This is a genomic window from Halalkalibacter okhensis, assembly GCF_000787375.1.
Classification (GTDB): Bacteria; Bacillota; Bacilli; order Bacillales; family Bacillaceae_D; genus Halalkalibacter; species Halalkalibacter okhensis.
The window spans coordinates 1-41,945 of the sequence record NZ_JRJU01000038.1 but is presented as its reverse complement, the minus strand read 5'-3'; the positions used below and the strand labels follow the sequence as shown (position 1 = coordinate 41,945).

Annotated in this window: 33 protein-coding genes, 1 pseudogene and 3 riboswitches; of the genes and pseudogenes, 30 read left to right on the top strand and 4 right to left on the bottom strand. The window is 39.1% G+C overall.

Annotation, left to right across the window (positions count from 1 at the left end):
• The 7 genes from LQ50_RS26080 to LQ50_RS19745 all read left to right on the top strand — a co-directional run.
• Positions 1-246, top strand: a 246-nt coding sequence (locus tag LQ50_RS26080) for a Sec-independent protein translocase family protein (RefSeq protein ID WP_237563767.1), incomplete at its 5' end; no start/stop codon positions are given.
• 196 nt (positions 247-442) lie between these two features.
• On the top strand, positions 443-1,450 hold the full coding sequence (locus LQ50_RS19770; protein ID WP_084138949.1) for a DUF3231 family protein: 1,008 nt from the start codon (positions 443-445) through the stop codon (positions 1,448-1,450).
• Positions 1,451-1,883: 433 nt separating this feature from the next.
• A riboswitch (cyclic di-GMP riboswitch) is annotated at positions 1,884-1,966 on the top strand.
• 125 nt (positions 1,967-2,091) lie between these two features.
• Complete coding sequence (locus tag LQ50_RS19765) at positions 2,092-3,456, top strand: sodium-dependent transporter (RefSeq protein ID WP_034632636.1); 1,365 nt, start codon at positions 2,092-2,094, stop codon at positions 3,454-3,456.
• Positions 3,457-3,497: 41 nt separating this feature from the next.
• Positions 3,498-5,135: a pyridoxal phosphate-dependent decarboxylase family protein gene (locus LQ50_RS19760; protein WP_034632630.1), complete on the top strand. Its 1,638-nt coding sequence runs from the start codon at positions 3,498-3,500 to the stop codon at positions 5,133-5,135.
• 146 nt (positions 5,136-5,281) lie between these two features.
• Positions 5,282-5,641, top strand: coding sequence for a hypothetical protein (locus LQ50_RS19755; RefSeq protein ID WP_034632628.1), 360 nt, complete (start codon positions 5,282-5,284; stop codon positions 5,639-5,641).
• 21 nt (positions 5,642-5,662) lie between these two features.
• Positions 5,663-6,373: a hypothetical protein gene (locus LQ50_RS19750; protein ID WP_034632627.1), complete on the top strand. Its 711-nt coding sequence runs from the start codon at positions 5,663-5,665 to the stop codon at positions 6,371-6,373.
• A gap of 44 nt (positions 6,374-6,417) precedes the next feature.
• A complete protein-coding gene (locus tag LQ50_RS19745; protein WP_034632626.1) occupies positions 6,418-7,512 on the top strand; it encodes a methyl-accepting chemotaxis protein in 1,095 nt (364 codons plus the stop codon).
• A 98-nt stretch (positions 7,513-7,610) separates the two neighbouring features.
• On the opposite strand, the gene LQ50_RS19740 is transcribed toward LQ50_RS19745, so the two are convergent.
• Complete coding sequence (locus LQ50_RS19740) at positions 7,611-8,978, bottom strand: sodium/glutamate symporter (protein WP_034632624.1); 1,368 nt, start codon at positions 8,976-8,978, stop codon at positions 7,611-7,613.
• A gap of 326 nt (positions 8,979-9,304) precedes the next feature.
• Between LQ50_RS19740 and LQ50_RS19735 the strand changes: the two genes are divergently transcribed.
• The 16 genes and pseudogenes from LQ50_RS19735 to LQ50_RS19660 all read left to right on the top strand — a co-directional run bounded on the left by LQ50_RS19735 (position 9,305) and on the right by LQ50_RS19660 (position 29,551).
• A complete protein-coding gene (locus tag LQ50_RS19735) occupies positions 9,305-10,396 on the top strand; it encodes a D-alanine--D-alanine ligase (protein ID WP_034632623.1) in 1,092 nt (363 codons plus the stop codon).
• 298 nt (positions 10,397-10,694) lie between these two features.
• Positions 10,695-12,062: a UDP-N-acetylmuramoyl-tripeptide--D-alanyl-D-alanine ligase gene (locus tag LQ50_RS19730; RefSeq protein WP_034632621.1), complete on the top strand. Its 1,368-nt coding sequence runs from the start codon at positions 10,695-10,697 to the stop codon at positions 12,060-12,062.
• A 338-nt stretch (positions 12,063-12,400) separates the two neighbouring features.
• Positions 12,401-13,405, top strand: a complete 1,005-nt coding sequence (gene eutB / locus LQ50_RS19725; RefSeq protein ID WP_034632620.1) for a hydroxyectoine utilization dehydratase EutB — start codon at positions 12,401-12,403, stop codon at positions 13,403-13,405.
• A 12-nt stretch (positions 13,406-13,417) separates the two neighbouring features.
• Entirely contained in the window at positions 13,418-15,130 is a 1,713-nt protein-coding gene (locus LQ50_RS19720; protein ID WP_034632618.1) for a PucR family transcriptional regulator, read from the top strand.
• A gap of 202 nt (positions 15,131-15,332) precedes the next feature.
• A complete protein-coding gene (locus tag LQ50_RS19715; protein WP_034632616.1) occupies positions 15,333-16,553 on the top strand; it encodes a M24 family metallopeptidase in 1,221 nt (406 codons plus the stop codon).
• Positions 16,553-17,521 (top strand): cyclodeaminase, encoded by a 969-nt coding sequence (locus LQ50_RS19710; RefSeq protein WP_034632614.1) that lies wholly within the window; start codon positions 16,553-16,555, stop codon positions 17,519-17,521. Before LQ50_RS19715 ends, LQ50_RS19710 begins: the two co-directional genes overlap by 1 nt.
• A 12-nt stretch (positions 17,522-17,533) precedes the next feature.
• The gene (locus tag LQ50_RS19705) at positions 17,534-18,742 is read left to right on the top strand and encodes a cystathionine gamma-synthase family protein (RefSeq protein WP_034632611.1); all 1,209 of its coding nucleotides are present in this window, start codon (positions 17,534-17,536) and stop codon (positions 18,740-18,742) included.
• 18 nt (positions 18,743-18,760) lie between these two features.
• Complete coding sequence (locus LQ50_RS19700) at positions 18,761-20,005, top strand: M20 metallopeptidase family protein (protein WP_202595397.1); 1,245 nt, start codon at positions 18,761-18,763, stop codon at positions 20,003-20,005.
• Positions 20,002-21,087, top strand: coding sequence for a homoserine dehydrogenase (locus LQ50_RS19695; RefSeq protein WP_052144880.1), 1,086 nt, complete (start codon positions 20,002-20,004; stop codon positions 21,085-21,087). Before LQ50_RS19700 ends, LQ50_RS19695 begins: the two co-directional genes overlap by 4 nt.
• Positions 21,088-21,114: 27 nt before the next feature.
• Positions 21,115-22,560, top strand: coding sequence for an aldehyde dehydrogenase family protein (locus LQ50_RS19690; RefSeq protein ID WP_034632607.1), 1,446 nt, complete (start codon positions 21,115-21,117; stop codon positions 22,558-22,560).
• Positions 22,561-22,626: 66 nt separating this feature from the next.
• Positions 22,627-23,142, top strand: coding sequence for a TRAP transporter small permease (locus tag LQ50_RS19685; RefSeq protein ID WP_034632605.1), 516 nt, complete (start codon positions 22,627-22,629; stop codon positions 23,140-23,142).
• Positions 23,143-23,168: 26 nt separating this feature from the next.
• Positions 23,169-24,446 (top strand): TRAP transporter large permease, encoded by a 1,278-nt coding sequence (locus LQ50_RS19680; protein ID WP_034632603.1) that lies wholly within the window; start codon positions 23,169-23,171, stop codon positions 24,444-24,446.
• Between the two features lie 32 nt (positions 24,447-24,478).
• Positions 24,479-25,441: pseudogene (locus LQ50_RS19675) on the top strand (DctP family TRAP transporter solute-binding subunit); the annotation flags it as partial.
• A gap of 216 nt (positions 25,442-25,657) precedes the next feature.
• A complete protein-coding gene (locus LQ50_RS19670) occupies positions 25,658-27,322 on the top strand; it encodes an ATP-binding protein (protein WP_034632599.1) in 1,665 nt (554 codons plus the stop codon).
• Positions 27,322-28,029 (top strand): response regulator, encoded by a 708-nt coding sequence (locus tag LQ50_RS19665; RefSeq protein WP_034632597.1) that lies wholly within the window; start codon positions 27,322-27,324, stop codon positions 28,027-28,029. Before LQ50_RS19670 ends, LQ50_RS19665 begins: the two co-directional genes overlap by 1 nt.
• 199 nt (positions 28,030-28,228) lie before the next feature.
• The gene (locus LQ50_RS19660) at positions 28,229-29,551 is read left to right on the top strand and encodes a CitMHS family transporter (RefSeq protein ID WP_034632594.1); all 1,323 of its coding nucleotides are present in this window, start codon (positions 28,229-28,231) and stop codon (positions 29,549-29,551) included.
• Positions 29,552-29,601: 50 nt separating this feature from the next.
• Here LQ50_RS19660 and LQ50_RS19655 read toward each other — a convergent pair whose 3' ends face one another.
• Positions 29,602-30,480, bottom strand: a complete 879-nt coding sequence (locus LQ50_RS19655) for an SMP-30/gluconolactonase/LRE family protein (RefSeq protein ID WP_034632591.1) — start codon at positions 30,478-30,480, stop codon at positions 29,602-29,604.
• 173 nt (positions 30,481-30,653) lie between these two features.
• Between LQ50_RS19655 and LQ50_RS19650 the strand changes: the two genes are divergently transcribed.
• Both LQ50_RS19650 and LQ50_RS19645 read left to right on the top strand, forming a co-directional pair.
• On the top strand, positions 30,654-31,322 hold the full coding sequence (locus LQ50_RS19650) for a futalosine hydrolase (RefSeq protein WP_034632588.1): 669 nt from the start codon (positions 30,654-30,656) through the stop codon (positions 31,320-31,322).
• Positions 31,319-32,149 (top strand): 1,4-dihydroxy-6-naphtoate synthase, encoded by an 831-nt coding sequence (locus LQ50_RS19645; protein WP_034632585.1) that lies wholly within the window; start codon positions 31,319-31,321, stop codon positions 32,147-32,149. Before LQ50_RS19650 ends, LQ50_RS19645 begins: the two co-directional genes overlap by 4 nt.
• Before the next feature lie 59 nt (positions 32,150-32,208).
• Here LQ50_RS19645 and LQ50_RS19640 read toward each other — a convergent pair whose 3' ends face one another.
• The gene (locus LQ50_RS19640) at positions 32,209-33,393 is read right to left on the bottom strand and encodes a DHH family phosphoesterase (RefSeq protein WP_034632583.1); all 1,185 of its coding nucleotides are present in this window, start codon (positions 33,391-33,393) and stop codon (positions 32,209-32,211) included.
• A gap of 113 nt (positions 33,394-33,506) precedes the next feature.
• Positions 33,507-33,677: a hypothetical protein gene (locus tag LQ50_RS25550; protein WP_161784704.1), complete on the bottom strand. Its 171-nt coding sequence runs from the start codon at positions 33,675-33,677 to the stop codon at positions 33,507-33,509.
• 207 nt (positions 33,678-33,884) lie between these two features.
• Between LQ50_RS25550 and LQ50_RS19635 the strand changes: the two genes are divergently transcribed.
• The 5 genes from LQ50_RS19635 to LQ50_RS19615 all read left to right on the top strand — a co-directional run bounded on the left by LQ50_RS19635 (position 33,885) and on the right by LQ50_RS19615 (position 41,602).
• A complete protein-coding gene (locus LQ50_RS19635) occupies positions 33,885-34,844 on the top strand; it encodes an AAA family ATPase (protein WP_034632580.1) in 960 nt (319 codons plus the stop codon).
• Positions 34,841-35,992 carry a DUF58 domain-containing protein gene (locus LQ50_RS19630; RefSeq protein WP_052144879.1) on the top strand — a complete coding sequence of 384 codons (1,152 nt, stop codon included), beginning with the start codon at positions 34,841-34,843 and terminating at the stop codon, positions 35,990-35,992. Before LQ50_RS19635 ends, LQ50_RS19630 begins: the two co-directional genes overlap by 4 nt.
• 21 nt (positions 35,993-36,013) lie before the next feature.
• Positions 36,014-38,194 (top strand): transglutaminase TgpA family protein, encoded by a 2,181-nt coding sequence (locus LQ50_RS19625; RefSeq protein WP_034632578.1) that lies wholly within the window; start codon positions 36,014-36,016, stop codon positions 38,192-38,194.
• Between the two features lie 41 nt (positions 38,195-38,235).
• A riboswitch (purine riboswitch) is annotated at positions 38,236-38,337 on the top strand.
• A 107-nt stretch (positions 38,338-38,444) separates the two neighbouring features.
• Positions 38,445-39,986, top strand: a complete 1,542-nt coding sequence (gene guaA, locus LQ50_RS19620; protein WP_034632575.1) for a glutamine-hydrolyzing GMP synthase — start codon at positions 38,445-38,447, stop codon at positions 39,984-39,986.
• 100 nt (positions 39,987-40,086) lie between these two features.
• Positions 40,087-40,188: riboswitch (purine riboswitch) on the top strand.
• Positions 40,189-40,300: 112 nt separating this feature from the next.
• Positions 40,301-41,602: an NCS2 family permease gene (locus LQ50_RS19615; protein ID WP_034632573.1), complete on the top strand. Its 1,302-nt coding sequence runs from the start codon at positions 40,301-40,303 to the stop codon at positions 41,600-41,602.
• The last annotated feature ends 343 nt before the right edge of the window (positions 41,603-41,945 follow it).

Below are 41,945 nucleotides of genomic sequence, written 5' to 3'. Positions count from 1 at the left end.
AAGACAATCCATTGGATTGTCTTTTTTAGTATGCAAACCTTAATGTTCGGACAGAAAAAAGCCAAGTTTGGTTTGAATAAGTACCAAGTTGGACAGCAAATTCCACAATTCCGACAGAATATGGTCCAAATTGGACAGCAAGCCATAATGATGCCCGATTTTTTGTGTTTAGAACTTTTAATTATTCATTATTTGCTTTCGTTCTTCCATCTAACCATTGTTAATCATTATTTTTCACTTTTATGAGCATATCCAAAGGTATCTTTCGTAAAAATAGCCATTTTTGCTGGTAAATCATTCATAAACTAAAGCATTATATTAAAAACGATCGTTAGTTCCGCACGAGCATAATAATCTGCTAACTAACGGTTTCTAAGGTCAGGAATAAATAATTGAAAACAACAAATTATAACAGTACTCATGTTATAAGGAGAGAGAGTAAATGATAGAAGAGCATCCAACCAGATTAACGTCTTCAGAAATAGCCACACTTTGGAGTAGTGTTCAAAATAATAGCATGGCAGTCTGTGTTTTTAAGTATTTTATAGAAAATGTTGATGATGAAGAAATCAAATCAGTAATAGAATATGCACTACATACGTCAAAAGACAATCTTAGCCTATCAGAAAAGCTTCTGAAAGAAGACAAACAACCTATTCCTGTAGGTTTTAAAGATGAGGATGTCAATCCCAATGCCCCACGTCTTTACTCAGATACATATTATTTATACTATATTAAGAATATGGCAAAAGTAGGAATATCGGTTTACGGTGTGGCTCTAGCAACTTCAGCCAAATCAAGTGTTCGTGATTTTTTAAGTAAAGCGGTACAATCATCAATTAATTTGTACAACAAAACAAGTAATGTTCTATTATCTAAAGGATTATTTGTAAGACCACCTTATATTTCAACAACGAATGAAATTGATTTTATTGATCAAAAAAATTATAAAGGTGGTTTATTAAATATAAAACGTAGACCCGTTAATGTTATTGAAATTACTCATGTTTATGCCAATGTTGAAACCAATTTAGTCGGACAAGTATTATTAACTGGATTTACACAAGTTGCCATACGTAAAGAAGTACGAAAATATTGCAATAAAGGAAAAGATATTGCTACCAAACATGTGAAACTTTTCTCCAACATTTTAACTGACGATGAGATTCCTGTACCAATGCCATCAGACCTTACAGTATTAAACTCACAAATAGCACCATTCTCGGATAAACTAATCATGTTCCATACAGCACTATTGATACAATCAAGTACCTCAAACTACGCAACAGCGGCTGCAGCTAGTTTAAGAACGGATATAGTCACAACGTACGTTCGTTTGACAACAGAAGTCACTGGCTACGCTAATGATGGTGTAAACATTATGATTGATAAAAGCTGGTTAGAAGAACCACCTCAAGTAATAAGTAAGAATAATTTATCTAATCAATAACGTATAATAAATCAGATGGAAAATAAAATTGAAAAATTGTATGGAGTATAGCATTACCAGGGTTGCTCAATTTCTTAATGGGAAATTGGTGAAAGGAATTGTCTTTATATCTCTAGAGCTGATAATTAACGTACAGACTAATTTAAATTTACAATGGTTAATGTTTTACCCATGTATTTATATATTTGCTATATGGGATGCTTACCTGATGCGGGAGGAGGTAAGCTCTTTTAGCTTTTTATAAAAAAAATTCAGGTGTTTTGAACAACCAATAGAATCACAAAAATTATATTAGGAACATTATCATCTTTTATCAGTTAAATATTAATGGTAAAATACTACTGTTATAAAAGAAAGTAAATCATTTTTTGATTCTTTCTACCTATACTGAACTTTATAGGTGTGAAAATCTAAAGGTTTTTTTGCAATATTCCTTCGATAACAGCAAACCTATTGAAAGATAGGGACGCAAAGCTACGGGCCTAAAGAAAGTTCTATGGCAGCCGGGTTGCCGAAAAGGTTGGATAGTTCCTTAATCAAGCAATGGTTTGCTTTTTTATGTCCTCCCTGGTGTGGACTTTTTTTTATGGGGTTTGATTGATGGAGTAGAAGGAATGGGATTGAAAGGAAAGGGAGTTGTCATGTCACAACAAGAGCAATGGAGATCGAAAATAGGATTCGTTTTAGCTGCAGCTGGATCAGCGATAGGGTTAGGGGCTATTTGGAAATTCCCTTATGTCGCTGGGACAGGTGGAGGAGGTGCTTTTCTATTATTATTTTTAGTTTTTACACTTGTTTTGGGGATGCCCTTATTATTAGGAGAATTTATGATAGGGAGAAAGAGTCAGAGTGATCCGACTCAAGCATATGGAAAGCTAGCATCCAATAAGAAGTGGAACTTTATAGGGAAAATCGGTGTTTTTACAAGTTTTATCCTTCTTTCATTTTATAGTGTCGTGGGTGGCTGGATTCTTTTATACATTGTCCAAATTCTAAGCGGTGGATTATCTGGCTTAACTCAGGATCAGTATGGAGAGTTATTTGGCGAAATGATCTCTAACCCATACTCTACCGTTGCCGCACAGTTGGCATTTATGCTCATCACGATTTTTGTCGTCTCAAAAGGAATCCAAAAAGGGATTGAATTAGCGAGTAAAGTTATGATGCCGGCATTATTGGTTTTATTTTTAATAATCGTGATTCGTTCTTTAAGTCTAGATGGTGCGCTGGAAGGTGTGAAATTTTTACTTGTTCCTGATTTTTCTAAGCTGACATCTGAGAGTATTTTATTTGCCCTTGGACAAGCATTTTTTACATTGTCATTGGGTGTTTCTGTTATGCTTACATATGCTTCTTATTTACCCAAGACTCAAAATTTGCCTCAGTCTGCCATTTCTATCATTATCTTAAATATTGTCATCGCTTTATTAGCAGGCTTAGCCATTTTCCCAGGCGTTTTCTCATTTGGTATTGAACCAAATGCAGGTCCTGTCTTAATATTCTCTGTTTTACCGGCAGTATTTGAACATATGCCTTTTGGGATGCTTTTCTTTTTGGCGTTTTTACTATTGTTCTTATTTGCTGCTTTTACTTCGGCATTTTCTATGATTGAAATTATTGTGGCAGCCGTAACTAAAAACGATTCGAGTAAGCGTAAGAAAAGTACTTGGTTCATTGGTATTTCCATTTTTATTGTTGGAGTCCCTTCCTGTCTTTCGTACGGCGTATTAGCAGACGTTCAACTCTTTAATAAGACAATCTTTGATTTGATGGACTTTGCAGTCAGTAATATCTTAATGCCATTAGGTGCATTATTAATTGCAATATTTGTGTCTCGAATCATTTCAAAAGAAGAATTGTTTGCCGAATTAAAACAAGGATCGAATGTAGGATATGTCTTCTTTTCCTTCTGTTATTTTCTCTTAAAATATGTCGTTCCAATAGCGATTATCGTTGTTTTTTTAGATGCAGCAGGATTATCTGCTTGGATTTTAACGTTCTTTTAAATAAGAACTACTTATAGTCAAAACATCAAGGAGGTCAAAAAATGAAGGAAATCCAAAAATTGTATCCAAGTATGGACGGGAATGCTTTGCAACGAGAGGAATTATTGTCCTACGTTCAGACGGTTTTAACGAAAATAGATGAGTTAAAGGATCCTAACAAACTAACGCTGGGTGAAATGCCAGACTATACAGAGGATTACTATAATCGTGTGATTCAAAAGGCTAATGTTCCGAAATCAGGTGTGGCGATGGAGGAAGTGATTCAGGAGCTTTTAAAATTGGTAGAAGGTCATCGGTATGTTAATCGAAACTATGTTGCCAATGCAGCGCCTCTTCCGAATATTGCTAGTATCATCGGGAATTTAGTTATGGTGCTTGTAAATGGAAATAATCTTTGGGATGTGGAAGGTCCAGCAGCGGCTACCGCAGAAGTCGAAGTCACAAGTATGCTCTCCAAGCTAATCGGATACGATGAAAATCTAAGTTCGGGATACACAACCTGGGGAGGACAAGGAGCTGTCTTTAATTCCTTACGCCTTGCGATTGCCCGTTATGCGCCAGAGTCTAATCAAACGGGTGTACCGAAAAATCTTTATTGTTTCTGTTCAGAGCTTTCTCACTACAGTTTATATAAGTCTGTAGAAGCAACGGGAATTGGTGTTGAAAACATGATCCGCGTGAAAGTGAATCAGGATCATTCTATGGATCTAGAAGATTTAAGAGACAAGATGGAGCAAGTCATTGCAAAAGGTGGCGTTCCGCTTTATGTTCTTGCCACAATGGGGACAACTGATACATTTGGGATTGATGACATTGAGGCTATGAAGGTGATAGCAGAAGAGTTAGAGTGTAAGCATGGCATAAGTCCAATCTACATCCACGCCGACTCAGCTATGGGTGGGATGTATACCTTCTTTAATGATTACGACTTCAAAAGCAATCCTCTGCAATTTGAAGACAAGGTTCAAGAGGTATTGAAATCCTATCAAAAGAAGTTTAAACAGATCAAGCTTGCTGATAGTATGGTCTTTGACTTTCACAAGCTAGGACAGACGCCATATATTACAAGTTTATTTTTAATAAAAAACAGAGAGAACCTAAAGTATGTTGATTTAGATGAAACGGAAACGCCATATGTTGGTAATCGTGGTTATGGAAGCTATCATACAGGTTACACACTCGAATGCTCGCGTATGGGAAGTGCGATGACGATCTATGCGTCGCTATTGGCATTTGGTATGGAAGGTTACCAAGAGCTGTTAGCTAACTATATTCGCGTCAATCTTGCGTTTAGAGAGAAGCTCACAAAAGAAGTTTCGAATGTAGCTATGACAAATGAGGTTTCTCCGATAACAACATTCCGCTTTTACCCTGAAGAGAATAAATGGAATGATGAATGGAGGGGGCTTTTAACCGTTGAAGAAATAATGGAAATTAATCAATTTAATGACGAGTTTGCAGAAGTCATTGGTGCAAAGCGTGATACGGTCTTCTATGGAAACACAACTAAGCAGCGACTCGTCAAAGCAGCAAATTCAAACAAGCGAGTATCCGTATATGCACATAAATTTTTCGCAATCTCGCCATATTCAACGATAGATGAGGTTGATCGTTATGTTGGGTTTTTGAAAGAGCATGTCGAATTTTTTCTGAAAACAAAAACCATTTCCTTCGTCTAAACTAGAATATTAGGAACTTAAAAATTTCGCGCTTGCTAGAATGGGTATTATTTCCTATGAAAATATTATATAATTATTCTTGTTAATTCGACAAAATTCGTTTACAGGCGACTTTTTGATGATGACAATTTGAAAGGAGAATAGATATGGGGATAGTAGTAGATAAAAGAAAGTACAAAATGGCGATTAATGAAACAAGTCGTGAAGTTCGTGTACAAGTACATGGTTTAATTAAAGCAGAGGATGCTGCGGAGTATATGAAAGATTTAGAGGAGACGATTAACAAAGTATCAAGACAATCGTATGTTTTAGTTGTTGATGCTACACATCAAACAACTACGCCTTCTAAAGTAGTGCCGCAATTAGACCAAGCGTTGCAATATTATATGATGTTAGGTTTTAAAGATCTCATTGTTGTAAAACCGTCATCTAAAATCGCACAAGTTCAAATTCGTAACTCACTTGAACGAATTAATTTTACAGGGAAATTTGTTGATCACATTTAATCATGATAGGGGAATGTCTAGATGACGATCTTACAAAAGCTTTATACTTATGACATTTTGACAGTCGAACAAACTAAACTACTACATCAAGCTAGTCAATGTTTAACAAAATCCTTTATGGGTGTAGAAATTGCTGGGAAATGGGTACAGGAGCCCATGGTTGGACATTTAGATATCCGTGAAGAGGATTTTTATGTGTTTGTTAAGGATTATTTAGAATCTACTATTCATCAAGGGTACTGTATTGTTGCTAGAAATGATGATAACGAGGTTGTTGGTGTACTGGCTGGTGATACGAATGTACCTGAGATTATTGGAGAAGATGTGTTTCAAGGTTCTTTCGCAGACATGAATGTTATTTTACACGTTTTAGAAGATGTAGATAAGCGTTTCATGGACGCGTATCTGCAGAATAAAGGGGAAGAACTGAAAGATGGCAAGCTGTTACATTTGTTTATGATCGGTGTTACGGCGCAAGAAAATCGTCGTGAGGTCATTGAAGAGTTAGGGAAAGGTTTGATTGAAAAGGCAAAGGCTGAAGGGTTAGAAGGTGTTTATGCAGAAGCAACCAACAACAAGTCAGTACGTGTCTTAGAGAAATACTTTGGTATGCAAAAGTACATCGATAGGCAAGGACATGAAATAGTGCATACATATAAAGAAAATAATAGATTAAAAGAGATTTCTACAACAATAGCAGATGGAACGTATATCGTTTTTAAGAAGTTATGATTAGTTTAAGAAAGCACAACAGTAGAGGATAGGAGATACACAACATGAATGGTATTTTAATAGGAGCAGTCATTGTTTTAGCAGTAACAACCGCTTACTTTGCTTTTCGGTACTATCAGTTGAAACAAAAATCTCAATTAGATAGTGGAGAAACGGAGGAAAGAGGAACCCACTTCAATGAATCGATGGAAAAGGTAAAAACCCTTTCAACAAGTATCCATCAAAAGGGGGAGCTAATCGTCGAAAGTGGTGAAGTGGCTTCCGAAAAAGGAGATATTGTAAGGGCGGCCATAGATGAAGTAGGCTTAGGTTTAACTAAACAATATAAGGCAACTGAAGAAAGTTCTGCAGCCCTTGAGGAAATGACATCAGCTATTGTTGATTTAGCTGATCGTTCCAACCACATTGCAGATCAGTCACAAACCACTTTGGATTTAACGAAAAAAGGAAACGAAGCTCTTCAAATTTCAATTAAGAAGATGGAAGACTTCAACCAAATGATGACGGCATCCAATCATTCCATTAAAAGTTTAGGGGATAAGTCGAAGGAGATTGGTACGATCGTTAAAGTGATTACAGGAATTTCAGAACAAATTAATTTGCTTGCTTTAAATGCAGCTATTGAGGCTGCTCGCGCTGGTGAGCATGGGAGAGGATTTGCTGTTGTTGCAGATGAAGTAAGAAAATTGGCAGAACAAGCGAAAAAGTCCGCTGATGAAGTCGCCACTATTGTAAAAGGGACACAGTCAGAAACAGATAATGTCGTTAAGGTAATGGAACAAGGTACGGTGGAGTTTGAGAACACGAATCAGTCTACAATCGGGGTCGGGAAGATGTTTGAACAAATTCTAACGTCTATTACAAGGATTGCTGATAGCAATAACGATTCAAGTGCAACGACAGAAGAGTTATCGTCTAGTTCCCAGCAAATTATGTCTACATTTGAACAGATCACATCGATCTCTCAAGAGTCGGTTGAGATGTTTGAGGAATTAATGGAAATCAGTGATGATCAACTTAACATGATGGAGAAATTGGTACGAGAAGCCAAATCGTTAAATGAAATAAACGAAGAGATTGATTTGCTTAATACAAGCACGGAAGAACAAGAGAATAAAGAAGTTCGTCTAGCGGTGTAAATGGGTAGAGTATCTCTTTAGTATGATTATTAGGCCAGCCACAAGTTCTTAAGAACTTGTGGCTGGCCTTATAGTGGACATGAAAGGCTTATTAGGATTTAGCTAGCTTTTTTATTATAGGTCTTTTCCTTTACAGACGAGCCCCATAACCCAAAATACTTATAAGCTGCAATGATAGCTACACCCACAACAAGAAGTGTAATAGGCATTACCCAAGGGAGTCCAATTGACACTAGAATTGGAGCAAACGTAATAATGATAATTTCTACAGGGACCATGCCTATATAGGATAGAGCATAATCATCTGAGGTTTTACTTTTTAATTCAGGATCCACAATCCGTAGAAGAGAAAGCCCCATTGCTACCGTTCCTGTACTCCATCCCCAACCAAATAATGATTTCTCAAACCAAAAATCTTTAAAAATGTTAGGACCAATAAATTTAAAGATTAAATAGGCCCAAATGATTCCAAAAACAAATAACAAAATTAACGGTAAAGCATAATCCATTACGACTGTAACATTGATCGAAGCAATCCCAATAGCGACTAAATAATCTGTGGCACTTCCACCAATTCGATTCATGACACGTTGATCGACATAGGAGTCGGCTTTTGCTTTTCTAAGAGAAAATTGAAAGATTAAAGCTACAACAAAGGCTATACTAAGTAAAGGCACAGCAATTCCTGGAATAAGCGATCCTAATACTTGCGTTATCCAATAGGACAAACCAACAACAAAGGCAATAATAGATAAATGTAAGACTAATGGGTCAATAGAGCTAGATGACACCGTCTCATTCCCCATGCTTGAGCGATCATCGGTTTTGATTAACCCTGATCGCATGTCAGAAGGAAGATCCTTAAAGCTTGAAATAAATTGAGTGTGGCCTTTTTCAGTTCCTCTTTTTACAATAAGGATTCCACCTAAAACCGCAACCAATATCCCAATAGTAGCGGCTGTCATACCTAGACTCATGGCTTCTTCCCATCCGTGTAGACTAAAGGCTTCTCCAATGGCTGCTGCTGTACCATGGCCACCTAAAAATCCTGCTCCTAAAATTAATCCAAATCCACTCGGCAAGTCAGTAAACATTTGACCAATGACCAATAGGCCAAAAAGGGCTCCTCCACCCCACATTAACAACGTTAGCAACATGGAATAGGACCACATTTCTCTCACGCGTCCAATAATTTCTCCTATTTTGATCTTTGCAGCTCCTATAGGAATAGATGCAAAGATTACCGCAATCAGTAATCCGGGATAGGCAGAAAATTGGTCCGAGAAAGGGAGGATATTTACTCCACTAGGGCCAAGGGCTAGTCCGATAAAACCGGCTATAATACTAGCAGGTAAAAATAGAGATTGAATCCAGGTTATTTTCGCACGTAAAATGGTTCCAACTAACAGCAAACCTGAAATAAGGCTAATATCGATCATTAATGACCAAATTGAAAAGTCGTTCATTTACATTCCCCTTTTAAGAAGCGTTAGTATTTCAATATAACTATACAATACATTAAAAAAATTACAATTCGCTACCGAAGAAATAAGTATATCTAATGTTTGTATGAAAATGATATGTTAGGACCTTATAATTTACTGGTAGCCCCTTTGGTTTAAAAAGTTACAGTTTTACAATGATCTTCTTGATAAACATGCCCAAAGAAACGCTTTTTACATACAATAGTTAAAATAGGCGGTAAGAGTGGATTAATCTAGTTAAATATTCGTATTTGAATTAGGGTCGATAGTGTTACAATAAGAAGGGAAATTGGATATGGAGGGTGAATATGAAAATTAAACTTGGGTTATTGTATGGTGGAAAATCTGCTGAACATCAAGTGTCATTACAAACAGCCAAAGCTGTTATTAAAGCATTAGACTTAACTAAATATGAAGTACATCCTATATATATTTCTGAAACAGGTGAATGGGTTAGGGGAGCACAGCTCGAAGGCCCAGTGGAGGATGTCAAGAAACTTCAATTGAAAGAAGATGGAGAAACGATTTCTCCAGTTGCGTTAAACTCGGAGCTTTTCCCTGTCCCGTCAAACAATCATACAAATGATGATAAGATCGATGTTGTTTTTCCATTGCTTCACGGACCGAATGGGGAAGATGGTACGGTTCAAGGGTTATTAGAGCTGATGAACATTCCTTATGTAGGAAACGGGGTATTAGCGTCTGCTGCTGGGATGGATAAAGTGATGATGAAAAACATCTATGAGCAGGCTGGCATCAAGCAAGCTAAATATGTATGGTACCTTCGCGGTGACTGGGAAAAGGATGCGGAAGGAGTCTATGCGAACGTTGAAGAAAAGCTTGGTTACCCTTGTTTTGTTAAACCGGCGAATTTAGGTTCAAGTGTTGGAATTAGCAAATGTAAGGACCTCGATAGCTTAGAAAAAGCCTTTGAATTAGCCTTTGAATATGACCGTAAAATCATTATAGAAGAGGGAATAGACGGCCGTGAAGTGGAAATTGGCGTTTTAGGTAACGATGATCCCGAGTGTTCAGTTGTTGGAGAAATTGTCCCAGATACAGACTTTTACGATTATAAAGCGAAGTATGAGGATGGAAGTACGGGACTGATCATTCCTGCTGACATCACTGATGAAGAATATGAAGACATTAAGAGAGTAGCGATTCAATCCTTTAAAGCACTCGATTGTTCAGGATTAGTCCGTGCTGATTTCTTCTTAACAAAAGACGGAGAAGTCCTCATGAACGAAGTCAATACAATGCCTGGCTTTACGCCATTTAGTATGTTTCCGATGCTGTGGCAGGAATCAGGCTTGCCGTACTCGAAGCTGATTGAGAAATTAGTGGAACTTGGAGTAGAGCGTCACAAGGAAAAACAGAAGATTAAACATACGTTTTAAGGTGCAATAATAGATTGAGGTTGACTACGTTGTGAGTCAGCCTCCTTTTACATAGAATAAAGTTAAGGAAAAAAAGAACGGGGGCTATTCCTCCATACGTTTTTCAACAAGGCTATTTCGTAAAGGTTGTTGCTGTGAAGGACGGTTTTTCTCGTAGTGAAATGGAGCGGAAGTCACTCGATACCTCCTTGCGGGTGCGAGTGGCTGGAGCTTAATGGAACGAACATGTAAATAACATGTACCCCATAAAAACAACAAAGTATGCGAAAACAGTCTTCAACAAAAAGGAGCGAGTGGAATGATAAAAAGAGCATTTAAAGATATTGCTGCGTGGATGAGTGGGGAAGTAGTTGCCCCAAACGGTACTGTAAAGATTGCTGGAGTGTCTACAGATACAAGAACAATTCAAGAAGGCAATCTGTATATCCCGCTTGTAGGTGAGAGCTTTAATGGCCACAATTTTGTAAAATCCGCAATTGAGAACGGGGCAGCAGGAGCCATATGGCAAAAAAATCAGCCCAATCCTCCTGCTGATATCCCGCTTATTTATGTAGACGATACATTATTGGCATTGCAGGATTTAGCAAAAAACTACTTAGCGAATCTTCCTGCAAAAGTTATTGGAATCACTGGCAGCAACGGGAAAACAACAACAAAGGATATGGTGACGTCTGTACTTGCAACAACATATAAGGTGCAAAAAACAGAGGGCAATTACAATAATCATATTGGAATGCCGCTTACGATTCTTCGTCTAGAAGAAGACACAGAAATGGCTGTACTCGAAATGGGCATGAGCGGAAGAGGAGAAATTGAACTTCTTTCGACGATTGCCAAGCCTGAGGCTGCGATCATTACAAATATTGGTGAGTCTCATTTGCAGGACTTAGGATCACGAGAGGGAATTTCAGAGGCGAAGTTTGAAATCACAGCAGGTCTACGACAAAATGGGACACTTGTTATCCATGGGGATGAGCCTTTATTAACGGAAAAAGTGGAAAACAGTCCGTTTCATGTGATCACGTTTGGTACGTCAAAGGCGAACAACTATTACCCAGTTACGAGCGAACAGAAAAGTAATGGTACGTATTTTTCGATCAATGGAGAAGAGGAGACCGAGTTATTTATTCCGGTGCTCGGTAAACACAATATTAATAACGCCCTCTCTGCTATTGCTATTGCTAAGCAATTTGAGGTGTCAACACCTGACATCAAAAAAGGGTTAGAAATGATCAAGATTACCGGGATGCGTACAGAATTGATCGAGGGCAAAAATGGAGTGACGGTAATTAATGACGCATATAATGCGAGTCCAACTTCGATGCGCGCGGCAATTGAATTGCTTCAGGATTTAAAGGATTACAAGAAAAAAATAGTTGTTTTAGGCGATATGCTTGAACTAGGCGAACAAGAAGAATTGTTTCATTATGAAGTAGGAAAAGGAATCGACCAAGATAAAATCGATTTTGTTCTCACATTTGGCGAACTAGGAAAGAACATTGCAGCAGGTGCAAATGTTCATTTTACAGAGAAACAGGTTTTTGCATATGATGACAAACAGGCGTTGATTACAAAGCTCCAGGAAGTCGCAGGCGATGGAGATATTGTTCTTGTTAAAGGCTCTAGAGGGATGAAATTAGAAGAAGTGGTTCATGCATTAATGTAATTCCTTGTTTGTTCGCATTTAGTGCCCATATTAATAAAATAATTCATACAAAAAACGCACCGATTAAACTGTGCGTTTTTCGGGCTGTTCAGAAGGGAGATGAACAGCCTAACTAATCATATAAAGCCCAGTATATCAAACAAACGGAACGATAATACTCGTACTTTGGCTTATTTTCCATTGTTATCAACAATTTCTATAATGATTCTAAAAATTCATAAAAAATAATAATGTAAAAAATAACAAAATCAGGTAGACTATGACTAATGTCGATAGACTAAAAAATCAAAATTTTAGGATTTTTATAATGAAAAATACAATTGGAGAGGGTAGCAAAAATGAAAACCATTCATCGCTTTATTCCACCACATCTAATTTGGGAAGCTAAAAAGCGTGTGTATCAAATTATCGAGAGGACACCGACGATTAAATCTGAGTATTTATCAAATGTAATTGATGGAAATGTGTATTTGAAGCTAGAGAACACACAGGCCATTTCAGCATTCAAAGTAAGAGGTGCAGCAAATAAAATCTTAGCGTTATCACCTGAGGAGCTACAAAAAGGGGTAACAACGTTTTCAACAGGTAATCATGGATTAGCTGTTTCCTATATTGCTAAAAAGTTAGGAGTTAAAGCTGTAATATGCATGTCTTCTCGTGTACCACAAGCGAAGTTAGAGCGGATTGCTGAATTAGGGGCGGAAATTGAAATATTTGGTAGTTCTCAAGATGACGCTAAAAAAAGGTGTGACCAGCTCCACGAAAAAGAGGGATTAACTATCATTCCTCCATTTGATGACAAGGATATTATTTCCGGACAGGCAACCATTGGATTAGAAATTCTAGAAGATGTACCACTAATTGATTGTGCAATCGTTCCTTTATCTGGTGGAGGGTTGTTAGCAGGAGTTGGTTATGTGCTAAAAAATTATAATGAGACGATTTCTATAAGTGGTGTTTCAATGGAACAAGGGGCGACTATGTATGAAAGTTTAAAGGCTGGACATCCAATTGAAGTGATGGAAGTAGACACATTAGCAGATAGTTTACTGGGTGGGATTGGCTTAAACAATCAATATACGTTTCCTTTGGTTCAGCAGCTAGTGGATGAAGTGCATCTGGTGTCAGAAACAGACATAGCCTATTCAATGGGGTTGCTAGCAGATAAGCATAGGTTAATTGTTGAGGGGGCTGCGGCGACAGGGGTTGCTGCTTTATTACATCATAAGGATCGTTATAAAGGGAAAAACGTCGTCCTCGTTATAAGTGGCAGTAATGTTGATTTAAAAGTGATTCATCAAGTAATAGGACAATACCTAAATCAGAACCAAGTCATAAAGTAGGAAGTGAGTTAGATGCAATTAACGATGGCCGATATTATGAATTTAGATATTTTGGAGGCGGCAACGATTCGGACTGCCGTAAATTGTTTGCCTGCTAGAATCGTCGAGTGGATTTCGATAACAGAAGCCCCGGTTGAAAACTTTGTCCGAAAAAATGAATTAGTCCTTACAACAGGGATTGGTTGTGAGAATGATATGGTGTTATTTGAGGAGTTTGTTCATGATGTAATCAATTCTGGTGCATCCGCATTAGCAATTGCAACAGGTAGATTTATCTTTGATATTCCTCATACATTATTAGAATTCGCAGAAGCCTCTAACTTTCCGTTAATAGAGCTACCATGGGAACTGAGGTTTGCTGATATATCCCATGAAGTGATGAACGAGCTTACGCGTAAACAACAAATGGATTTAAATGAATCTAAACAGATTCAAGAACAATTGCTAGGTCTTATTCTAGATGGACAAGACTTAGCAGATGTTGCTACCTTTGTTTCTAAAAAAATTAATCAACCCATAGTAATTACCGATAAACATACTTCTATCAGAGGGGTTTATCCTAAATCGAGTCAGATTACAAAGCTTTGGGAAGAGCTATCAAGTGAAAAGGTCATTCCTTTAAATAATGACAACGAATCAAGTTTTTCTCAGGATCCTCTTCAAATGAAGATGCAAGTCGAAAGCTACAAAGGACAAAATCTTATTCAGTTGCCAATCATTAAAGGTTATAACCGAATACAAGGTTATTTATATGTTCTACCAAGAAGCTCGTTACAGAGTGTAGATCATTTATTAGACCGATATGTTAATAGTGTGTTAGAGCATGCTGTGACCACTTCAGCGCTATGGTTTTTTCGGGAAAATGTGATTGAAGAAACAGAACTTAGGCTACGTAATGATTTCGTTAAAAGGTTGGCACTAGAACCTATAGAGGTTTGGGAGAGAGTCATTGAAAGAGGAGAGTTACTCGGGTACAAAATGGATGTACCATACGTCTGTATCATCGGAGATCTGGACCACATTGAATCCTATTATAAAAAATCTCAAAATAATAAAAGCTCGTTTGCGGAATGGTTTCAAAGTGTCCTGCATTATATTGATGAAGAACTGATTCATTCAGCACAATCGATGCAGAAACAAATTATGATTACACATAAACATGATGAAGTCATTATCTTTCTGGAAACAGATAGTGATTCTTCCTCTGAATCAGTAAATAACTTCTTAGATTTATTGGATCGTAGACTAACGAATCTTCTACCCGAGCTTGGCATTCTTTGGGGAATTGGTCGTTATCATGATCCGCCTTATCTCTTTCAGAAAAGCTACCGGGAAGCTAAGCTGTCTATAAATATTGGAAAGAAAAAGGATTTGTTATCTCCGCGGATTCACTTTAACGATACAGCATTTGAACGTGCGATTTTATCATTAATGAATAGCGAAGACATGATTGATGTAGTGTCCTCCACGATTGTCCCGATATTACAATATGATGAAAATAGAGAAACAGACTTAATCAAAACATTTAATGTTTTTTATGATAACCAATGCAATGTGAGTAAAACAGCTCGTGCATTAAATTTACATAGGCAATCCCTTTTGTATCGACTTAGAAAAATTGAAGCTTTAACTGGTTTATCATTAGTGAACTCTGACCATTTATTTTTGTTGACCCTTAGTTTAAAGGTGTGGTCGATCGGTTTAGCAAATGAAATAAAGCAATAAGAAACTAAGTGCCTCAACAGGTTATGGACAGACTGTTGAGGCACTTTACATAATGATTAGTAACAAAATCTGACAAATGTTTTAGATAAAGTGATTAGAAATAAGACGAAACTTTATACAATTTGCAGAATATATTTTTTTTTGGAAAAACTCTAAGATGAATCTATAAGATTTACACATTAATAAAGAGGAGAAATGAAAGATGACAAGTTTTTCCCATGCAGAATATAAGCAAAGATTAGTAAAGACAAAAGAGCGGATGACTCAAGAAGGAGTAGAAGTCTTGCTCATAACAGACCCAGCTAATATGTGTTATTTATCTGGGTATGATGGATGGTCCTTTTATGTTCATCAAATGCTACTTGTTATGATTGATGAGGAACAGCCGATTTGGATTGGAAGAGGGATGGATGCCAATGTAGCTAAAGTGACGAGCTGGCTTTATCACGATAACATCATTCCATATCCAGATGATTATGTTCAATCAACAACAAAGCATCCAATGGATTTTGTTGCGAATATTCTAAAGGAAATTGGTCAAAGCAAACGGACCATCGGGGTTGAAAAGGACAACTATTATTTTACGGCTAAGTGCTATGAGCAATTAAAGCTGGGACTACCTAATGCTGTATTTAAAGACAGTACAAATCTAGTAAACTGGGTGCGGATTATTAAATCAGATGCAGAAATCGAATATATACGAAAAGCGGCAAGAATTGTGGAAAAAACAATGTATGTTGGGATTCAATCGATAGCTCATGGGGTAAGAGAATGTGATGTGGCAGCGAAAATTTATGAAGCTCAAATCTCTGGTACAAAAGAATTTGGTGGAGATTATCCTGCGATTGTTCCTTTAATGCCAGCTGGTAAAAAGACATCTACCCCTCATATTACATGGAGCGAAGATAAGTACACAAACGGAATGACGGCTATTCTTGAATTAGCAGGTTGCTACAAACGCTACCATAGTCCGATGTCGCGAACTGTTCATCTTGGGAAGCCGAGTGATAAAGTAAAAGACTTAGCTTCAACTGTCATAGAAGGCCTTAATGCTGCGTTAGAGGTTGTTAAACCGGGAGTAGCATGTGAAGAAGTGGAAGAAGTCTGGCGGAACACTATTGCAAAAAGTGGATTTAAAAAGGATTCAAGAATTGGTTACTCAATGGGGTTAAATTATCCACCAGACTGGGGTGAACATACAGCAAGCCTTAGACAAGGAGATAAAACGATCTTGCAGCCAAATATGACATTTCATATGATTCCAGGTATATGGTATGACGATTATGGTGTGGAATTAAGTGAATCGTTCCGTGTCACTGAAACAGGTTGTGAAATCTTAGCTAACTTTCCGCGAGAACTCATTGTAAAAGAAGAGGTTGATCCACTAGAACCCCTTTTCTTCAATAAAAATGTAGGTGCCTGATGAAAATTTTTACGAGAGAGGAAATTGAACAATTTGTAAAAGTAGATCTTGAATCCATTCAAGTTGTTGAACAAGGTTTCGTGGAGTTAGCAAGGGGAAATACCATTACACCACCAATTCTGAGAGTGGGTGTTGAACAACATAACGGTGAAGTAGATGTGAAGACCGCTTATGTAAAAGGATACGAGATGTTCTGTATTAAAGTTTCATCAGGCTTTTTTAATAATAAGCAACTCGGGCTGCCAACAGGAAATGGGATGATGCTGTTAATTTGCGCAAGAACAGGCGCTCCTAAAGCCATATTCTTAGATAATGGCTATTTAACAGATGTGAGAACGGCAGCGGCTGGAGCAATTGCAGCGAAACATTTAGCGAGTGATAAAGTCAAGAATGTTGTTGTAATCGGAGCTGGAAGCCAAGCTGAATATCAGGTTAAGGCTCTCGCGCAAGTTCGACTTTTGGAGAAAGTCTTCGTTTACGCCAATGAGTTTGAAAATTCAGTTAAATTATCAAAGAAATTAGAGAAAGAACTTAATCTAGAAGCTGTTCCGATTAGATCACTTAGAGAAAGCGTAGAAATTGCCGATCTAGTCATAACTGCAACCCCATCAAAAGACCCTGTTCTAAAAGGGGATTGGTTGAAAAAAGGAGTTCATGTAACAGCGATGGGTTCAGACGCTGAACATAAAAGAGAACTTGATCAACTTGTGATCACTAAAGCAGACCGATTAGTTTGTGATGTGAAGGCCCAAGCGTTCCAGCTTGGAGAATACCACCATGCCTCTGTTAAAGAAGACGCAGTTGTTGAATTAGGAGAGGCAATCATAAACAACCAACTAGGTCGCACAACGGAAGAAGAAATTACAGTTTGTGATTTAACGGGTACCGGTGTGCAAGATACAATGATCGCTTTATATGCATATAAGATGCTTATTGAAGCAGGGTTAGGGTTAACAATTGAAAATTAGGAGGATGAAATAATGGAAAAAAAGTATGAGCAAGTCAAAGTAGATACAAAAGCAGTATGGGCAGGAGAACAAGATTATTTAGTACACGGTGCCACGCAAGTACCAGTGATTCCGAGTGTTGCCTTTGGTTATGACGACATGGATGAATGGTATGACGTCGCGATTGGAAAGAAAAAAGGACATATTTATGGAAGAAACACAAACCCAACGGTTCAAGCATTTGAAGATAAGTTGAAAATTCTAGAAGGTGCTAAAGCGGCAACAAGTTTTTCGACGGGGATGGCAGCGATTAGCAACACGCTTTATACCTTTTTAACACCAGGTGACCGAATTGTTTCTATTAAAGATACGTATGGGGGAACAAATAAGATCTTCACAGAGTTTCTACCGCGTATGGGAGTAGAAGTAGCGTTATGTGAGACAGGGAATCACGAGGAAATCGAAAAAGTTGTAAAACAAGGATGTAAAGTCCTTTACTTAGAAACACCAACCAACCCTACCGTAAAAATAACGGATATCGAAGCGATGGCGAAAGTAGGAAAAGAAGTAGGAGCCCTTGTCATTGTTGATAACACGTTTGCTACACCAATCAACCAAAACCCACTTGAACTAGGTGTGGATCTAGTAATTCATAGTGCAACGAAGTTTTTAGGAGGACATGCTGATGCACTAGGTGGTGTAGTATGCGGAAATGATTCGGAATTGGTTGAAGCGATCTATCATTATCGTGAAATTAATGGGGCAACGATGGACCCGTGGGCTGCTTACCTTATCTTAAGAGGAATGAAAACCTTGCATTTACGCGTTGAACGACAACAAGAAAATGCAATGAAATTAGCAAAATACCTTCAAACGGAAGAAATGGTCGATGCTGTTTTTTACCCAGGGCTTGAAACACACCCAGGTTATGACATCGCGAAGAAACAAATGCGTGGTTTCGGTGGGATGCTTAGCTTTGCAGTAAAAGACGGGGTTGATACAGTGAGAGAACTGTTACCTAAGCTTGAATTTGCTCACCGAGCTGCGAATTTAGGGGCTGTTGAAACAACCGTAGGACCTGCAAGAACAACAAGTCATGTCGAGTGTACGCCGGAAGAACGGGCAGCTATGGGGATCCCAGAAGGGTTGATTCGTATCTCTTGCGGCATTGAAAATATTGAGGACATTATTGCAGATTTCAAACAGGCTTTTGCAGGTCTTCGTACAACGGTCAATTCGTAAAAGTAGAAGGTGATGGATATGGAGGGTTTTGTAACTAAACAGCTTGCAGAGAGTTTGTCAGACCAACTCATCGAATGGCGTCGACATTTACATGCTTATCCTGAGTTAAGTTTTCAAGAATTCGAGACGTCGAAGTATTTGGCAGCTAAATTAAGAGAAATTGATGGAATGAAGGTAGAAACAGGAATCGGCAAGACTGGGATTGTCGGAACATTGTCGGCTGGTGAAGGACCGTGCATAGCCGTTCGAGCAGACATAGATGCATTGCCAATTGCAGAAGAAAGTGAGTTAGAATATCGCTCCAAAAATGAAGGAGTTATGCACGCTTGTGGACATGATGCTCATCCATCAATTGTTTTAGGTGTAGCGCATACGGTTTGTGAATTAATCAAGCAAAAGCTTATCACAAAAGGAACAATCAAATTTATTTTTCAACCGGCTGAAGAAAGTACCGATGAGCAAGGGCTTTCAGGTGCTCCATACATGATCCGTGATGGAGCCCTTGAAGGGGTGGATGCGGCCTTGGCCTTGCATATGTGCCCTTGGCTTCCGGTTGGTAGCTTGCAAATGAATGATGGTTACAGCATGGCCAATGTAGATGTGTTTGAAGCGAAACTAAAGGGAACGGGTGGCCATGGTGCCTATCCTCAACTTGGAACCGATCCAGTTTGGATGCTTGGTCCCGTCTTGCAAGCGATTTATGGAATAGTTGCAAGAAGGGTATCGCCACTTGATCCAACTGTACTAAGCATCGGACAAATTCACGCAGGAACGGCTAGCAATATCATTCCAACGGAAGTAACAATTGAAGGGACGATGCGAAGTTATTCAAGTGAAAATCGCAAGTTTATCGCAAAAGAGCTTGAGAAAGCAATATCGATCGTTGATGTGTTTGAGGGAAGTTATGACCTTACGATTACAAAAGGGGAGCCTTCATTAATGAATGATCCTATTGTCAATAGCTGGCTGGAAGAATCGGTGAGGTATCTATATCCGGAGTCTACCATTGTAAATGAACCTTTTGGTCTTGGTGGAGAAGATTTCGGCTATATGAGTCAATTAGTTCCAAGTTCAATGTTTTTCTTAGGGTGTGCCACATCAGACGGCATTCAGCGAGACTTGCATACGCCGATTTTTAATCTTGATGAACGATGCTTACCGATAGGTGTTTCCATTTTAGCAGAAACCGTTCGTCGTTTTGTTCAGGAAGAAGTGAAGCCGTTAACTAGAAAATCAAACAAAGGGGAGGGAACCAATCAATGAGTCATAAACTAGCTTTACTGGGGTTTGGTACTGTTGGGCAAGGATTGGCTGAAATATTAATAAATAAAGAAAAGAAACTTCTAGAAGGAGTTCAATTTCAAGGCAAAGTTGTTGCGATCTCGGATCTTATGAAAGGTGCCTTGTATCATCCGGATGGGTTGGACCTCAAGAAAGTACTTGAAGTAGTTAAGGAAACGGGAAAACTAGATTCATATCCAGATAAACCTGGTTTAATTCGCGGATTAAATAGTCTCGAGACAATTAGAGAGACAAACGCCCAAACGATCGTTGAAGTAACCTTTACAGATGTGAAAACGGGACAACCTGCTATTGATCATTGTAAGGCGGCTTTTGAAGCAGGTAAGAATGTCGTAATGAGCAATAAAGGTCCTGTTGCACTAGCGTATGAAGAGTTATCACAAATGGCAGAAGATAATGGAGTAAACTGGGGGTTTGAAGGAACGGTTATGAGTGGTACACCTGCTTTACGGATGCCTCTTGCTGCTCTAGCAGGAAATGATTTTATTGAAATCCGAGGAATTTTAAATGGAACAACAAATTTTATTCTTTCAAAAATGGAAGAAGGTCTTACCTATGAAAATGCTTTACAAGAGGCGCAGGAGCTTGGCTATGCAGAAGCGGATCCAACTAGCGACGTTCAAGGGTTTGACGCCCGTTATAAGATTGTTATCCTATCAAACTTAGTATTGAATGAACCGTTAAAAGTAGAAGATGTCGAATGCCAAGGGATCACAGAACTGACAAAAGAAGATATCGAATTAGCACAAAAAGAAGGATTTCGTTGGAAGCTTATTGCAAGTGCGAAGAAAGAGAAAGGAAAGGTAATCGCATCGGTGAAGCCTATGAAACTACATGTAACAGACCCATTAGCATCCATCAATGGGGCCATTAACGCTGTTATGTACGAATGTGATTTAGCTGGGACTATTACTCTTTGCGGACCTGGCGCGGGGAAAATTGAAACAGGATATTCCTTATTGATTGACTTAATCAATATAGAACGAGGAATGTTAACACCCAAATCGAAAAAAGAGACAGCTAATCAAGCTTTAATTTATTAAGAGTGTGGAAGGAAGGTGGCAGTAATCATGATCAATGTGGAAACGGTAGGAACAAACATGTTTCTAGCTGGCAAATGGGTTAATCGAAGTAACATCATTGAAGTACGTGATCCCGAAGATAACCGCTTACTGACGACAGTGCCTGCTGCATCAAAGGAAGATATGCTTGAAGCTATCGATGAGGCGAAAGTTGGTTTGAAAATTGCCTCGAACATGTCTGTCCACCAAAGAGTTGATATTCTAAATAAGGCCGCAGATTATATTGAATCTCATCTAGAGGAATATGCTATTACGATTGCAAGCGAAGGGAGCAAAACCATTCGTGAGGCGCGTAAAGAAGCAAGCCGTTGCGTACAAACAATTCGTTTAAGTGCTGAGGAGGCACGTCGTATAACTGGAGAGACAATCTCATTTGACCAAGCGCCTGGAAGTGAAGGCCGACAAGGTTATTATACACGTATTCCTATTGGTATTATTGGAGCCATTACACCATTTAATGACCCATTAAACCTTGTTGCTCATAAAGTAGGCCCGGCCATTGCTTCAGGAAATGCCATAATTGTTAAACCTGCAACGGCAACGCCACTAAGTGCGCTCAAACTTGCTGAAGCGTTTGAAGCGGCAGGATTACCAGATAAAGTTTTATCCGTTGTGACGGGGTATGGCTATGAGATTGGGGATACGTTGGTTACTCATCCTGATGTTCGAATGATCTCGTTTACAGGAGGGGTTGAAGCGGGGCTTGCAATAACCCAAAAAGCTGGATTGAAAAAGTTGAGCATGGAACTGGGATCAAACTCGCCAGGTATTGTTTTAGCTGATGCTAATATGATTGAAGCCGTTGAAGCGAATGTCTCAGGGGCATTTTGGGCAGCTGGCCAAAATTGTTTAGGTGTACAAAGGCTCTATGTTGAACAAACGATATTTGAATTGTTTGTCGAAGAATTTGTAGCAAGAACACAAGAGTATCGTCTAGGAAACAAGTTATCAGAAGAAACGGACATGGGGCCGCTTATTTCGGAAAAGGAAGCGATCCGAGTGGAAAGCTGGGTTGAAGAGGCTGTTTTACAAGGGGCGAGGCTTTTATGTGGGGGGAAACGCAACGGTGCATCTTATGAGCCAACCGTGTTAATGGATGTTCCAGATCACTGTACGATTGCAAGAGAAGAGGTTTTTGGTCCGGTTGTTTTGCTTTATGCTGTTTCCAACATAAAAGAAGCAATTGAAAGGTCAAATTCTGTTCATTTCGGTCTCCAAGCCGGGGTCTTTACAAATAATCTGGAATATGCCTTTCAAGCAAGCGAACAGCTTGAGGTTGGAGGCGTGATGATCAATGATAGCAGTGATTACCGAATTGATGGTATGCCATTTGGGGGAGTCAAAGCTTCAGGACTTGGACGAGAAGGGGTTCAATTTACCATTCATGAGATGACAGAACCAAAAGTGATTTGTTTTAAGTTAAATAAGCAGTAGAACAGCCTAAGAAGCGTCATTGTACTTCTGAATATTGAGAATGAATTTGACCGAGGGGGCTCTATATTGAAAATACTTAGAAAACTAGACCGAGTGATTATGAAAATAGAAGAGGCTATTCTTAGCTACGCTATTATTTTAATCGCCCTCATGGTAACTGGAAATGTTCTTAGTCGATATTTCACGGGAAGAAGTTGGGCATTTGCAGCTGAAATAAGTGAATTTGCTGTGATTATAGCAACTTTTTTAGGAATCAGCTATGCCGCGAGAAAAGGAAGGCATATAAGCATGTCTGCATTTTTTGATATGGCTCCTGCTAAAACTCGTAAAATAATGGCGATCATCATTCCAGCCATCACAGCAATCAGCTTATTTCTTTTAGCTTACTATGCATATGTTTATACCATTTCTTCTTTTGAAAGAGGAAGAACGACAACGGCTTTGTTAATACCCGTTTACTTGTTTCATTTATTTATCCCGATTGGATTTACACTAGGAGGCTTACAATTTCTACGGAACATGTGGATTAACATAAAAGAAAAAGACGTGTTCTTAGCAACAGATAAAAAGGATTATTTGTAGTAAAAAAAGAAACGGGAGGTCCCAATATGGTTGCCACATTACTGACAATAATGATTATCCTCCTTCTTTTTGGATTTCCAATGATGATTCCGCTTATTATTGCGCCATTAATCATTGTGATTTTCTTTTATCCAAACTTTAGTGGTGAAATAATTATTCAACAAATGGTTCAAGGAATATCTTCTTATGTGCTATTAGCCGTTCCATTATTTATTTTTGCGGCGGATATTATGGCTACAGGAAAAACATCAAATCGATTATTGGATTTTGTTGGTGCATTTATTAGACATCTACGAGGGGGGTATGCGATTACAACCGCTGCTGCTTGTACGTTATTTGGAGCTATTTCAGGATCGACGCAAGCAACCGTTGTTGCAATAGGAAGACCTATGAGGCAAAGGATGCTTGCTAGTGGATATAAAGATTCAAGTGCTATTGCTCTCATTATTAATGCTAGTGATGTTGCTTTGCTAATCCCTCCGAGTATTGGAATGATCATCTATGCGTTAGCAGCACCGCAAGTTTCGGTTGGAGAATTGTTTCTTGCAGGAATTGGTCCAGGACTTCTCGTGTTTTTCTTTTTTGCTCTCTATAGTTACATATACGCAAAAATAAAAAACATTCCACTAGCTGAGAAAGCTTCTTGGAGTGAACGCTGGGGTGTAATAAAGAAAGCAATCTTTCCTTTAGGTTTCCCTTTAATTATTATCGGAGGAATTTATTCAGGTATATTTAGTCCGACTGAAGCAGCTGGTGTATCAGTGTTGTATGCGTTGATTTTAGAAGTTCTCATTTTTCGAACAATTAAGGTAGCCGATATTCCAAAAGTTGCTTTATCAACGGGTCTTGTGACTGCTGCGGTATTTATTCTTGTAGCAGGAGGACAAGCATTCTCTTGGGTCATCTCATTTGCACGTATTCCGAACATGGTAGCAGAAGCTGTGATGGGAGGCGATCCAACGGCGATTCAAGTGTTAATCATAGTATCGATTTTCTTCTTTATTGGTTGTATGTTTGTTGATCCAATTGTTGTGATCTTAATACTTACACCTATCTTTTATCCCATTGCAATACAGGCTGGAATCGATCCTATTCATCTAGGAATTATCATCACATTCCAAGCGGCTCTGGGATCAGCAACTCCTCCATTTGGAGTTGATATATTCACCGCTAGTGCCGTCTTTAATAAGTCGTACCTTGATGTTATTAGAGGAACTCCTCCATATATCATCATGTTAGTTTGTATTTCGGTATTGCTCATTATGTTTGAGGAAATCTCTTTATTCTATCGGTATTTTCTTTGAAATAGAATAGTCAGCTAAAAGGAGGAGTAAGGATGTTTAGAAAAAAGAAGTTTATAATGGCCGGACTTATACTCACTGCTAGTTTAGTATTATCAGCTTGTGGAGGTGGATCGACAGAAAGTTCAACAGATGAGGGTGGTTCAAAATCTGAAAACAGTGAAGAAATATACAATTGGAACTTTGTTACAGAAGAGATGGAAGGACAAGTTCAGTTTGAATATGCTCGTGAATTCGCCGATCTTTTAGCGGAAAAGTCAGATGGTCGGATTAATATGGAGATATATGAATTCGGTGGGCTTGGAAGTGAAGTGGACCAAGTTGAACAAATGCAAGATGGAATTGTAGAATTTGCTATTATGTCCCCTGGGTTCACGGGGACAATGGTAACAGAAGGACAACTATTTGCTCTCCAATTTTTATTTACAGATGATATGGCCTTAAACCAAGAGATATTAAATACGAGTGAAGCATTAAATGTACATTTATCTAAAAAGTATGAGGAACATAATATTAAACCATTGGCATACTTTACGGAGGGTGCCATGCAATGGACGTCCAATAAACCATTGCAGTCTCCAGAAGATTTCCAAAACTTTAAGATGAGAACACAAGAATCCCCATTAATTATGGAGTCCTATAAAGCTTACGGTGCGGACCCAACAGCTATGAGCTGGTCTGAATTGTATACTTCGCTTGATCGAAACATCGTTGACGGTCAAGAAAATCCAATTTTCTTTATTGAAGATGCCTCGTTTAATGAGGTGCAAGATTATATGACGATTTCTAACCATAATATCTATGTAGCAATGCTTACAGTGAACCCGAATTTTTATGATAGCTTGCCAGATGATATTAAAAAGATGATTGATGAAACGGTAGAAGAAATGAGACCAATTGCTTATGATTTGCAAGATAAGCTAAATCGAGAAATGCTAGAATCAATTAGAGAAAATGAAACCCACTCAACCGAAATTATTGAGCTATCCGAAGCTGAACGTGATGCATTTAGACAATTAGCATTACCAGTCCGTGAGTACTTCATCAATGAAGTTGTTGGAGAAGATGGAAAAGAGCTATTAGATATGCTTCAAAAAGAAATTGAAGAAGTTGAAGAGTGAGTAACGAAGGTCACTGCTGGAAAATCCAGTGTTGGCCTTTTTTCTTTTTCGTTTATGGTAAAATAATTAAGTCAAGCAAAAGGAGAGAAAACGATGATTTCACTTCAAAATAGAGATAGCAGAAGATACTTACACAAGCCAAAAGCGAAGCTAAATCTAAAACTGAAAATGACGTTTCTGATTGTTTTGTTAATTATCGGAATGTTCTCGATTGTGGGAGTGTTTCTTCAATATTTTCTCTCTGATACATTGGAAACGCAGCTTGGTGAACGAGCGTTGAGTGTAGCTGAAAGTGTGGCCCAAATACCTGAGTTAAAAGAGGCATTTGATCTAGAAAATCCTTCAGAGGTGATTCAGCCTCTTGTTTCACCCATTCGAGAAGCGACTGGCGCACAATTTATTGTTGTTGGAAATCGTAATGAAATTCGCTATGCTCATCCCAATTTTGATCAAATAGGAAAGAAAATGGTTGGCGAAGACAATGAGCGAGCATTGACGTATGGGGAATCTTACGTCTCAAAGGCAGTCGGTTCGCTAGGGCAATCGATTCGTGGGAAAGTCCCAGTGATGTCAAAGGAAGGCGAGGTCATCGGAGTTGTTTCTGTCGGTTTTTTAAATGAAGATGTTCAAAGTATTATTAAGAATTACAGCAACGAACTGTGGTATGTCTTGTTAGTGATCGTTGGAGTAGGAATGGTAGGTGCGGTCTTCATTGCGCATTATATTAAAAAGTTGTTATTTGGCTTAGAACCTGAAGAAATTTCACACCTTCTTTTACAAAAAGAAACGATCTTACAGTCAACTCATGAAGGAATTATAGCAGTGAATAAAGATGGCACTATTACGATGATGAATACAGCCGCCAAACGGTTAATTTCAAGAAGTGGGAACGAAACCGAACCGTTGATTGGTGAGCCTATCTTGGATGTATTGCCGAATTCTAAGCTTCATGAAGTTCTCGAACGTGGTGAGAGTCAATATAACCAAGAGATGTTACTTGGAAATCACATTGTCCTAGTTAATCGCGTCCCTATTTATTATGAAGGAACGTTAATTGGGGCTGTGTCTACATTTCGGAATAAAACAGAAATAGAAAAGTTGACAAAAGAATTAACGAGAGTAAAACAATATGCCGAAGCATTACGCGCGCAAACTCACGAGTTTTCTAATAAAATGTATACGATATTAGGCCTAATCCAATTAGAGAAGAATGAAGAAGCGGTTGAGTTTATTCAAAGAGAAAGCAATATTCAACAAAAGTGGATACGGTTCTTGGTTGAGAAGGTACCCGACCCTTTGGTCAATGCCATTCTGTTAGGTAAGTTAAATCAAGCAAATGAACAAAGAGTTCATTTATCGATTGACCCAGAAAGTAGGTTAACGCATCGGTTGTCTGATAAAAAACGGGATGCGCTCGTAACCGTTTTAGGCAACTTAATTGAAAATGCGATTGAAGCAGTAAAAAATCTTTCGGAGTCAGACAGAAAGATAACCCTTTTCTTTACCGATATTGGAGACGAGGTTGTATTTGAAATAGAGGATGCAGGACAAGGGGTACCCGATGATCTTGCTTTAGAGATTTTTAAACAAGGGTTTTCAACAAAAGAAGGCTCGCATCGAGGAATAGGATTAGCTCTAACCAAACAGGTACTTACAGAAATTGGTGGCGATATATTCTTAGAAGAAAGTGAACTAGGAGGAGCATGTTTTGTTGTAACAATACCAAAGGATGATGAGTCTAGGGGGGAGAGTAATTAATGCGTTATGTGTTTGGAGTGTTAATTGTGGAAGACGACTTTAGAGTTGCGGAAATCACAAAACAGTTTGTGGAAAAAGTGGAAGGGTTTCAAGTGATTGATACTGTAAAAACAGGGGAAGAGGCACGAGAACGGCTAAAGAAGGGTTCTGCCTTACCAGATCTTATTTTGTTAGATGTATATATTCCTGATGTAAATGGTTTGGATTTATTTTGGGAGATTCGTAAAAATTATCTTAGCATTGATCTAATTATGATGACAGCAGCGAAAGAAGTTACAACGATTGAAGAGACGTTACGTGGTGGAATTTTTGATTATATTGTAAAGCCTGTAGAGTTTTCAAGGTTTAAACAAACGCTTGATCAATATTATGAGCACAGAAGTGTGTTATTAACTAAGGAGAGTATGGAGCAAGAGGAAATTGACAGACTGACTAGGTTCTCAGTGCAGAGAAGATCCCTAGAGCAAATGGTAGCATCTAGTGATTTACCAAAAGGAATTGACCGTCTAACGCTTGATAAGATAAAAAGCATCATGGAACAGAACCGAGAAAATGGATTGACTGCTGTTCAAGTCGGGAAAGAGATTGGGGCTAGCAGGTCAACAGCGAGAAGGTATTTAGAATATTTGGTATTAGTCAAACAATTACAAGCAGAACAAAAGTACGGAGACGTTGGACGACCGGAACGACGTTATTTGTTAACGTGAACAATATGAACAAAATTCGGTTAATGATCAATATTTTGTTTATTCTCATAAACTTCCTCTCTCTTTTCAAGCGTGTTAAATTTCTATGTATATAGAAAACTTTGAAAAGAGAGATTTTTATGGGGTGTAATGTATCCGCTTACAACTGATATCTCTCTTTTCAAATAAACGTTTATTTAAATTGGAAGGAGAGATTGGTATGCTGAGTATTATTGGTCTTGCTACAATCTTGACTATTGTCTTTTTGTTATTGAGTGGACGAATTACGCCGATTATCGGCCTTGTTCTTGTTCCTATTGTGGGGGCGTTATTGGCTGGTTTTGGGTTTGCTGAAATAGGCGTCCTTTTTGGTGAAGGGATCGACCGAGTAATTAATGTCGTTATTATGTTTATTTTTGCTATTCTCTTTTTTGGAGTTATGCAGGATGCGGGATTATTTGATCCAATTATTAATAAAATGATTGCGATTTCAAGAGGGGATGTTATTGCTGTTGCTGTTGGTACAGTTATCATTGGGGCAATTGCTCACCTTGACGGGTCTGGAGCTTCGACTTTTCTTATTACGATCCCGGCGCTTCTACCATTGTACAAACGATTGAGAATGAGTCCGTACTTGTTGCTCTTATTGGTTGGTTTAAGTGCTAGTATTATTAATATGGTTCCGTGGGGAGGGCCAATTGGAAGAACGGCTGCCGTAATTGGAGTCGATCCAACTGAGTTGTGGAGACCTCTTATTCCAGTCCAAATTATTGCTATGATTTTATTAATAGGTTTAGCTGTCATTCTAGGGTTAAGAGAGAAACGAAAGATTTCAAAGCTTACTAAATCAGAAAATGCCGACTTAGAAGCGGCTGCCACGTTGGAATTGGCAGAAAATGATGCACCATCTAAAAAAGATGAGTCACTAGCACGTCCTAAACTTTTATGGGCGAATTTATTACTGACACTAGGAGTCATTACAATGCTAGTATGGGGAATTATCCCTGCAGGTTTTGTATTCATGATTAGTTTAAGTATTGCCTTAATCATGAACTATCCTAAAGTTGATGATCAAATGGAGCGTATTAAAGCCCATGCTCCGAACGCACTTTTGATGGCTGCTATTATCCTTGCGGCTGGTTCATTTTTAGGAATATTAGATGGGACAGGAATGCTACAATCGCTTGCGACAGATCTTGTTTTGTTTTTGCCAGCATTCATTGTCCCTTATTTGCATCTTGTTATTGGCTTTCTCGGTGTCCCATTTGAACTTGTGTTAAGTACAGATGCTTACTATTTTGCTTTATTGCCAGTAGTAGAACAAATTGTAACTGGTTACGGGGTCGAAGCGACTTCTGCCGCTTATGCGATGGTCATTGGGAATATTATTGGGACATTCATTAGTCCATTTTCTCCCGCTCTTTGGTTAGCACTTGGACTTGCAGGACTTGAAATGGGAAAACATATCCGTTACTCGTTTTTCTGGGTGTGGGGATTTAGTATTGTATTGATTGTAGCCGCTATGGTAATAGGTGTTATTTAAAGTAGTGAATAGGATGGCCATCGGTCATCCTATTCACTTGTAAACAAGTATTAACCTTTAAAAAGGTAAGCAGGAATTCCTTTGACATTTGTTTTCACTCTAAATAAATGACCAGAATGAGGGAATGTATTAAACTCAGAATCATCCATCCCTATTCTAGCAGTAGTTATATACAATTCATCAAGGTTTTTTCCACCGAATGTGCAAGATGTCACGTTTTTTGCTGGAAGATTAATTTCATCTAATTGCTTGCCTGTATGAGGGTCCCAACGTGTTACCTTGCTGCCTCCCCAATGCGCAACCCAGAGCATGCCTTCTTCGTCGATCGTCATCCCATCTGGATATCCGTCTTCTTCTGGAATGCACACGACAATTTTTTCGAATGAGATGTCACCAGTTTCAGAGTTAAAAGTAAACATTTGAATATTGCGTGTAGGTGTGTCGATAAAATACATATATGCATGATCGGGGCTCCAAGCCAACCCATTTGAAATCGTGACAGGAGAGATCATTTTACTCGTTTGGCCAGATGGGTGATAGCAATACAAGGAACCTTGATTTGTTTTTTCATCAAGCGACATTGTACCTGCCCAAAACCGTCCAGCAGGGTCGCACTTTCCATCATTGAAACGATTGTTTGGTAGATGTGTTTCCGGATTGGTTAAAAAGGTTAAGTGATTAGATTGAATGTTGTAACGATAAATTCCATCTTGCATTGCTAACAACAGCTCACCTGATTGGCTTCTGACAACAGTACCGATATACTGCTCAAAAGCGATTGAATGATTCTCGCTTTTCTCTGGGTCAAATATATGGAGTTTCTTTTTTTGAATATCAACCCATAATAAGCGTTCGTTTTGATCATCCCAATGAGGTCCTTCTCCTAATGTAGCTTCTGCAGGATAGGCGATTTCTACTTGATAGGCCATGTACATACCTCCTATAATACCGTTTCTTGTAGCTATCATATCATTTTTGGCTTGTAATTTATAAAAAAATAATGAGGTTTAAGTTGCTTTTGATGTCTACGACTGGTCAAGGGTAAAGTAATTAGATACACTAAATGTAATAGTTTTACGGCTTTTTAAAGGAGAGTACATAAATGAGTGAGGTTAATAAAATAACGAATAAGCAGGTGCTAGTGGTCACATCTGTTTCTGCTGAGAAGGAAGCAATCGTACGTGGGTTGGGGTATTCTAGTAGGTTTGATGTCATCGTAGCAGGAGTGGGACAAGCTGCGTCTGCGGCTGTAACAGCAACAGCTTTAGCAAAAAAGGATTATGATTATGTCATTAACGCCGGGATTGCTGGTGGTTTTGAAGAAAAAGCAGAGGTCGGTTCCCTTGCTGTTTCAACTGAGGTGATAGCGGCTGATTTAGGAGCAGAATCTGATGATGGGTTCTTGAGTTTAGAGGAATTGAAGTTAGGTTCTTCAATAATAGAAGTAGAAAAAGAAGTCGTAACTCGTATGTGTGCTGAGGCAATGGCACAAGGGATAAGCGCTCATAAAGGAGCCATCCTTACGTTATCAACTGTGACAGGTACGCAGGAGACAGCTGATTCTCTCTTAGAGCGTTTCCCAGAGGCAGTAGCTGAAGGGATGGAAGGGTTTGGTGTGGCTGAAGCAGCGAAACAAAATCAAATCCCTGTAATCGAGGTTCGATCAATTTCTAATAAAGTGGGACCTCGAGATCGAGAGTCTTGGCGCATAAAAGAAGCGCTTGCTACATTAGAAAAAGCAAGTTCTATATTTCCGGAGGTGTTCAAATGAAGATTGCATTTTCTCCTTGTCCCAATGATACATTTGTTTTTCATGCGTGGGTCCATGGGTTAATACCAGGGGCCCCGAAGCTCGATGTGACCTATGCTGATATTGATCGGACAAATAACTGGGCAGCAGAAGGGAAAGGTCCAGAAATTCAAAAGATTTCCTATGCTGCCCTTCCTTGGGTGCTGTCTGATTATGCGTTAATCCCTTGCGGAGGAGCACTTGGAAGAGGGTGCGGACCACTTGTCTTAACGAAAGAAGCACAAGCCACTGCAGAAGCCATCTCAGGTAAAAGGGTAGCTGTACCAAGTGAACGCTCGACGGCATACTTATTGTTCCGGTTGTGGGCTGCACAAAATGTTCCAGGTGGAGTGGGGGAAATTGTTGTGATGCCATTTCATGAAATTATGCCTGCGGTTCAAGCGGGAGATATCGATGCGGGTCTAGTCATCCACGAAGCCCGTTTTACGTATCAACAATATGATCTTACTCTTTTGAGTGATCTAGGAAATTGGTGGGAGAAAGATACGGGATTGCCGATCCCGTTAGGGGCCATTATTGCCCACCGTTCATTAGATCGTGAGGCCATTACAAAGTGGGTTCGGTCATCCGTTGAATATGCTTGGGCTCATCCAGAAGTGTCAAAGCCATATATTATGGAGCATGCTCAAGAGCTTTCTCTTGAAGTTGCAAAATCGCATATTGACTTGTATGTTAATGAATTTACAAAAGATTTAGGAGAAGACGGGTATGCCGCAATTGAAGCGTTACTCGGAAGGGCAGCTGAAGAAGGGTTCGTTCCGAAGTTTGATTTAAGTGCATTAAGATAAGGATGGTTATGGGGTGCCTTAGAAGGTGTTTAACCTTTTAGGGCACCCTTCTTACCGATTCATTTCAGCCGTTTTTCGTTTAGGATATGATCGGATAGATATCGTACAAATAGGTCATCGCGTACGAGCCATGCTGAATGATTACGTTTAATGTGACGTTCAGCTTCTTCAAATGAAGAAAAAGAAGCCTCTTCTGATTGATTCTTTTCTATGATCCATTTTTCACTTGAAGGATAAATAAAATATCGATTTTCATCACGATCTACATATAAGGATCCAGATTTGCTGGCTTTTAGATTATGTTGATTTTTAAATGCATCTACTCGTAAAGAATCAAGTGGGAACGGCTCTGCTATGAATAGTTTATAGGCTTCTTCGATGAGTGAGCACCCTGATGCTTTGGCATGGCCACCGCCGCCAAATTGGCCAGCGATTTCTGAGACGTCAACATGATCGTGAATCGTACGAAAACTGATTTTCTTACTACCTACATTTAAAATGGCGATATAATCTAGATGCGGACTGTCCTTGCCTAATTCATTCCCTAATTCTGAATGATATGATTCAGCATGAACAATGCCAACGCAATAATTGCCAATAAATGTTTGCACAAGCTCTCTTCTTTTTCTCCTTATATACCGTTCAATTTTCGTTTCCTCCATGTCGAGGATTTTCTCTTCGAAGTCATCAAAGGAGAAGATATCCGGTTCTTTGAGGCGATTGAACATTCTTTCTTCAAATTCATCAATGGAAATCATAAAAAATAGATCGTTTAATCGTTTTGCTTTCAGTACGTCATGTTTTTCCCATTCCCAAGTGTCCCAAAGCCTCACTAGTTCAACAAATTCATCTAAAGAAGAAGAGCGGTCAAGCCACCCATGCTCCATTAAATATTCGTAGAATAATGAGGTTGCAGCAGCTAACCGACCATCTTCGTATTCGACTGTGACAGAACCCCATTTATATTCATTAAAATGAAGAGCTGTCTTATGGTGGTCCAATAAGGTGACGTTGCCGCCCTTTTTAACAAATTCATCAAGTCTTTTTTCATTTTCACTATGTACAGATAGGTCTGTGATGAGTAACACGTCATCTGATCTGTCTTTCTCTAAAAAACGCTCAATTTGAAAGTCTAATCCTTGGACAGAATTATAGCGGATGTCTACATCTGTTCCGAATGCTAAACGTGCCAGGATGCCGCAACCGACACCATCTAAGTCATTGTGAGTATATAATCGATACATCAATTACTCCCTCCTTAGCTTATAGTATGCTTATAGTGAGGAGGGAATATTGAATAAAAAAATAAAAATAGGTTTTGAGCTAGGATGAAAATGGAGTTAGTTTGGGGTTAAAACTATTTTGTTATTTGAGCTTGATCGTTAGCTATTTGGCGTTTGTACAGGAGTTGATTGACAATGGTCGCAACTATAATAGCACCAATTAACCCTAATAAAAGACCAACATAACGATAGGTGATGAAGCCGATGAGAAGTCCAATTGCAATAAATGATAAACCGATTGCCATAAGAGCCCTCCTTTAGTTTCCATATCCTAACACAATAAAAGACGTTTTATACGTTTTATGTTAGATTATTTACAAGAAAAATCGATGATCTCTTATTATATGCAAAAGGGAAATGTATAGTATTGGTAATGCAATTGTAACGTTTTTTAGAGGTTGAAATGGTATGATGGAAATAGACTGGTTATTTATTAGATTGGAGGCAGTTGCATGACAGCAGCGGTTGAACGAATTGAAAAAGTGATAGAAAACATCGAACTTGTCGTAGTTGGCAAGAGAAAAGAGATTGAGTTAAGCCTTGTTGCTCTCTTTGCTGGAGGGCATGTTCTACTAGAAGACGTTCCAGGAGTTGGGAAGACCATGATGGTTAGAACCATTGCTAAATCTCTTGGGGCTGAATTTAAAAGAATTCAATTCACACCAGATCTTCTGCCATCAGATGTGACAGGGGTATCAATATACAATCAACATAAGCAGCAGTTTGAATTTCGTCCTGGTCCTATTATGGCCAATGTGGTGCTAGCTGATGAAATCAATCGTACGTCACCTAAGACGCAATCAGCATTGCTTGAAGCTTTAGAAGAAAGTAGTGTAACGGTGGATGGAGAAACTCTTCAACTTGAAAAGCCATTCTTTGTGATGGCTACACAAAATCCAATAGAGTATGCAGGTACATTCCCGCTGCCAGAGGCGCAGCTTGATCGGTTCTTGATTAAACTTGATTTAGGATATCCTACGGCCTTAGAAGAACTAGAGGTACTTGAACGTCTTCAGCATAAGCATCCACTTGAGGACATTAAACCGGTTATGACAACGGCAGAAGTAGTAGAAATACAATCGGAAATCACGAAAGTTCTTGTGAGTGAAGATGTGAAGATGTACATGATTGATCTTGTTCATGAAACTCGAAAAAATCAGTTGGTTGAGCTAGGTGTGAGTCCACGTGGGACGATTGCATTAATGAAAGCATCACAGGCATATGCCTTTATGAAAGGAAGAGAGTATGTTCTTCCAGACGATGTAAAGCACTTAGCACCGTATGTGCTTGGACATCGCATGATGTTGACAGCTGAAAGCAAAATGTCTAATAGATCACAACAAGAGGTACTCTCTTCTATTTTAGAACAAGTGCGAATCCCTGTGAATCAAAGAAGGTTGACACGCTCGTGAATAAAGGGAAGGTAAACTTGCGTCTATTTGTGAAATACGTGTTTCTTTTACTATTTATTGCGGCGGCCTTTTCTTATGCAATGTTCCAAGGTGGATTTGTAAGTTGGTTTCTTTTTTATAGTGTTATCACCGTTGTAATTGCTACGGTTTTGGTGGCGGTCTATCCATTTCGAATTGTGAAAGTAGAACGGGAGATTCATCAAAATGTGTTACGAGCTGGTGAGTCTATGACAGTTACAGTCACGTTGCACAAGCGTGCCCTTCAGCCATTTTTTTATGTTAGGGTTCAAGACCTTATTCCAATGAAGCTCGGAACTTATGATGAATCTGGTTCGCTTTTTTTCTTTTCTTTTCAAAAGCGTCTAGTTTTTTCTTACAATATTCGTGACGTAAAAAGGGGCTCGTATTCATTTGATGAGTTGTCATTGGTGTTTGGTGATGTATTTGGTTTATTTGAAAGAGAGAAGAAGGTCTCTTGTCAAACGGAGGTCCTTGTCTATCCTCGCTTTCACGATTTACCATCGATTCCTGATGATGCCAGACCAAAACAATTAGAAGGGAGACGGATTCAGCGTTCTTTTGAGGAAGACCGATCTCTTGCTGGTGTTCGTCAGTATGTAGCGGGAGACAGAATCACTTCAATAGACTGGAAACAGTCTGCTAGATTGACAAAATTAATGACAAAAGAGTTTGAGTCTTATCAGGGCGAAGGGGTTGTAGTGGCATTTGATTCAGGTGCTATCGACCGAAATGAGTCTATCTTTGAGCATTCGGTTGAATTGACTGCTTCGTTAATGATCACTTTTACGGAAAAGCAACCAGGAATAAAGCTTGCAGTAAGGTTTACGGATTGGGTGTCATTTGAAGTCACTCAATCAACAATCTCAAAAGGCTTGATACCGTTGGCGCGAGTGGCCCCAAGTAAAGATGGGGCACCACAATATCATAAAGTTTACCGAGATTGGGCGGGAATGCGTGTTTACTACGTTTGTGTTGGATTAAATGAACAAGTATTAAACGTTTGTAAAACATTATTAGAGCAAGGAACTGCGCTTATCGTTTGTTTAGTTGCGGCCTCTTCTCATGATCGTTTGTTTATTACTGAATTAGAGAAACTTGGTATTACGGTTTTTATTGAAAATGAATAAGTTGAAAGGGGAGGGAGAGTCGTGCGTTTAGATCAAAAGCAAACCGAGACAGGAAGGGATTTTCTTCTATATGGATTAAGCTTCTTGTTGCTTATGGAATGGCTTTTACCGCTCCCGCACATTACAGATACTGGTTATATCTTTGTTTTTGTGTTAGTTACTGCTGTGTTTTTCTTTATTACGTTTTTACAATTGCCCGTCTTTGTATCTATGGTGTTAAAGTCGTTGGTTATCTGTTATGGGCTTTACTTAGTGTTCATAGATGGTCCATTTCTGTCCTTTGAATGGTTAGTGTATATTGCCACAGACATTATCATGAATATTGAGCTGATGTTAATCGGAGGCTGGTACGGACTAACGGATTTATTTAGGAGTTTTCTATTCTTTGTGTTGTTAGCTATTATGAGTTACCTTTTGTTTTATTGGACGGTTCACGCGAGGAGAGTGTTGTTTTTTCTCATTTTTACCGTTGTTTATGTTACTGTAATTGATACATTTACGATTTATGACGCTACATTTGCCATCATCCGTACGTTCATTATTGGTTTTCTTTTATTAGGTTTGGTCACAATGTATCGAATGATTGAGCAGCAAACGGTATATAAAGCACCTAAATTTTTGCCCGTCCGACTTGCGATGTTACTTGTGATGTTGATTGGTGTAGGAGGTCTGTTAGGGCTACTATCGCCAAAACCTGATCCACAATGGGATGATCCCGTTCCGTTTGTTCGAGCTGCTGTTGGAATGGGGGATAATGGCTCAGCTGAACTCGTTCAGCGGATCGGGTACGGTGATAATGATGAACAGTTAGGTGGTGGCTTCATCGATGATGACACCCCTGTATTTTTTGCTACTGCTTCAAGAGAACATTATTGGCGCGGGGAAACGAAGGATTACTATACAGGGAGAGGTTGGGAAACAACCACACCTGTAGAAAGAAAAGGATTTTTATATAGTGATCGCGCGCAAGGCATAGTTGAATATGAAGCGTTGGAAGCTGAAATCCACTTAACTGAACACTCAAGTGGATTCGATCATTTGTTTTACCCAGGGGAGTTGCAGCTAAGCAATCGGATTAGAGAATTCGAATTGTTTCAAGATGCGTATACAGGGAAAGCACGAACGTATCAAGGTGCCCAGTCTATGAGACTTTCACATTATCAGTATGAATACTTGTATCCTAGTTATCAGGTTGAAGGGTTGCGCCAGACGAATAATCAAGATCCCGAGGATATTCGTCATTATTATACGCAGCTCCCTGAAGATTTACCGGAACGAATACGAGATTTGGCTCTTGAGATAACGGAAGGGGAAAGTAATCGGTATGACCGAGCCAAAGCGATTGAATCCTACTTTGGTCGAAATGATTACCAATATGAGACCCAGGACGTCCCGGTCCCAAGCGAGGGACAAGACTATGTTGATCAGTTTTTGTTTGAAACAATGCGAGGGTATTGTGATAACTTCTCTACTGCTATGATTGTCATGCTGCGAACGATAGATATCCCGGCTAGATGGGCGAAAGGCTTTACTCAAGGCGAACTCGTCGATACAGATGGTCTTGAGAATGTATATCAGGTCACGAATGGAAACGCCCATTCATGGGTGGAGGTATACTTTCCAGAAGTAGGTTGGGTGCCATTTGAGCCGACGCGCGGATTTGATAATATGCTTGAGTTTAACGAGCCGGAAGTGGAGAGCGAGGAAACAGAAGAAGATTCAAGAGTAGAAGATGAAGAGGAAGAAACAGAACCGGAAGTGGAGGATGCTTTTGCTGACCTTGAGGGGGATGACGAGCAATCTTCTGCTAGTGCAGGAGCTTCACAAAACTGGTCGATTCCAGGAGGTCCGTGGATTTTAGCTGGTTTTGTTGTTAGTATTTTATTCGTTGTATTGGTGAAAAATAAACGGATTGTCCAATATTATACTTTAAGAAAATTTGGTCGGCGAGATGATAAAGAGGCCTTCTTGCAAGCGTACGATCGCTTACTTTGGTTATTGAAGTATGTTGGTTGGGAGCGTGAGAATGGAGAAACGCTCCGAGAATATGCAACGCGAATGGATAAACTTTTTCAAACGACGGAAATGATGAGTTTGACGATTGAATACGAACGGATTATGTATGGAGGTCAATCGATGGAGGGTAGTTGGTCAAAGCAAAAGCCGAATTGGCTTTCCTTTGTTCGGAAAATCGATTCTTGACCGGTTTGAAGCTCACTGATAAAATGAATCAGGGTTTAAAAAGTGTATAAAGAATCAACCTTCGTATATCCTTAGGAATATGGCCTAAGAGTCTCTACCGGATTACCGTAAAAAATCTGACTATGAAGGCAGAAAGACGAACTAGAATTTCTGCCTTCCTTGTTTATGTTCATTTGGACAAGTAGGGCGGATTCTAGTTCTTTTTTTGTATCGGGGTATACGAATGAAATCATAAAAAGGGTGGGAAAGCATGACTGAATTAAACCAAGAAATGATTGTTGTACTAGACTTTGGCGGACAATATAACCAATTAATCGCAAGACGTATTCGTGATCTAGGAGTGTACAGTGAATTGCACTCTAACAAATTAACAGCAGAAGAAATTAAAAACATGAACCCTAAAGGAATTATTTTCTCAGGAGGTCCTAATAGTGCTTATGTAGAGGGAGCTCCTAAGTGTGATCCGGCTATTTATGATCTTGGAATTCCAATCTTAGGGATTTGTTACGGAATGCAACTCATGACTCAACATTTCGGTGGGAAGGTTGATGCAGCGGATCACCGTGAATACGGCAAAGCAACGATTAAAGTTGAAAACCAATCCAAAATCTTCAAAGGGTTACCGATAGAGCAATCGACTTGGATGAGTCATGGTGATTTAATTACTGCCCCGCCAGAAGGTTTCGTTGTTGATGCGTTTAATCCTTCTACTCCAGTAGCGGCAATGAGTAACGAGGAGCAAAACCTGTATGGCGTTCAGTTCCACCCAGAAGTTCGTCATTCTGAATTCGGAAATGATATGCTGAAAAACTTTGCTTTTGAAGTGTGTGGATGTACAGGCGACTGGTCGATGGAAAACTTCGTTGAAGTAGAAATGGAGAAAATCCGTGAGCAAGTAGGAGATAAGCAAGTTCTTTGTGCCTTAAGTGGTGGTGTTGACTCTTCTGTAGTTGCTGTATTAATTCATAAAGCGATTGGTGATCAATTAACGTGTATGTTTATTGATCATGGACTTCTTCGTAAGGACGAAGCAGAAAGTGTGATGGAAACATTCAGTGAAGGCTTCAATATGAAAGTTATAAAAATTGACGCACAAGAGCGTTTCTTAGGGAAGTTAGAAGGGGTATCTGACCCTGAGCAAAAACGTAAGATCATTGGAAACGAATTTATTTACGTGTTTGATGAAGAAGCAGCGAAGCTAAAGGATATGGATTTTCTAGCTCAAGGTACCCTTTATACTGATATTATTGAAAGTGGTACAGATACTGCGCAAACGATTAAGTCTCATCATAATGTAGGTGGGCTTCCTGAAGATATGCGTTTTGAATTAATTGAGCCGCTTAATACGCTATTCAAGGATGAAGTTCGTAAGCTTGGAACAGAGCTTGGTATCCCTGATGAGATTGTATGGCGTCAACCGTTCCCAGGACCTGGTCTAGGAATTCGTGTACTTGGAGAGATCACAGAAGAGAAATTAGAGATCGTTCGGGAATCTGATGCAATTTTACGTGAGGAAATTAAAAAAGCGGGTCTCGATCGTGAGATTTGGCAGTATTTTACGGCGCTACCGAACATGCGTAGTGTAGGTGTTATGGGAGATGCTCGTACGTATGACTATACTGTTGGTATTCGTGCAGTTACGTCTATTGATGGGATGACATCTGATTGGGCGCGTATCCCATGGGATGTTCTTGAAATCATCTCGACAAGAATCGTAAACGAAGTGAAACATGTAAATCGGGTTGTTTATGATGTGACTTCTAAGCCGCCGGCGACAATTGAGTGGGAATAATTGGGTTAAAGACGAATGATTTTATATAAAAAACAAGAAACGTTCGTATTTTTGTTGACAAAGCATAGGGTGATTGGTACAATTCTTTAGGTGAAGAAGAATTGTATATGGTTATTCTTTTCGTATAATTGCAGGGATATGGCCTGCTAGTCTCTACCAAGCTTCCGTAAAGAGCTTGACTACGAAAAATCAATCTACCCCTTGTTTTTATAAGGATTTGAACGATTTTTTGTCAGTTAAGCTTCCAAGCGTGATGTATTGGAAGCTTTTTTCTGTTTATATTACGAGTAAGTCGAAAAAATGGAGGAACACAAATGGATCGTTATTTTGGTTTTAAAGAACATGGGACATCGTATAGAAAAGAGTCGGTCGCTGGATTAACAACGTTCTTATCAATGGCATATATTTTGTTTGTTAACCCTAGTATTCTAGCTGATGCGGGGATGGATATAGGTGCTGTGTTCACGGCTACTGCACTGGCAGCGGCGCTTGGGACATTGATTATGGGTGTTGTTGCTAAATATCCGATTGCCCTTGCTCCTGGAATGGGGCTGAATGCATTTTTTGCTTATTCGGTTGTTCTTGGGTTAGGAATTGAATGGCAAGTTGCTTTGTTTGGTGTATTTATTTCCGGTATTATTTTTATCTTAATTACAGTATTCAAAATTCGTGAAGTTATCATTAATGCCATACCTGCTGAATTAAAGTATGCTGCTGCGGCTGGTATAGGTTTGTTCATTGCGTTTATTGGTTTGAAAGGTGCAGGGATTGTTGTTCCTTATGAAGCGACAGCGGTAACGCTTGGTAACTTGCTTGCTCCGCCAACCTTGTTAGCTATTTTTGGTGTTGTGATCACAGTTATTTTTATGGTAAGAGGAATTAAAGGTGGGATCTTCTATGGTATGGTCCTGACGTCTTTGGCCGGTGTAATTACGGGTGTAATTGCTCCCCCTGAGGCGATTGTTGGATCGGTTCCGAGTTTAGCACCGACATTTGGTCAGGCATTTGCTCTTGATTGGTCTACTGTGTTTACTTGGCAGTTGCTTGTTGTTATTTTGACATTCTTATTTGTTGATTTTTTCGATACGGCAGGCACCCTTTATGCAGTTGCCAACCAGGCAGGATTTGTAAAAGACAATAAGTTGCCTCGTGCCGGGAAGGCATTACTTGCTGATTCAAGTGCAACTTCGATTGGGGCAATTCTAGGAACGTCTACAACAACGGCATACATTGAGTCTGCTTCAGGTGTAGCGGCCGGAGGACGTACGGGCTTTACATCTGTAGTGACAGCAGGGTTGTTCCTTGTAGCGTTGTTTTTCTCGCCGTTACTTGCGGTTGTCACAGAACAAGTAACCGCAGCTGCGTTAATTATTGTTGGTATTTTAATGGCTTCTTCATTGGGGTTAATTGATTGGAAGAAATTCGAAATTGCTGTCCCTGCATTTGTGACTGTAATTGCTATGCCGTTAACCTACAGTATTGCAACAGGTATTGCGATGGGCTTCATTTTATATCCAATTACAATGGTTGCTAAAGGAAAAGCGAAAGAGGTTCATCCTATTATGTATGTTCTCTTCTTTGTATTCCTTGGTTACTTTATTTTCTTGTCAGAATAAATATAGCAATAAGAGAAGCAGCACTCCTTAGTGGGGTGCTGCTTCTCTTTGTGGATAGGTAGATATCCATCGAGTTTGATCTGCATGGCACTTGAACAATAATGTATCTGTTTCAATGGAAATTGAGTTTCTTTGTGGATGGTAAAGGGGGCTCTCGTAATCGATCTTTTATCTTTCTGAGGAAGAACTTCCGAAAAAACTATTGACTATCTAGTTGGGAAGTGATAAATTTAATCTCGTTGTCGAAACGGATTTTCTTTTGTTGAAATAAAGAAGAAAAAAGTTGTTGACTTCATTGAGAAGAATTGTTATGATATTAAAGTCGCTAACAACGACACATGAG

What these genes read in the sequence shown, in the direction of transcription:
- LQ50_RS19670 (WP_034632599.1), top strand. Translation starts at nt 25,658, where the DNA reads ATGATTTCACTTCAAAATAGAGATAGCAGAAGATACTTACACAAGCCA.
- LQ50_RS19635 (WP_034632580.1), top strand. Translation starts at nt 33,885, where the DNA reads ATGACAGCAGCGGTTGAACGAATTGAAAAAGTGATAGAAAACATCGAA.
- LQ50_RS19650 (WP_034632588.1), top strand. Translation starts at nt 30,654, where the DNA reads ATGAGTGAGGTTAATAAAATAACGAATAAGCAGGTGCTAGTGGTCACA.
- LQ50_RS19715 (WP_034632616.1), top strand. Translation starts at nt 15,333, where the DNA reads ATGACAAGTTTTTCCCATGCAGAATATAAGCAAAGATTAGTAAAGACA.
- LQ50_RS19755 (WP_034632628.1), top strand. Translation starts at nt 5,282, where the DNA reads ATGGGGATAGTAGTAGATAAAAGAAAGTACAAAATGGCGATTAATGAA.
- eutB (WP_034632620.1), top strand. Translation starts at nt 12,401, where the DNA reads ATGAAAACCATTCATCGCTTTATTCCACCACATCTAATTTGGGAAGCT.
- LQ50_RS19615 (WP_034632573.1), top strand. Translation starts at nt 40,301, where the DNA reads ATGGATCGTTATTTTGGTTTTAAAGAACATGGGACATCGTATAGAAAA.
- LQ50_RS19770 (WP_084138949.1), top strand. Translation starts at nt 443, where the DNA reads ATGATAGAAGAGCATCCAACCAGATTAACGTCTTCAGAAATAGCCACA.
- LQ50_RS19720 (WP_034632618.1), top strand. Translation starts at nt 13,418, where the DNA reads ATGCAATTAACGATGGCCGATATTATGAATTTAGATATTTTGGAGGCG.
- LQ50_RS19660 (WP_034632594.1), top strand. Translation starts at nt 28,229, where the DNA reads ATGCTGAGTATTATTGGTCTTGCTACAATCTTGACTATTGTCTTTTTG.
- LQ50_RS19640 (WP_034632583.1), bottom strand. Translation starts at nt 33,393, where the DNA reads ATGTATCGATTATATACTCACAATGACTTAGATGGTGTCGGTTGCGGC.
- LQ50_RS19705 (WP_034632611.1), top strand. Translation starts at nt 17,534, where the DNA reads ATGGAAAAAAAGTATGAGCAAGTCAAAGTAGATACAAAAGCAGTATGG.
- LQ50_RS19680 (WP_034632603.1), top strand. Translation starts at nt 23,169, where the DNA reads ATGGTTGCCACATTACTGACAATAATGATTATCCTCCTTCTTTTTGGA.
- LQ50_RS19735 (WP_034632623.1), top strand. Translation starts at nt 9,305, where the DNA reads ATGAAAATTAAACTTGGGTTATTGTATGGTGGAAAATCTGCTGAACAT.
- LQ50_RS19695 (WP_052144880.1), top strand. Translation starts at nt 20,002, where the DNA reads ATGAGTCATAAACTAGCTTTACTGGGGTTTGGTACTGTTGGGCAAGGA.
- LQ50_RS19745 (WP_034632626.1), top strand. Translation starts at nt 6,418, where the DNA reads ATGAATGGTATTTTAATAGGAGCAGTCATTGTTTTAGCAGTAACAACC.
- LQ50_RS19710 (WP_034632614.1), top strand. Translation starts at nt 16,553, where the DNA reads ATGAAAATTTTTACGAGAGAGGAAATTGAACAATTTGTAAAAGTAGAT.
- LQ50_RS19700 (WP_202595397.1), top strand. Translation starts at nt 18,761, where the DNA reads ATGGAGGGTTTTGTAACTAAACAGCTTGCAGAGAGTTTGTCAGACCAA.
- LQ50_RS19765 (WP_034632636.1), top strand. Translation starts at nt 2,092, where the DNA reads ATGTCACAACAAGAGCAATGGAGATCGAAAATAGGATTCGTTTTAGCT.
- LQ50_RS25550 (WP_161784704.1), bottom strand. Translation starts at nt 33,677, where the DNA reads ATGGCAATCGGTTTATCATTTATTGCAATTGGACTTCTCATCGGCTTC.
- LQ50_RS19750 (WP_034632627.1), top strand. Translation starts at nt 5,663, where the DNA reads ATGACGATCTTACAAAAGCTTTATACTTATGACATTTTGACAGTCGAA.
- LQ50_RS19730 (WP_034632621.1), top strand. Translation starts at nt 10,695, where the DNA reads ATGATAAAAAGAGCATTTAAAGATATTGCTGCGTGGATGAGTGGGGAA.
- LQ50_RS19690 (WP_034632607.1), top strand. Translation starts at nt 21,115, where the DNA reads ATGATCAATGTGGAAACGGTAGGAACAAACATGTTTCTAGCTGGCAAA.
- guaA (WP_034632575.1), top strand. Translation starts at nt 38,445, where the DNA reads ATGACTGAATTAAACCAAGAAATGATTGTTGTACTAGACTTTGGCGGA.
- LQ50_RS19665 (WP_034632597.1), top strand. Translation starts at nt 27,322, where the DNA reads ATGCGTTATGTGTTTGGAGTGTTAATTGTGGAAGACGACTTTAGAGTT.
- LQ50_RS19655 (WP_034632591.1), bottom strand. Translation starts at nt 30,480, where the DNA reads ATGGCCTATCAAGTAGAAATCGCCTATCCTGCAGAAGCTACATTAGGA.
- LQ50_RS19645 (WP_034632585.1), top strand. Translation starts at nt 31,319, where the DNA reads ATGAAGATTGCATTTTCTCCTTGTCCCAATGATACATTTGTTTTTCAT.
- LQ50_RS19760 (WP_034632630.1), top strand. Translation starts at nt 3,498, where the DNA reads ATGAAGGAAATCCAAAAATTGTATCCAAGTATGGACGGGAATGCTTTG.
- LQ50_RS19740 (WP_034632624.1), bottom strand. Translation starts at nt 8,978, where the DNA reads ATGAACGACTTTTCAATTTGGTCATTAATGATCGATATTAGCCTTATT.